General features: G+C 49.4%; 57 protein-coding genes, 1 tRNA gene and 1 rRNA gene (1 of these 59 running past the window's edge). 44 read left to right on the top strand and 15 right to left on the bottom strand.

The genetic code is table 11. The features are described from left to right. From NNL21_RS32280 to gyrA, 3 genes are all read right to left on the bottom strand, one after another. Positions 1–254 (bottom strand): 16S ribosomal RNA (locus NNL21_RS32280); the annotation flags it as partial. Between the two features lie 287 nt (positions 255–541). Continuing rightward, on the bottom strand, positions 542–1,627 hold the full coding sequence (locus tag NNL21_RS32285) for an HD-GYP domain-containing protein (RefSeq protein WP_204822356.1): 1,086 nt from the start codon (positions 1,625–1,627) through the stop codon (positions 542–544). A gap of 38 nt (positions 1,628–1,665) precedes the next feature. Then, on the bottom strand, positions 1,666–4,152 hold the full coding sequence (gyrA, locus tag NNL21_RS32290; protein ID WP_204822357.1) for a DNA gyrase subunit A: 2,487 nt from the start codon (positions 4,150–4,152) through the stop codon (positions 1,666–1,668). 348 nt (positions 4,153–4,500) lie between these two features. Between gyrA and NNL21_RS32295 the strand changes: the two genes are divergently transcribed. After that, entirely contained in the window at positions 4,501–5,262 is a 762-nt protein-coding gene (locus tag NNL21_RS32295; RefSeq protein WP_204822358.1) for a YheC/YheD family protein, read from the top strand. Between the two features lie 105 nt (positions 5,263–5,367). Here the strand turns inward: NNL21_RS32295 and gyrB are convergent, their stop codons facing one another. The 6 genes from gyrB to dnaA all read right to left on the bottom strand — a co-directional run bounded on the left by gyrB (position 5,368) and on the right by dnaA (position 11,769). Next, entirely contained in the window at positions 5,368–7,278 is a 1,911-nt protein-coding gene (gene gyrB, locus NNL21_RS32300; RefSeq protein WP_204822359.1) for a DNA topoisomerase (ATP-hydrolyzing) subunit B, read from the bottom strand. Between the two features lie 57 nt (positions 7,279–7,335). Next, the gene (remB, locus tag NNL21_RS32305; protein WP_183600795.1) at positions 7,336–7,584 is read right to left on the bottom strand and encodes an extracellular matrix regulator RemB; all 249 of its coding nucleotides are present in this window, start codon (positions 7,582–7,584) and stop codon (positions 7,336–7,338) included. Positions 7,585–7,621: 37 nt separating this feature from the next. After that, entirely contained in the window at positions 7,622–8,731 is a 1,110-nt protein-coding gene (recF, locus tag NNL21_RS32310; protein WP_204822360.1) for a DNA replication/repair protein RecF, read from the bottom strand. Positions 8,732–8,781: 50 nt separating this feature from the next. Next, positions 8,782–8,997: a S4 domain-containing protein YaaA gene (gene yaaA / locus NNL21_RS32315; RefSeq protein WP_204822361.1), complete on the bottom strand. Its 216-nt coding sequence runs from the start codon at positions 8,995–8,997 to the stop codon at positions 8,782–8,784. Between the two features lie 24 nt (positions 8,998–9,021). Then, positions 9,022–10,164 carry a DNA polymerase III subunit beta gene (gene dnaN, locus NNL21_RS32320; RefSeq protein ID WP_204822362.1) on the bottom strand — a complete coding sequence of 381 codons (1,143 nt, stop codon included), beginning with the start codon at positions 10,162–10,164 and terminating at the stop codon, positions 9,022–9,024. Positions 10,165–10,416: 252 nt separating this feature from the next. Then, the gene (gene dnaA, locus NNL21_RS32325) at positions 10,417–11,769 is read right to left on the bottom strand and encodes a chromosomal replication initiator protein DnaA (RefSeq protein ID WP_204822363.1); all 1,353 of its coding nucleotides are present in this window, start codon (positions 11,767–11,769) and stop codon (positions 10,417–10,419) included. A 624-nt stretch (positions 11,770–12,393) separates the two neighbouring features. Between dnaA and rpmH the strand changes: the two genes are divergently transcribed. The 12 genes from rpmH (at position 12,394) to NNL21_RS32385 (ending at position 23,640) form a co-directional block, all read left to right on the top strand. After that, positions 12,394–12,528 (top strand): 50S ribosomal protein L34, encoded by a 135-nt coding sequence (gene rpmH, locus NNL21_RS32330; protein WP_204822364.1) that lies wholly within the window; start codon positions 12,394–12,396, stop codon positions 12,526–12,528. Positions 12,529–12,734: 206 nt separating this feature from the next. Continuing rightward, entirely contained in the window at positions 12,735–13,082 is a 348-nt protein-coding gene (gene rnpA / locus NNL21_RS32335) for a ribonuclease P protein component (RefSeq protein ID WP_204822365.1), read from the top strand. Positions 13,083–13,233: 151 nt separating this feature from the next. Then, the gene (locus NNL21_RS32340) at positions 13,234–14,028 is read left to right on the top strand and encodes a YidC/Oxa1 family membrane protein insertase (protein WP_204822366.1); all 795 of its coding nucleotides are present in this window, start codon (positions 13,234–13,236) and stop codon (positions 14,026–14,028) included. Continuing rightward, positions 14,025–14,669, top strand: coding sequence for an RNA-binding cell elongation regulator Jag/EloR (gene jag / locus NNL21_RS32345; RefSeq protein WP_204822367.1), 645 nt, complete (start codon positions 14,025–14,027; stop codon positions 14,667–14,669). The genes NNL21_RS32340 and jag overlap by 4 nt, the downstream gene beginning before the upstream one ends. A 109-nt stretch (positions 14,670–14,778) precedes the next feature. Then, a complete protein-coding gene (mnmE, locus tag NNL21_RS32350) occupies positions 14,779–16,158 on the top strand; it encodes a tRNA uridine-5-carboxymethylaminomethyl(34) synthesis GTPase MnmE (RefSeq protein ID WP_204822425.1) in 1,380 nt (459 codons plus the stop codon). A gap of 87 nt (positions 16,159–16,245) precedes the next feature. Next, positions 16,246–18,138: a tRNA uridine-5-carboxymethylaminomethyl(34) synthesis enzyme MnmG gene (gene mnmG / locus NNL21_RS32355; RefSeq protein WP_204822368.1), complete on the top strand. Its 1,893-nt coding sequence runs from the start codon at positions 16,246–16,248 to the stop codon at positions 18,136–18,138. After that, on the top strand, positions 18,138–18,860 hold the full coding sequence (rsmG, locus tag NNL21_RS32360; protein WP_204822426.1) for a 16S rRNA (guanine(527)-N(7))-methyltransferase RsmG: 723 nt from the start codon (positions 18,138–18,140) through the stop codon (positions 18,858–18,860). Before mnmG ends, rsmG begins: the two co-directional genes overlap by 1 nt. Before the next feature lie 148 nt (positions 18,861–19,008). After that, the gene (noc, locus tag NNL21_RS32365) at positions 19,009–19,827 is read left to right on the top strand and encodes a nucleoid occlusion protein (protein ID WP_204822369.1); all 819 of its coding nucleotides are present in this window, start codon (positions 19,009–19,011) and stop codon (positions 19,825–19,827) included. 378 nt (positions 19,828–20,205) lie between these two features. Beyond that, positions 20,206–20,979 carry a ParA family protein gene (locus tag NNL21_RS32370; RefSeq protein WP_204822370.1) on the top strand — a complete coding sequence of 258 codons (774 nt, stop codon included), beginning with the start codon at positions 20,206–20,208 and terminating at the stop codon, positions 20,977–20,979. Beyond that, complete coding sequence (locus tag NNL21_RS32375) at positions 20,960–21,808, top strand: ParB/RepB/Spo0J family partition protein (RefSeq protein WP_204822371.1); 849 nt, start codon at positions 20,960–20,962, stop codon at positions 21,806–21,808. The genes NNL21_RS32370 and NNL21_RS32375 overlap by 20 nt, the downstream gene beginning before the upstream one ends. 133 nt (positions 21,809–21,941) lie before the next feature. Further along, positions 21,942–23,117, top strand: a complete 1,176-nt coding sequence (locus tag NNL21_RS32380) for an aminotransferase class V-fold PLP-dependent enzyme (protein ID WP_204822372.1) — start codon at positions 21,942–21,944, stop codon at positions 23,115–23,117. 31 nt (positions 23,118–23,148) lie between these two features. Next, on the top strand, positions 23,149–23,640 hold the full coding sequence (locus NNL21_RS32385) for a DUF4446 family protein (RefSeq protein ID WP_204822373.1): 492 nt from the start codon (positions 23,149–23,151) through the stop codon (positions 23,638–23,640). Here the strand turns inward: NNL21_RS32385 and yyaC are convergent. Beyond that, on the bottom strand, positions 23,615–24,205 hold the full coding sequence (gene yyaC, locus NNL21_RS32390; protein WP_204822374.1) for a spore protease YyaC: 591 nt from the start codon (positions 24,203–24,205) through the stop codon (positions 23,615–23,617). The two genes, NNL21_RS32385 and yyaC, sit on opposite strands and share 26 nt — an antisense overlap. A 193-nt stretch (positions 24,206–24,398) precedes the next feature. Between yyaC and NNL21_RS32395 the strand changes: the two genes are divergently transcribed. The 3 genes from NNL21_RS32395 to NNL21_RS32405 all read left to right on the top strand — a co-directional run bounded on the left by NNL21_RS32395 (position 24,399) and on the right by NNL21_RS32405 (position 25,052). Next, on the top strand, positions 24,399–24,641 hold the full coding sequence (locus NNL21_RS32395; protein WP_204822375.1) for a putative Se/S carrier protein: 243 nt from the start codon (positions 24,399–24,401) through the stop codon (positions 24,639–24,641). A 25-nt stretch (positions 24,642–24,666) separates the two neighbouring features. Continuing rightward, entirely contained in the window at positions 24,667–24,897 is a 231-nt protein-coding gene (locus NNL21_RS32400; protein ID WP_204822376.1) for a DUF951 domain-containing protein, read from the top strand. A 64-nt stretch (positions 24,898–24,961) separates the two neighbouring features. Continuing rightward, a tRNA-Ser gene (locus NNL21_RS32405) sits at positions 24,962–25,052 on the top strand. 638 nt (positions 25,053–25,690) lie between these two features. On the opposite strand, the gene NNL21_RS32410 is transcribed toward NNL21_RS32405, so the two are convergent. Next, a complete protein-coding gene (locus tag NNL21_RS32410; protein WP_204822377.1) occupies positions 25,691–25,870 on the bottom strand; it encodes a YjzC family protein in 180 nt (59 codons plus the stop codon). 247 nt (positions 25,871–26,117) lie between these two features. Here NNL21_RS32410 and rpsF point away from each other — a divergent pair, with 247 nt between their 5' ends. The 3 genes from rpsF to rpsR are packed head-to-tail and all read left to right on the top strand — an operon-like array spanning position 26,118 to position 27,272. After that, positions 26,118–26,402 carry a 30S ribosomal protein S6 gene (rpsF, locus tag NNL21_RS32415; protein WP_204822378.1) on the top strand — a complete coding sequence of 95 codons (285 nt, stop codon included), beginning with the start codon at positions 26,118–26,120 and terminating at the stop codon, positions 26,400–26,402. 33 nt (positions 26,403–26,435) lie between these two features. Further along, positions 26,436–26,975 carry a single-stranded DNA-binding protein gene (ssb, locus tag NNL21_RS32420; RefSeq protein WP_204822379.1) on the top strand — a complete coding sequence of 180 codons (540 nt, stop codon included), beginning with the start codon at positions 26,436–26,438 and terminating at the stop codon, positions 26,973–26,975. A gap of 18 nt (positions 26,976–26,993) precedes the next feature. After that, the gene (rpsR, locus tag NNL21_RS32425) at positions 26,994–27,272 is read left to right on the top strand and encodes a 30S ribosomal protein S18 (RefSeq protein ID WP_204822380.1); all 279 of its coding nucleotides are present in this window, start codon (positions 26,994–26,996) and stop codon (positions 27,270–27,272) included. Between the two features lie 162 nt (positions 27,273–27,434). Here the strand turns inward: rpsR and NNL21_RS32430 are convergent, their stop codons facing one another. Next, the gene (locus tag NNL21_RS32430; protein WP_204822381.1) at positions 27,435–27,782 is read right to left on the bottom strand and encodes a DUF4870 domain-containing protein; all 348 of its coding nucleotides are present in this window, start codon (positions 27,780–27,782) and stop codon (positions 27,435–27,437) included. 228 nt (positions 27,783–28,010) lie between these two features. On the opposite strand from NNL21_RS32430, the gene NNL21_RS32435 reads away from it, so the two are divergent. The 15 genes from NNL21_RS32435 (at position 28,011) to NNL21_RS32505 (ending at position 47,168) form a co-directional block, all read left to right on the top strand. Next, a complete protein-coding gene (locus NNL21_RS32435) occupies positions 28,011–29,090 on the top strand; it encodes an LCP family protein (protein WP_204822382.1) in 1,080 nt (359 codons plus the stop codon). Between the two features lie 75 nt (positions 29,091–29,165). Beyond that, positions 29,166–29,612: a CBS domain-containing protein gene (locus NNL21_RS32440; RefSeq protein ID WP_204822383.1), complete on the top strand. Its 447-nt coding sequence runs from the start codon at positions 29,166–29,168 to the stop codon at positions 29,610–29,612. A 134-nt stretch (positions 29,613–29,746) separates the two neighbouring features. Next, positions 29,747–31,789 carry an amidohydrolase family protein gene (locus tag NNL21_RS32445; RefSeq protein WP_256555636.1) on the top strand — a complete coding sequence of 681 codons (2,043 nt, stop codon included), beginning with the start codon at positions 29,747–29,749 and terminating at the stop codon, positions 31,787–31,789. A 205-nt stretch (positions 31,790–31,994) separates the two neighbouring features. Further along, entirely contained in the window at positions 31,995–32,897 is a 903-nt protein-coding gene (locus NNL21_RS32450) for a DUF2232 domain-containing protein (RefSeq protein ID WP_204822384.1), read from the top strand. Between the two features lie 19 nt (positions 32,898–32,916). Beyond that, entirely contained in the window at positions 32,917–34,878 is a 1,962-nt protein-coding gene (locus NNL21_RS32455; protein ID WP_204822385.1) for a DHH family phosphoesterase, read from the top strand. Further along, on the top strand, positions 34,875–35,318 hold the full coding sequence (rplI, locus tag NNL21_RS32460; protein WP_204822386.1) for a 50S ribosomal protein L9: 444 nt from the start codon (positions 34,875–34,877) through the stop codon (positions 35,316–35,318). The genes NNL21_RS32455 and rplI overlap by 4 nt, the downstream gene beginning before the upstream one ends. Positions 35,319–35,346: 28 nt before the next feature. Further along, positions 35,347–36,711, top strand: a complete 1,365-nt coding sequence (gene dnaB, locus NNL21_RS32465; RefSeq protein WP_204822387.1) for a replicative DNA helicase — start codon at positions 35,347–35,349, stop codon at positions 36,709–36,711. A 166-nt stretch (positions 36,712–36,877) separates the two neighbouring features. Further along, positions 36,878–38,164 carry an adenylosuccinate synthase gene (locus tag NNL21_RS32470; protein ID WP_204822388.1) on the top strand — a complete coding sequence of 429 codons (1,287 nt, stop codon included), beginning with the start codon at positions 36,878–36,880 and terminating at the stop codon, positions 38,162–38,164. Positions 38,165–38,398: 234 nt separating this feature from the next. Then, positions 38,399–39,103 (top strand): hypothetical protein, encoded by a 705-nt coding sequence (locus NNL21_RS32475; protein ID WP_204822389.1) that lies wholly within the window; start codon positions 38,399–38,401, stop codon positions 39,101–39,103. Positions 39,104–39,528: 425 nt separating this feature from the next. Then, positions 39,529–41,049 (top strand): M23 family metallopeptidase, encoded by a 1,521-nt coding sequence (locus tag NNL21_RS32480; protein WP_204822390.1) that lies wholly within the window; start codon positions 39,529–39,531, stop codon positions 41,047–41,049. Positions 41,050–41,365: 316 nt separating this feature from the next. Continuing rightward, on the top strand, positions 41,366–42,115 hold the full coding sequence (gene yycF, locus NNL21_RS32485; RefSeq protein WP_204822391.1) for a response regulator YycF: 750 nt from the start codon (positions 41,366–41,368) through the stop codon (positions 42,113–42,115). Continuing rightward, positions 42,112–43,947 (top strand): cell wall metabolism sensor histidine kinase WalK, encoded by a 1,836-nt coding sequence (gene walK / locus NNL21_RS32490; protein WP_204822392.1) that lies wholly within the window; start codon positions 42,112–42,114, stop codon positions 43,945–43,947. The genes yycF and walK overlap by 4 nt, the downstream gene beginning before the upstream one ends. Further along, positions 43,944–45,458 carry a YycH family regulatory protein gene (locus NNL21_RS32495; protein ID WP_204822393.1) on the top strand — a complete coding sequence of 505 codons (1,515 nt, stop codon included), beginning with the start codon at positions 43,944–43,946 and terminating at the stop codon, positions 45,456–45,458. Before walK ends, NNL21_RS32495 begins: the two co-directional genes overlap by 4 nt. Before the next feature lie 7 nt (positions 45,459–45,465). Continuing rightward, complete coding sequence (yycI, locus tag NNL21_RS32500; protein WP_204822394.1) at positions 45,466–46,227, top strand: two-component system regulatory protein YycI; 762 nt, start codon at positions 45,466–45,468, stop codon at positions 46,225–46,227. A 134-nt stretch (positions 46,228–46,361) separates the two neighbouring features. After that, the gene (locus NNL21_RS32505; RefSeq protein WP_204822395.1) at positions 46,362–47,168 is read left to right on the top strand and encodes an MBL fold metallo-hydrolase; all 807 of its coding nucleotides are present in this window, start codon (positions 46,362–46,364) and stop codon (positions 47,166–47,168) included. On the opposite strand, the gene NNL21_RS32510 is transcribed toward NNL21_RS32505, so the two are convergent. Next, positions 47,137–47,358 (bottom strand): hypothetical protein, encoded by a 222-nt coding sequence (locus NNL21_RS32510; RefSeq protein ID WP_204822396.1) that lies wholly within the window; start codon positions 47,356–47,358, stop codon positions 47,137–47,139. The two genes, NNL21_RS32505 and NNL21_RS32510, sit on opposite strands and share 32 nt — an antisense overlap. Before the next feature lie 182 nt (positions 47,359–47,540). On the opposite strand from NNL21_RS32510, the gene NNL21_RS32515 reads away from it, so the two are divergent. Both NNL21_RS32515 and NNL21_RS32520 read left to right on the top strand, forming a co-directional pair. Further along, complete coding sequence (locus NNL21_RS32515; RefSeq protein ID WP_204822397.1) at positions 47,541–48,905, top strand: S1C family serine protease; 1,365 nt, start codon at positions 47,541–47,543, stop codon at positions 48,903–48,905. Between the two features lie 124 nt (positions 48,906–49,029). Further along, complete coding sequence (locus NNL21_RS32520; protein ID WP_204822398.1) at positions 49,030–49,197, top strand: CxxH/CxxC protein; 168 nt, start codon at positions 49,030–49,032, stop codon at positions 49,195–49,197. A 235-nt stretch (positions 49,198–49,432) separates the two neighbouring features. On the opposite strand, the gene NNL21_RS32525 is transcribed toward NNL21_RS32520, so the two are convergent. Then, the gene (locus tag NNL21_RS32525) at positions 49,433–49,588 is read right to left on the bottom strand and encodes a DUF1540 domain-containing protein (protein WP_204822399.1); all 156 of its coding nucleotides are present in this window, start codon (positions 49,586–49,588) and stop codon (positions 49,433–49,435) included. A gap of 290 nt (positions 49,589–49,878) precedes the next feature. On the opposite strand from NNL21_RS32525, the gene NNL21_RS32530 reads away from it, so the two are divergent. The 3 genes from NNL21_RS32530 to NNL21_RS32540 all read left to right on the top strand — a co-directional run bounded on the left by NNL21_RS32530 (position 49,879) and on the right by NNL21_RS32540 (position 53,252). Further along, positions 49,879–51,630: a sensor histidine kinase gene (locus tag NNL21_RS32530; protein WP_204822400.1), complete on the top strand. Its 1,752-nt coding sequence runs from the start codon at positions 49,879–49,881 to the stop codon at positions 51,628–51,630. After that, positions 51,611–52,726, top strand: coding sequence for a response regulator (locus NNL21_RS32535; protein ID WP_204822401.1), 1,116 nt, complete (start codon positions 51,611–51,613; stop codon positions 52,724–52,726). The genes NNL21_RS32530 and NNL21_RS32535 overlap by 20 nt, the downstream gene beginning before the upstream one ends. Positions 52,727–52,850: 124 nt before the next feature. Further along, the gene (locus tag NNL21_RS32540; RefSeq protein ID WP_256555637.1) at positions 52,851–53,252 is read left to right on the top strand and encodes a VOC family protein; all 402 of its coding nucleotides are present in this window, start codon (positions 52,851–52,853) and stop codon (positions 53,250–53,252) included. Between the two features lie 42 nt (positions 53,253–53,294). Here the strand turns inward: NNL21_RS32540 and NNL21_RS32545 are convergent, their stop codons facing one another. Further along, positions 53,295–53,990 (bottom strand): Dph6-related ATP pyrophosphatase, encoded by a 696-nt coding sequence (locus tag NNL21_RS32545; protein WP_204822402.1) that lies wholly within the window; start codon positions 53,988–53,990, stop codon positions 53,295–53,297. A gap of 458 nt (positions 53,991–54,448) precedes the next feature. Here NNL21_RS32545 and rlmH point away from each other — a divergent pair, with 458 nt between their 5' ends. From rlmH to NNL21_RS32560, 5 genes are all read left to right on the top strand, one after another. Then, positions 54,449–54,928 carry a 23S rRNA (pseudouridine(1915)-N(3))-methyltransferase RlmH gene (gene rlmH / locus NNL21_RS32550; RefSeq protein ID WP_204822403.1) on the top strand — a complete coding sequence of 160 codons (480 nt, stop codon included), beginning with the start codon at positions 54,449–54,451 and terminating at the stop codon, positions 54,926–54,928. A gap of 543 nt (positions 54,929–55,471) precedes the next feature. Then, positions 55,472–55,927, top strand: coding sequence for a leucine-rich repeat domain-containing protein (locus NNL21_RS36920; protein WP_204822429.1), 456 nt, complete (start codon positions 55,472–55,474; stop codon positions 55,925–55,927). A gap of 348 nt (positions 55,928–56,275) precedes the next feature. Further along, positions 56,276–56,563, top strand: a complete 288-nt coding sequence (locus NNL21_RS32555; RefSeq protein ID WP_204822404.1) for a hypothetical protein — start codon at positions 56,276–56,278, stop codon at positions 56,561–56,563. A 616-nt stretch (positions 56,564–57,179) separates the two neighbouring features. Continuing rightward, on the top strand, positions 57,180–57,383 hold the full coding sequence (locus NNL21_RS36925; protein WP_373567626.1) for an LPXTG cell wall anchor domain-containing protein: 204 nt from the start codon (positions 57,180–57,182) through the stop codon (positions 57,381–57,383). 221 nt (positions 57,384–57,604) lie between these two features. Then, positions 57,605–57,671: the 5' end (the start) of a LacI family DNA-binding transcriptional regulator gene (locus NNL21_RS32560; protein WP_204822405.1), read on the top strand. Its footprint extends 968 nt past the window's final position; 67 of the gene's 1,035 nt are visible here — the first part of the coding sequence; its start codon is at positions 57,605–57,607; its stop codon lies off the right edge, out of view.

Raw genomic sequence — 57,671 nt, forward strand, 5'->3', positions numbered from 1 at the left:
ATGCGCCGCAGGTCCATCTACAAGTGGCAGATTGCTCCGCCTTTCCCAATTCCCTCATGCGAGAAAATTGCGTATCCGGTATTAGCATTCGTTTCCGAATGTTATCCCAGTCTTGTAGGCAGGTTACCTACGTGTTACTCACCCGTCCGCCGCTAACTCCATTGAAAGCAAGCTTTCAATGAAATTCGCTCGACTTGCATGTATTAGGCACGCCGCCAGCGTTCGTCCTGAGCCAGGATCAAACTCTCCATAAAAGTGCGATCCGAAGACCGACTATATTGATAAGCTTGTTAGCTCATTACTTGATAAATATTTGCTTGACAGGTCGCTCATTGTTCAGTTTTCAAGGAACAAACATTCACTTGTTTCGTTCGTCGTTCGCTGTGTTTTCTCTCAGCGGCGACTTTTATAATATATCACATCTGCCCACATGATTGCAAGCACTTTTTTTAATTTACTGAAATTAAAAATCTGTGTTATACAATCCCGCCTAAAAGCAGCAAGGAGTAATATAACACAGATCCTTAAACAGAGTCAACGTTTATTTATTTGTTTCTATATTAGTTACAATCTCTTCTATATACAGCTGACGCTCATTGACTAGATTAACGATATTTCCGTTTACGGAAACCCACGGTCTTGTCGGATGGTTCCGATCCGAGAATACGATTTCGCCTATTCGTTCATCGTTAAGCTTAACGACCGTTCCGTTATGGAACTGCGTTACTCTTTCAATAAACGTCTGTACATAAGCCGGTTCCAGCTTACCGAATGAATCCTTCAGAATCTGCTCAAGCACCAGATAAGGCGAATTTGCTTTCCGATACGTGCGTTTCATGGTCATTGCGTTAAAGATGTCGGAGATCGCCACCAGCTTAGCGTATGGATGGATTTTGTCCGATACAACTCCAAGCGGATAACCGCTCCCGTCAACACGCTCGTGATGCTGCAGTGCAGCCAGCTTGACCCCTTCATTAATCGCTGTCACATTCTTCAGAACCTGATAGCCAAGTACGGTGTGACGCTTCATCTCTTCCGATTCCACCTGGGTTAGCGTAGTCGGTTTATTCAAAATCGCTTTATCGATTTTGGCATTGCCGATATCATGCAATAACCCGGCCAGCGCTGCTTGCATCCAGTCCTTCTTGGGAAGCCCGATCCATTGTGCAAGCATAAAACAGCTCATAGCAGACATAACGCTCTTATGATGCAAATACTCGTCATTATGAATGGTGTTTGGCGAGAACGTCAATATCTTGTACTCATTGATATGCTGCAGGAGTGCTTCGAGTTGTGTCCGAATATCCAGGATGGGAATGTTCGAGCCGCTAACGACGTCATTGAATACCCGCTTCAACAGCTGAACGGTCCGATCATACTGTTCACTTAAAGCCGACTTCACGTTCGATTCTTTGAGGTCAGACGACTTCTCCGCAACAGCTTCACTCTCTTCTCGCTTATCACCGGAGTCAATGACGACGGTAGGGACAAGAAACGCCATAAGAATTTCTAGCTCACGCGGCGTAATGACCTTTCCCTTATGAAACAGTACGCTGCCAAGCGGGGTAAGTACATCTTGATAGAGCTTGTCACCGAGTTTCACTTGCGATACCGCTACCGTTGCCATTTGTTCTCCTCCACTTCATATAGCCCAACTATTATGCTCTATTCCTCGGTTGGAAGATCTTCCAATCCTTCCTCACCTTCAACTTGATCATCAGCAGGTTCCTCACTGCGAGCTACACGGGTGACAGTTGCCACTGAGTCATCCTCACGGATATGAATCAGCTTCACGCCTTGCGTGTTGCGCCCCATTGTGGAGATCCCGTCCATACTGGTGCGGATCATAGTTCCTAGGGACGTCATGATCATGAGATCCTCATCGTCTTGAACAACCTTGAGTCCAACGATAGGTCCGTTCTTATCGGTCACGTTCAATGTCTTAATGCCTTTGCCGCCACGGCTCTGTATCCGGTATTCCGCGATTGGAGTACGTTTGCCGTAACCTTTGGAAGTAACGATAAGAACTTCGTTCTCCGGTACCACTACGTCCATGGCAATGACGTCATCACCTTCATCGGTATTGATACCTTTGACACCTGTTGCAGCCCGGCCCATCGGTCTGACGTCTTGTTCAGGGAAACGGATGGACATGCCTTGACTTGTGCCCATAATAATCTCTTGTTCCCCATCCGTCAGCTTCACTCCCACTAGATCATCGTCTTCGCGGAGATTAATCGCGATTAGACCGATTTTTCGAATGTTGCCGTAATCGTCCAGCGGAGTCTTCTTCACAATCCCTTGACGAGTGGCAAAGAACAGGTAACGGTCCGGATCAAATGATTCAACCGGGATAACCGCGTTAACCGTCTCGCCCTGCTCGATCTGAAGCAGGTTGATGATCGGCGTCCCACGGGCTGTTCGGCTCAAATCTGGAATCTCGTAGGCCTTCAGCCGGTATACCTTGCCTTTGTTCGTAAAGAACAGCAAGAAATGATGCGTATTGGAGACGAATAGATGCTCAACAAAATCTTCATTCTTCGTATCCATTCCGATGACCCCTTTGCCGCCCCGTTTCTGACTGCGGTAGGTCGTGACCGGAAGACGCTTCACATAACCGGAGTGCGTAATCGAAATAATGACGTCTTCCCTTGGAATCAGGTCCTCGTCCATAATTTCTTCTTCACTCATCATCAATTCTGTGCGGCGCTCGTCTCCGAATCTTTCTTTCACTTCGTTCAGCTCTTCGCTGATGATTTGCAGGACGAGCTGCTCATCAGCCAGAATCGCTTCGTATTCCGCAATTTTCTTCAGAAGCTCTGCATACTCAGCTTCGATCTTATCGCGTTCCAGGCCAGTAAGACGCTGCAGGCGCATATCCAATATCGCCTGTGCTTGATCATAGCTTAGTGTGAACCGCGAAATAAGTCCCTCACGCGCTTGATCCGCAGTCTGGGAAGAACGAATGAGCGCAATAACCTCATCAAGATGGTCAAGTGCAATTCGCAGTCCTTCGAGAATGTGAGCTCTCGCTTGGGCTTTCTTCAGGTCAAACTCGGTACGGCGACGAATGACCTCGATTTGATGCTGCAGATAGTAATACAGAATGTCTCTCAAATTTAACAAACGCGGCTCTTGATTAACGAGTGCCAGCATGTTAAACCCGAAATTCATTTGCATCTGGGTCTGCTTGTATAGGTTATTGAGTACGACGCTTGGCGTTACGTCGCGGCGCAGCTCGATAACGACACGCATACCGTTACGGTCGGATTCGTCTCTCAAGTCGGTGATGCCATCGATCTTCTTCTCACGGACCAATTCCGCAATCTTCTCCACGAGGCGTGCCTTAATGACTTGATATGGCAGCTCATGCACGATGATGCGCGCTTTGCCTCCGTTATCTTCAATCGTCGCCCGGGCCCTCATCGTAACGGATCCGCGCCCCGTCGTGTACGCTTGGCGGATTCCTTCCCGACCCATTACAAAGCCTGCTGTAGGGAAGTCCGGACCTTTAATATATTCCATCAATTCGATCGGCGTAATATCAGGATTGATAATCATCGCCTGCAAACCATCGATGACCTCGGTTAAGTTATGCGGCGGGATATTGGTCGCCATACCGACAGCGATACCCGTTACACCGTTTACGAGCAAGTTTGGAAAACGTGCCGGCAGGACAGCCGGTTCTTGCTCTTCACCATCATAGTTTGGCACGAAATCGACTGTTTCTTTGTTAAGGTCGCGCAGCATTTCCATAGCGATCTTCGAAAGACGTGCTTCGGTATAACGCATCGCAGCAGCCATATCGCCGTCGATCGATCCGAAGTTTCCGTGTCCTTCGACCAGCATGTATCTCAGCGAAAAATCTTGTGCCATCCGCACCATCGCCTCATAAACAGAACTATCACCGTGAGGATGGTACTTACCGAGCACTTCGCCTACGATCCTGGCAGATTTCTTAAAGGGCTTGTCCGAAGCCATGCCTAGTTCCGCCATGGCATACAAAATGCGGCGATGCACCGGCTTAAGGCCGTCCCTTACATCGGGAAGTGCGCGGCTGACAATGATGCTCATCGCATAATCAATAAACGATTCTCGCATCTCGGTGCCAATATCGCGATCTCGTAGTTGCGAACTTTGTTCTTCCGCCATTGTTGACCTCCTATAAGTGAACGCCCGGCTTCTTGCCGGCCGGCAGGACCGGCTTCGAAGCGTGGACTATCGTAAAACGAATACTAGAAACATTATAGTATTTTCACAAACACGTACTGCTTAAACGTTGCCGCCGATTTACTTTCCATTGAGGTTTGGGCTAACGTTCCCGATCACGGATGGGCAATTGCCCGTGCCACTTGATTAACTCCGCCATAAACTAATCAGAGGAGTGCGGTAAAGTGAACGCAAAATAGGCATTATCCCTATTATAACATCGTTTTCCACCTCTGTCTTGCTTGCATTACATTCCTTGATTGAATCCTATAACTGAAAGGCGGAGCCCCTTTGGCGATCCAACGCGTGCATAGCAAGTGGGCGAAGACGAACGTCCTGCTGCAATCCGACTTGCTTAGCGGATCCATCCCCACAACCCGAAGATGGAGCAGAGAGACGTTAAGAGAAATGTTGAATGAGTGTGCCATGGTTTATGTTAAACCCGACGCAGGCACGTATGGCATTGGGGTTATTCGGGTGGAGAAGCGCACCCGCGGCGTATACACCTTCCAAAGCGGAACCCGCCTCCGGACGTTTACATCGTTCGATACGATGGCCGACCGTCTTGAGCGACTCATTGGCAGGCGAACCTATCTCATTCAGCGCGGCATACACCTGCTCCGGCATTCGAAACGCAGATTCGATATACGGGTCATGGTTCAGAAAAATTTAATGGATCGCTGGGAAACGACCGGTATTATCGGCCGCCTTGGCAATCCCGCCAAGATTGTCACGAATTATCACAGCGGCGGCACACCGATGTCCATCGAACGGCTGATGGGGTCTCATCTAGCAGCTGCCGATATGTCAGCTTATAAGAACAAACTCCGTAAGCTGGGTACAGATGTTGCCCATCAGCTGGAAAGCCGGTATCCCCGATTGAAAGAGATCGGGATCGATGTTGCTATTGATACCTCCTTAAAGCCTTGGATCCTGGAAGTGAACACCCTTCCCGACCCCTATATATTCCGAAAATTAAGTGATCGATCTATCTTTCGTCGGGTGTATCGTTACTGTGTAGGATATGGTCGCTTCAAGGCAAAACGACGCTGATCCTCATCTACAATTGTCGACTTTAGGCCGCATGCTCATCCGTTAGGCAAAAGCAAAGCCGCCCGGGTACCGGACGGCTTTGCGGATTGCGGTATGTTCCACAATCTATGCATCCAAGTTCTTAACGAACTTGGCAAACTGTTGAATAAAGTCGCGCCGCGGCTCTACATTGTCGCCCATAAGGGTTTCGAACACGTCATCAGCCTCAATGGCATCCTCGATAGTCACTTGAAGCATGGAACGGCTCTCCGGATCCATCGTTGTTTCCCATAGCTGGGAAGCATTCATCTCACCGAGACCTTTGTACCGCTGAACGTTCACTTTAACGCCTTCGCCGAATTCCGCAATAATTTCATCGCGTTCCTTCTCGCTTTGCGCATAACGGATCACTTTGTTGCGCTCAATCTTAAACAACGGCGGCTGAGCAATGTACACATAGCCGGCCTCAATGATTTTACGCATGTAGCGGTATAAGAAGGTGAGCAGCAATGTCCGGATATGCGCGCCATCGACGTCAGCATCGGTCATGAGTATGATTTTGTGATACCGGGCCTTTGTTATATCAAAATCTTCACTAATGCCAGTACCGAGTGCCGTAATGATGGCCCGAATCTCGGCGTTGCCAAGTATCCGGTCAAGCCTTGCTCTCTCTACGTTCAGAATTTTGCCCCGAAGCGGAAGAATCGCTTGATAGTGCCGATCGCGGCCTTGCTTAGCCGATCCGCCTGCGGAGTCACCTTCGACGATGTAGAGCTCGCTAAGCGAAGCATCCTTAGAGGAGCAATCCGCCAGTTTACCTGGAAGTGCGCTCACTTCTAGCGCGCTCTTACGGCGCGTTAATTCCCTAGCCTTGCGCGCGGCTTCGCGGGCACGAGTTGCCTGAAGTCCCTTGTCCACGATTTTACGTGATACGCCAGGATTCTCTTCCAGGAATTCCTGGAATTTCTCGGCAAAGAAGGATTCAACAATCCCACGGACCTCACTGTTGCCAAGCTTCGTCTTCGTCTGGCCTTCGAACTGCGGCTCAGGAATCTTAACGGATATAATCGCCGTCAGCCCTTCGCGCACATCGTCCCCCGACAGGTTGGAATCATTCTCTTTGATCGCATTCATCTTGCGTGCATAGTCGTTAATAATGCGAGTCAATGCACTCTTGAAGCCGGATTCATGCGTGCCGCCCTCATGCGTATTGATGTTATTCGCGAATGAGTAAATATTCTCGCTGTAGCTGTCGTTATATTGCAGGGCAACTTCGACTTGAATATTATCCTTCTGCCCTTCAACGTAAATGGGCTGCTCATGCAGCGCTTCACGGTTACGATTCAAATATTTGACGTACTCGATGATACCGCCGTCATATTTATAGGCATTCGATGTATCCGTCCGCTCGTCGATCAGTACAATTTCGATACCTTTATTCAAAAATGCAAGCTCGCGTATGCGAGACTGCAATATTTCGTATTCATACACGGTCGTTTCCGTGAAAATTTCGGGATCCGGCTTAAATCGCACAGTCGTTCCCGTCTCGTCCGTATCGCCGATTATTTTCACGTCGTATTGCGGCGCTCCACGGCGGTACTCCTGCTGGTGAATCTTCCCATGTAGCTTGACCGTTACGATCACATGCTCGGACAGTGCATTCACGACGGAAACGCCGACGCCGTGCAAGCCGCCGGATACTTTATACCCTTCGCCGCCGAATTTGCCGCCTGCATGCAGGACGGTCATGACGACTTCGAGCGTCGATTTCTTCAGCTTCGTATTCTCGCCAACCGGAATCCCCCGGCCGTTATCAATGACCGTTATGCTATTGTCTTCATGAATCCGTACTTCGATCCGGGAACAATAGCCGGCCAGCGCCTCGTCAATACTGTTATCGACGACCTCCCAAACGAGATGGTGAAGGCCTCTGCCGCTGGTGGAACCGATATACATCCCGGGACGCTTGCGTACGGCTTCTAATCCTTCAAGAACCTGTATCTGACTTTCATCGTACGAATTATGATTCAACGACATGCTCGATTTCACTGCTCCTCTCGACTGATCTGCTTAATCGCTTCACGGGTGTCGGGTTTACGTAGTCGCAAAATGATGCGATCGTTTTTTCAGCGTGGAGGATGATATCGGCGAATAGTAGATTTTGTGCTCCGTCACAACAATCGATTTCGCTTCTTCTTCTCCTATCACTTCAACGTCCTTCCGCTTCCGGGCTTGCGCGACAAATTGTTTGGAAAGCTTGGAGGATTGCTCGATGGAAATATCAAATATCGCCACTAATTCCGCGGCGCGAATAATCTTTTCTCCGCCCAAATGAATATACATAGCCTCCAACTCCTCACTGGTACCTTGATTTGCGCCATCAACGCGCTACTTGTCCGTCTCTTACGTGGTAGATACGGGCATCCTGCAGCTTACTGATGTTGACGCTCTCTAGCCCGGTCGTCGTTATGAACGTTTGTACTTTGTTTTGAAATGTCTCGATCAACTGTGTCTGCCGGTTCTGATCAAGCTCTGATAATACGTCATCAAGCAGCAGCAGGGGGTATTCCCCGATTTCTTCATGGATGAGTTCGAGTTCGGCTAGCTTGAGTGATAGGGCAGTCGTCCGCTGCTGACCTTGTGAACCGTAGACCTGCGCTTCTTTTCCGTTGATGAAAAAGGAGATATCGTCCCTATGAGGGCCGGCTAACGTCATCCCTCGGCGCAGTTCCTGATCTTTGACTTGATTTAACCTTATCATAAATTGCTCAAATAAAACAGATTCTTCTTCGAGCACTCCCGTTTCGAAGGACGGACGATAGAGGATGGTGAGCTCCTCCGTCCCTGCGGTGATGCCGGCATGAATCTGCTCCGCCCATCTTTGCAGTTTATGAATAAAGCTTTGCCTTTTTTTCATAATTTTAACACCATAATCGGCTAATTGCGTATTCCACACGTCCAGCATGGCTTGTTGGACTCCGGCTGGGTACGCCGATTTCAGGTAATTGTTGCGCTGAACGAGCACTTTGCCGTATTGACCGAGCGTATGCAAATAGCCGGGCTGGACTTGGCCGATCTCCATATCGAGGAACCGCCTTCGTATGCCCGGTGTGCCTTTTACGATTTCCAGATCCTCCGGGGCGAACATCACGACGTTAAGCGCCCCGACAAAATCACTCAGTTTTCGCTGCTCTAGTCCGTTTATTCTCGCCTTCTTCCCCTGCGAGGCCAACGTTAGATCAAGTGTTACCGGGCCATACTTCTTCTCAACCTCACCGCGGATTCTAGCATCCGTCGATTGCCAGCCGATCAATTCCTTGTCCTTGCTCGTCCGGTGCGATTTGGTTAACGCCAGAACGAATATCGCTTCAAGTAAATTCGTCTTGCCTTGAGCATTCGGTCCGACAAGCAGGTTGACTTGACTGTCGGTTTGAAGCTCCAGCTGCTCGTAATTGCGATAATTCTGCAGTTGGATCGATTTTAAATGCACGCTGCCGCCTCCCGGTTGTACCCGCCATTACAAGCGGATCGTCATAAACGTCATTGTTTGACAACCGTAAAGACATCGAAACCTTCTATTTCGACGCGATCACCGTGGTATAGCTTGCGACCGCGCCGATTGTCAGGTTCCCCGTTAATGAGAATCTTCGTCTCCTGCAAAAAGAACTTCGCAGCGCCGCCGGTATCGATACAGCCGGCGAGCTTGAGAAATTGGCCAAGCGCAATATATTCGGTCTTAATGTTCACTTCGTTCATGGTCCTTAACTCCTCGCCCTTGGCTTAGCCTGTTGTACGGTACGGCAATATGAGATGCAGGCTGTAGGGGTGATCGATCGGCTTAATGATGATCGGGCTCATGGCTCCCTTGAAGCCAATGAATAAATATTCACTGTCGATGACCTTTAGCGCATCCAGCATGTACTTTGAATTGAACGCAATCCGGAGTGGTTCACCTGTCAGTTCTTTAACTTCCAGATGCTCCGTTACCCGGCCCAATTCCGTGGAGCTCGACGATATTTCAATGGTCCCGTCTTCCTGTGTTGCCAGCCGGACAATATTAGTCTTCTCCTCGCGCGACATTAAATAAGCGCGGTCGATCGCATCTGTCAATTTTTTTGTATGAAGAACGAGTTCTGTTTGGAACTCTTGCGGAATAATCTTAGAAGTGTCGGGATAGGTCCCGTCCAATATACGCGAATAGAAGAGAACCTGGTTCACTTTGAACAGCACTTGATTATCAGCAACGACGATTTCGACCTGGCTGCTATCGTCGGATATAAGTCTCGACAGCTCCACGAGTGTTTTCCCAGCGATGACGACATTAGAGAAGCGATACCCGGGTTCTGTCACGACAGATGCAGTGCGGCTTGCTAACCGGTGACGATCCGTTGCGACAAATTTCAACTGACCCTCTTGCAGGTTCCATAAGGCTCCAGTCAATATAGGCGTTTGTTCGCTTGTCGAAGCAGCGAATACCGTTTGACGAATCATCGCCTTTAGCAAATCGCCTGGCACGGAGATACTTTCGCTTTCCTCGATAGAGGGCAATACCGGAAATTCTTCAGGATCCAAACCGACCATCTGAATGTCGCTCGAGCCGGAACGAATAGAGGTTTGGTGATGTTCCTTCACTTCGATCTCCAATTCGTCGGAAGGCAGCTTCTTTACGATTTCTACAAAAAATTTGGCAGGGAGCACGACACTTCCGGGTTTTTCGACCTTTGCAATAATAAATTCACTGTTTTCGACAGGAATAAAGCTCTGAATGGAAATATCCGTGTCACTGGCCGTTAAGGTCACGCCTTGATGGGTCACATCAATTTTGATTCCGCCGAGAATGGGAATGGCTGGTCTGGTGGATGAAGCTTTGGAAACCTGTTGAATCGCTTCGTTGAGTTCATCTTTACGTATCGTCAGTTTCATGGTTTCACTCCTAAGGCTTGATGGCGGGAATTGCCGAATTTTGAGACGATTTTGTCACTTATTATTGATGATGATTATTTAAAAAAAAGAGTAGTAGCAGTAGTAGGGGCCCTGAATATGTGGATAACAGGGTGAAACGCTGATAAATCAAGCCTATCCACATGTGTATAGCGTGTGCATAGGCTTTGGCGATTTTTTATGCCCAGGTGTATAACTTTTTGAAGGCATATGAATTAAATTGTGAATAACTTTTTAAGTGTGATTTTTGACTTTTTCCGCGAGCGTTTGGACGATTTTATATAAATCCGGATCAACCTTGAGCTGCTGTGTTATTTTCTCGTGGGCATGAATGACGGTCGTATGGTCGCGGCCGCCGAATGCCTCCCCGATCTTTGGAAGGGAGAAGTCGGTTAACTCACGGGATAAATACATCGCAACTTGCCTTGGAAAAGCAACAGCCTTCGTCCGTTTACGCGCCTTGAATTCCTCCATGCGCAGGCCATAAAATTCCCCGACCTTCTGCTGGATATCCTGCATCGTAATCATCTTCGGCCGGCTCGAAGGAATAATATCCTTGAGTGCTTCCGCAGCCAAATGCGAGCTTATATCCTCATTGATTAACGATGAGTAGGCCACTACGCGGATGAGTGCCCCTTCGAGCTCTCTAATGTTGGTATCGATTTGATTCGCGATGTAAACCATAGCTTCGTTAGGGATGTCCAAATTCTCAGCTTTGGCTTTCTTTCTTAAAATTGCAATGCGCGTTTCCAGGTCAGGCGGCTGTATATCGGTTTGAAGGCCCCATTCAAACCGGGAGCGAAGCCGTTCTTCCAATGTCGGAATTTCTTTGGGCGGACGGTCACTGGAGATGACGATTTGCTTACGCTCTTCATGGAGCGCGTTAAACGTATGGAAAAATTCCTCCTGCGTGCCGTCCTTACCTGCGAGAAACTGAATATCATCGATCAGAAGCACATCGATGTTGCGGTATTTATTGCGAAAATTCTCGCCGCGGTCGTCGCGGATCGAATTGATGAATTCGTTCGTAAATTTCTCGGAAGACAAGTAAAGCACGCGGGTACTCGGATTATGCTCCAAAATATAATGTCCGATGGCGTGCATCAGGTGAGTTTTTCCAAGGCCAACGCCGCCATACAGGAACAGCGGATTATAGGCTTTGGCCGGCGCTTCAGCTACAGCCAATGATGCTGCATGTGCGAACCGGTTATTGGCACCGATGACGAATGTATCGAAGGTATATTTAGGGTTAAGCATATATGGAGCCGTTTCTTCCGGAGCAGAATGAACGGCCGCAATCAGAGGCGGGGGCTGGACAGCCGGCTCCGGCGGCTTATTTTCTTCGATGACAAACTTAATATCGAACTGGCGCCCCATGAACTCCTGGAGCGTTGTTCGAACTAATTTTGTATATCGGCTTTCCAGCCATTCAACGGCAAATGTCGTAGGCGCTGTTACAACAACCATCGATTCGCCGTGAAAGGAGGCTTTCGTCGCTTTGAACCATGTGTCAAAGCTCGGTTTGCTCAACTTCGTCTGAATGATCGACAGCACCTGTTGCCACATTTCGTGCGTATGGCTATCCACAGATTGTCACTCCTTATCAATTTCGCCCGAAAAGCGGCGCAGCCATGCATGAGATGTCGGATTATCGGGTATTCTTGACAGGTCCATCCACATAATTAAGGATGAATGGGTGAAAATTATCAGAAGGGGATGAATGTTGTTCACATTGTTATCCACAGGATGTTAATAAGTCTGAGGAAAGATTCGAGTCATCCACACCGAAAACAAATCTATCATAGCAAAATAACCCTTGTATTTCAACGATTTGCTCGATTTTATCCACAAATTCAATAGGTTGTGTATAAAAGTTATGGACAACACTATATATTGTTTACATCCTGTTAAGATTCAACATAAATCGTGGAATTCAAATAATTTTCATCCACATGTTATTAATTTTCGACGGAATGGTGCTTATTTTGACTCTTATCCACAGTGTTGATGAATCTCTTCCTATAAGGGGGACGGCCCCAAGTGATCGGGCTGCGTTAGCGTTCCTTAGATAGAAGGGCTTTCAGTTGACATTTTGCTGTCATCATGGTTAAATAGAAAAAGCGTTTTTAAATGAGAAGTGGTCCGTTGTACTAGCGACGAGAAATAGCATTTCGCCAGGCGAGGGAATATGGACACGGGAGGTGCAAGCAATTGAGACCGACATTTAGACCGAATGTAAGCAAACGTAAAAAGGTTCACGGGTTCCGCAAACGGATGGCGTCGAAAAACGGACGTAAAGTATTGAGCGCCCGCCGCCAAAAGGGCAGAAAAGTACTGAGCGCGTAAGCAGAAGACCACATCCCGTGGTCTTTTTTTTATGAATAAAGAAGGAGCTCTACGTTTTTGAAACGAACTCAAGAGTAACGGCTCGCGCCGTCCTTGAAGGCGAGTTCGTCTATAAGGGGAAAAAGTGAGCTTCTGGAATGATGCACCGTTTATGCCGGACGCATTGGGCAATAATTGATAAAGTGAAGGTTCGGTGAAGAGCAGACGTGCAAAGAAAATTACGATTACGCAACCGTGAAGATTTCAGCCGCATCTATCGGAACGGCAAGTCTTTTGCGAACGGCCAGTTCGTTATCTATTGGTCGCGTCAACCGAAAGCCGAACCTTTCCGGTTAGGGGTATCGGCCAGCAAAAAAATTGGCAACGCCGTGGTCCGAAACCGAATGCGCCGGCAGGTCAAGGAAATCGCCCGTCACCAGGTCGATCGCCTAACGGAGCATGTCGATATTATCGTCATCGTGCGTAAACCAGCCGTCGGGATGAAGATGAAGGAATTAGAGCGCAGTATGCTGCATGTCCTTAAGCGGGCAGGACTGTTGAAAGCGCCTAAATAACAGGCTCTTTTCTGCTGGTTTTCCAGCGTGAGGGCTTGTTTCCTTGTTCTATAAAATATGCTATAGTTTTAAATGGATGAATAAGGGCCGAGGGCGCTTCCAAAGAAGCACTTTTCGCTTGAATGCAATGGTACTCTAGAGAGGAGTTTTCATGTTGTCCCGGATTTCAAAACGTACATGGTTTACCGTGTTAGCGCTCGTCCTAATCACCCTCGTTCTATCGGGTTGCGCACCCTCAACGACCCACACGGTAAAGACAGAAGATTTGCTGCAAGGCAACTTCTGGGAAAAGAATGTCGTGTATTGGTTCGCGCTAATGCTCGATACATTTGCAACATGGTTCGGCGGCGAATACGGATTGGCTATTTTGCTGCTGACGATTATCGTTCGTACCTTAATTTTGCCTCTTACGTTGAAGCAGTACCGCAGTTCTAAAGCTATGCAGGCACTGCAGCCTGAGCTTGCCAAGATTAAAGAGAAACATAAAGACAACCCGCAGAAGCAGCAGGAAGAAACGATGAAGCTGTTCCAACAGCATCAAGTCAATCCGCTCGCTGGATGTTTGCCGCTTATTGTGCAAATGCCGATTTTCATTGCGTTGTATAACTCGATCTATTGGAATCCGCTCATTCGAGAGCATTCGTTCCTCGGTATTAAGATGGGCGTGCCCGTCAATGAGCAGGATTGGTATGCGTATATTTTGCCGGTACTAGCGGCATTGACGACTTTCGTCCAATCAAAAATGATGGCTTCTCAACAAAAGACGATGCCGATGATGCAGGGAATTATGCTCATATTCCCGGTCTTGATCTTCGTCATGGCGCTGTCCTTCCCGGCTGCGCTGCCGTTGTACTGGATATTCAGTAACCTGTATACGATCGTTCAAAACTATTTCCTATACGTACGTTCCTCATCCAAGGGTAAGGAGAGTGTCCCTGCGAAATGAAGAAAATCGTAGCATCGGGAAAAACAATTGAAGATGCTGTACGAAACGGATTAAAGGAATTGCAAGTAGCGGAGGATCGTGTTGAGGTCAGGGTTATGGAGCAGCCCTCCAAAGGGCTGTTCGGCCTGATCGGTGTGAAGGAAGCGAAGGTGGAGCTCACGCTGATCCCTGAGCCTGAACCGGCAGCTGCGGATCCGGTAGCCGAAGTGGAACACTTTGTAATCGAGGTTGCCCGTACGATGGGCCTTGAATTGAACATCACCCGAACTCAGACGAAAGAGGGGTTGATGTTTGCGCTCTCTGGAAGCGGTGATCTCGGCATGCTTATCGGTCGCCGCGGGCAAACGTTAGACGCCTTGCAATACTTGGTCAATATTGTGGCCAACCGTTATTCCGACAGTCATCTACGTATTATTCTCGATGCGGAAGATTTTCGCGAGCGTCGTCGAAAGACATTGGAGGATTTGTCAGATCGTCTTGCAGGCCGGGTCATCCGAACGAGGAAAGAAGTCGTTCTGGAACCTATGTCGCCTCAAGAGAGAAAAATCATTCATTCGCAGCTGCAGGACCACGATAAAGTTAAAACATACAGTAAAGGCGACGAGCCCAATCGGCGCGTTGTTATTTCATTGAAGCAATGATCGCATAACGAGATGTAGCAATGGCTTGCAACACGGTCATTGCTCATTTTTTTAATTAGTGGAAGGTGAAGCTAGCCTTAGCTTTACTAAAGGGAGTTTAACTGAAATGATGACACTTGATACGATTGCCGCCATCTCAACCGCCGTTGGGGAAGGCGGCATTGCCGTTATTCGGGTAAGCGGTCCAGATGCTGTAACCGAATCGGCGAAATTGTTTCGCTCCAAATCGAATATTGTCGAAGCGCCTTCGCATACGGTACATTACGGCCATATCGTAGATCCGGATAATGGTGAAGTAGTGGAGGAAATATTGCTCACCATTATGCGCGGCCCCCGTTCGTTCACGGCAGAGGATGTCGTCGAGCTCAGCACGCATGGCGGTGTAATTGCGGTGAAGCGTGTTCTCGCGCTGCTGCTGCGCCAGGGCGGCGTTCGGATTGCAGAGCCTGGCGAATTCTCGAAGCGGGCGTTTCTTAACGGGCGGATTGATCTCACCCAAGCCGAGGCTGTGATTGATCTCATCCGCTCGAAGTCTGACCGGGCCTTCTCCGTCGCCATGAAGCAGGCGGAAGGGGCGTTATCCCGTAAAGTTAAAGTGCTGCGCCATCAGCTTGTCGAGCTGCTTGCTCATATTGAGGTGAATATTGATTATCCGGAGCATGATGTTACAGAGATGACCAATCAATTCATCCATGAGAAATCTCAGCATGCTTGTATGGAAATCGACCGATTGCTAAAAACAGCGGAGGAAGGCAAAATATTACGAGAAGGCATTGTGACGGCTATTGTAGGACGTCCGAATGTCGGTAAATCTTCGCTGCTTAATGCGCTTGTTCAAGAGAACAAGGCAATCGTTACTGACATTCCTGGCACAACTAGAGATGTCATCGAGGAGTACATTACATTAGGTGGAATTCCGCTGCGACTATTAGATACGGCAGGGATCCGTGAAACGATGGATGTCGTCGAACGAATTGGTGTGGAGCGTTCTCGCAGTGCCCTGGAGCAGGCCGATTTAATCCTGTTCGTTCTGAACGCGAATGAACCGCTGCATGAGGATGACCGTCAATTGATGGAGCAGTTGCAAGGACGGCCTGTTATCGTTCTATTGAACAAATCGGATCTCCCCTCCAATTTGGATCCTTCTGAGCTCGGACATTTCTTCTCCGAGGAGTCGATCGTCAAGTTGTCCGTTCTAGAAGAGATCGGACTGGACCGATTGGAACGGGTGATTCGCGACATGTTCTTCGGAGGGGAGCTGGAAAGTGCCGATTTGACCTATGTCAGCAATGTTCGCCATATTACGCTTCTGCATGAAGCACGCAAATCGTTAACGGACGCAATGGAAGCGATCGACATCGGAATTCCGATTGATATTGTGCAAATTGATGTTCGGACAGCTTGGGAGCAACTTGGCGAAATGATTGGTGATTCGGTATCTGAATCGCTCATTGATCAGATCTTCTCTCAGTTCTGTTTAGGTAAATAACAAACAATACTAATTTCCAATTTTGATGGGGATTGTTATCATAACAAAAAGAGGTTGAAAGCAAAGCTCGTGATGGAGGGATTATAGATGAAATACGATGCAGGACAATATGATGTCATCGTAATTGGCGCTGGACATGCCGGCTGTGAGTCGGCATTGGCCGCTGCCCGAATGGGCTGCGAGACGCTGCTGATTACGATTAATTTGGATATGGTCGCATTCATGCCATGCAATCCATCGATCGGTGGACCAGCAAAGGGTCATGTCGTGCGGGAAGTCGATGCGCTTGGCGGCGAGATGGGGCGTAATATCGACAAGACTTTTATTCAGATGAGAATGCTTAATACAGGTAAGGGACCTGCTGTTCACGCTTTGCGCGCGCAGGCTGATAAGTTCCTTTACCAGCATACAATGAAGAAAACGATTGAAGAGACTGAGCACTTGACGCTTCGTCAAGGCATGGTGGAAGAACTGATTGTGGAGAATGGCGAATGTGTGGGTGTCATAACGAAAACCGGTGCCGAATATCGCTCGAAAACGGTCGTGTTAACCACTGGAACCTATTTGCGCGGCAAAATCATTATGGGTGAATTGATCTATGAGAGCGGCCCGAATAACCAGCAGCCTTCTGTAAATTTATCCGCGAATTTGAAGGAACTCGGTCTCAAGCTGGTTCGGTTCAAGACGGGAACTCCGCCGCGTGTTCACAAGGATACGATCGATTTCGATAAAACCGAAATTCAACCGGGAGACGAGAATCCTAAATTCTTCTCTTATGAAACGGAATATTCGGATAACGAGCAGCTGCCTTGTTGGTTGACATATACTTCTGAGGAAACACATCGCATTATTAATGACAACCTCCACCGAGCCCCTATGTTCTCCGGCGCGATCGAAGGCACGGGTCCTCGCTATTGCCCTTCGATTGAAGATAAAATTGTACGGTTTGCCGATAAGCCGAAGCATCAGATCTTTCTGGAGCCGGAAGGAAAGCATACCTCGGAGTATTACGTACAAGGCCTATCGACTAGCATGCCAGAAGATGTACAGTTAAACATATTGCGTTCCATTCCGGGACTAGAACGTGTTGAGATGATGAGAACCGGCTATGCCATCGAATACGATGCGGTCGTTCCGACCCAGCTATGGCCGTCGCTGGAAACGAAGGTAGTGCCGAATTTATTTACAGCAGGGCAGATCAACGGAACGTCAGGATACGAAGAAGCAGCAGGCCAAGGTATTATGGCGGGTATCAATGCGGCGCGCAAAGCGCAAGGGAAAGAAGCGGTTGTTATCGACCGTTCCCAAGGATATATTGGTGTGCTCATCGATGATCTGGTAACGAAAGGAACGAGCGAACCGTATCGGTTGCTGACATCTCGTGCCGAATACCGTCTTCTTCTGCGGCATGACAATGCTGATTTGCGATTAACTCCGCTAGGCTTTGAAATCGGACTTGTTCCAGAAGCGCGTCACAATAAGTTCCTTCGCAAAAAACAGTTGGTCGATCAAGAAATCGAACGGTTGAAATCTGCGAAGATTCGTCCTGAGCAGGATGTTTTAGAAATGCTTACTAGCATTGGTTCTGCTCCGATTACTAATACGGTGGATGCTCTTTCGCTTCTGCGTCGTCCGGAAGTAACGTATGCGCACTTGGAGCCTTTCGCACCGTCGCCTGAAGCGCTGACCGATGAAATGAAAGAACAGGTTGAAATTCAAATTAAATATTCCGGGTATATCGAAAAACAACTTTTGCAGGTAGAACGGCTTAAAAAAATGGAGAAAAAGCGGATTCCGGCAGATATCGAATACGCTGAAGTGCATGGACTTGCGAATGAAGCGAAGACAAATTTGGCTAAAATTCGCCCATTGTCGATCGGTCAGGCATCCCGTATCGGAGGCGTAACGCCGGCTGACATTTCCATTCTTCTCGTGTATTTGGAACACTATAACCGAGTTGTGGCTGCACGGGGGTCATGATGAATCACACAGAATCATGGTTTGTAGATTTGCTGCATAAGGAAGGCGTATCATTAACAGATCAACAGCTGCAGCAATTTGACCTTTATTATCAACTGTTAGTCGAATGGAACGAGAAAATGAACCTAACAGGAATAACGGAAAGGGAAGCGGTGTACGAGAAGCATTTCTACGACTCCGTTTCGCTTTCTTTCTTTCTCGACTTGAATAAAGCGATAAGGTTTGCCGATATTGGATCGGGTGCTGGATTCCCCAGCATTCCGCTCAAAATCTGTTTTCCTCATTTAGAGGTTACAATGGTTGACTCATTGAATAAACGCCTTCATTTTCTGAAGCATGTAATTGAAGCATTGGGCCTGCAGCAAATGAATTGTGTTCATGGACGGGCTGAAGATATGGCTAGATTGAAGGAGCATCGTGATCAATACGACGTGGTAACAGCACGGGCTGTAGCGCGACTTAACATCCTGAACGAACTATGTTTGCCGTTTGTCAGAATAGGTGGTAAGTTTGCGGCGATGAAGGGTGCCGATCCGGCATCAGAAGTAAATGAAGCACAGAATAGTTTGATTGAATTGAAGGCAGACGTTCAGAACGTCCATCATTTAACTTTGCCTCATGAGCAATCGGATCGTCACATCGTTATCGTTAACAAGACAGGGGCGACACCGAAGAAATACCCGCGCAAAGCGGGATTGCCCGGAAAACAACCGATAGTTTGATACCAACCAAGGGAGAATGTTCCACGTGAAACATTTTTCTTAGTTAAAACATTTAAACTCTCCTTGTCAAGCAGGAAAACGTTTTATAGCCGACGAATTTATATATCGACAATCCTCGGCATTTTGAATTCGGGTGGTAGTTGACGCGATGAAAGAACAGTTTTCACGATTATTCGGCCTGAGCGACCAGAAAAGCAATCAGGATGAAGTAAAACAGCTCGCGACAGGCGAAATTGACACAAGTCCGTATCAGCCTCGCACCGTGTTTGATGATGATCGAATTGATGAGTTATGCCAAACAATTAAGACACATGGGGTCATACAGCCAATTGTCGTACGTGTTCGGAACGGACGATATGAGATTATTGCAGGCGAACGGCGTTGGCGCGCAGTTAAAAAGTTAGGTTTAGATACTGTCCCTGCAATTGTGAGGGAATTCAACGACTCCCAAGCGGCTTCCATAGCACTCATCGAAAATCTTCAACGTGAAGGTTTAACTGCGATCGAAGAGGCTGTAGCTTATCAGAAACTCATTGATTTACATCAATTGACGCAAGAAAGTTTGGCTCAGCGTCTAGGTAAAAGTCAATCGACGATTGCCAATAAAATTCGTTTGCTTGGACTTAGCGAACCCGTAAAAAATGCGTTAATCGAACGCAAAATTACGGAGCGGCATGCAAGAGCGTTGCTTACGCTCGATACGGATGAGCTCCAGTTGAAAGTATTAGAAGATGTTATGACGAAGGAACTGAATGTGAAGCAGACCGAGGCTCGCGTCGCGTTCTATAAAGAAGTTGCTTCAGTAAAAAAGTCGCGCCGTATTTCATTTACGAAAGACGTACGACTTGCCTTAAATACAATTCGGCAGTCCATTGATATGGTATCAGGCTCTGGATTGCAGATCAAAACAGACGAGAAGGACCATGAGGACCATTACGAAATTGTCATTCGTATTCCGAAGCGGTAGATGACTTCCGTAGACGATTGCGATCGTCGAATTATTCGTTTCTATTAATATTCTTTCATTAATTGGCGAATGTCGCTTGAACGTGAGAAGATAGATGCGTAATGCTATTGATTTACATCATATGTCCTTTTGACGAAACTTCGAGCCGTCCGTAACCGGGACGGCATCGCCTTTTTCTAGAAAACATGTGCTAATTACTATAAATAGATTCAGATTAGTATGGCTTATTCGGATCTCAAGTTACAAGCTAATCTTACTTTGGTGAACGCAAAACAAGGTATGTTCAAGATCTCGCTTTACTCGCCGTTACATAAAGCACGTCAGACGTACTTTTTCGAGCGGAGTTCAACAAGCTATCTACATTAGAGGTGAACGGGTTTGTCTAAAACGATTGCGATAACGAACCAGAAGGGCGGCGTTGGCAAAACAACAACGTCTGTCAATCTCGGTGCTTGCCTCGCGTCTCTCGGTAAAAAAGTGCTTCTCGTCGATATAGACCCTCAAGGGAATACGACGAGCGGAATCGGCATTAATAAAGCAGATGTGGCGCATTGTATCTACGATGTGCTCATTAATGACGTTCACCCGAAGGATGCGACAGTGCCGACCAATATAGAGGGACTCTATATGATTCCGGCTACGATTCAACTCGCCGGGGCGGAAATCGAGCTCGTACCCACGATTTCTCGTGAACAAAGACTGAAGAAGTCGCTCCAGCTCGTTAAAAGTCAATATGATTACATCCTGATCGATTGTCCGCCATCCCTGGGCATTCTGACGATTAACTCCCTGACAGCTTCCGATTCCGTAATTATACCGATTCAATGCGAGTATTACGCACTAGAAGGTTTGAGCCAACTGCTTAACACAGTGCGTCTCGTTCAGAAGCATTTAAACACGAGTCTTCAAATTGAAGGCGTGCTCTTAACGATGTTCGATGCACGTACCAATTTGGGTATTCAAGTTATAGAAGAGGTTAAAAAGTATTTCCAACAAAAAGTATATCAAACGATAATACCGCGCAATGTTCGGTTGAGCGAAGCGCCATCCCATGGACAATCCATTATTACGTACGATCCAAGATCTAAAGGAGCCGAGGTTTATCTCGAGCTCGCAAAGGAAGTGATCACATATGAGCAAGCGGCTAGGTAGAGGACTTGATGCGCTTATTCCGTCGCTTTCTGTAAATGAAGATGATAAGGTGGTTGAAGTATCTCTCAGCCAGCTCCGCCCGAACCCGTATCAACCGCGTAAATCGTTCGATGATGATGCCATTCGTGAACTCGCTGAATCCATTAAGCAGCATGGCGTCATTCAACCGATTATCGTTAGAACGGTATTGAAGGGGTTTGAAATTATAGCGGGTGAACGCCGATTCCGTGCCTCCCAGCTATGTGGCAACCCGACTATACCGGCTGTTGTTCGTAATTTCTCGGATCAGCAAGTCATGGAAATTGCGTTGATCGAGAATCTGCAGCGTGAAGATTTGAATGCAATTGAGCTTGCGTTTGCATATCAAGCATTAATGGATAAATTTGATCTGACGCAAGAGGAATTATCGATGAAGGTGGGTAAGTCGAGATCCCACATTGCGAACTTCCTGCGGCTTCTATCATTGCCGGAACAGATTAAGGAAAATGTTTCACGTGGAACATTATCGATGGGGCATGCCAGAGCCCTAGTCGGTGTAAAAGAAGATTCGCGTAAAAAAGAACTAGCCGAGCAGACCATGGTAAACGAGTGGAGTGTGCGGGATCTAGAAGAAGCGATTCAGAAGCTGGATCAGAAGCTACCTCTCAAAACAAAGCCATCTGCCAAGAAACGCGATCCATATATGGAGCAAGTAGAGGAAACGCTGCGTGATAAGTTCAAAACAACTGTGAAAATTAAACAGCAGAAAGATAAAGGTCGAATTGAACTTCTTTATTATAATAAGCAGGACTTGGAACGACTGTTGGAGCTGCTACAGCAAATGGCCTAATTAAATAGAAGAGATAAACAATATAGCATACCCGAGCGTCATCGTTAAGGTGAAGATGACGCTCGGGTATGCTATTATTGAGATAACGGCAAATGAGACTTTTTAGGAAAAACAAAGGAAAGGGGGGAGTCGCTTGGAACGGGTTCATGATACACCGAGTGTCATTTATTTGGATCATGCTGCGACATCTTGGCCCAAGCCGCCGAGTGTCATGGAAGCGGTGGTGAACGCGATGGAACATGATGCGGCTAACCCTGGGCGAGGCAGCCATCAAATGGCGGTGCGTGCCAGTCGGATTCTATTCGATACAAGGAAACAGCTGGGCAAACTGTTTCGTATCTCTAATCCGAATGATATAGCTTTCACATTAAACACAACAATGGGTTTGAATATGGCCATCAAAGGCATTCTGCTGCCTGGCGATCACGTGATAGCGACAGCGGTGGAGCACAATTCAGTGCGGCGGCCGTTGGAATATCTGAAACAATCAGCGGGAATTGAGGTTACTTATCTGGATACGGATGAACAGGGTCACCTTGACTCCAAACGGGTGGAAGAGGCCATTCAGCCTAATACAAAGCTGGTCGTTGTTAATCACAGTTCCAATCTTCTTGGCTCAATCCTTCCTATAGCGGACATCGGTTCTATTACAAGGAAACACGGCATAAAGCTGCTGGTGGACGCAGCCCAGTCGGCAGGAGTTTCTGAGATAGACGTGGAGGCCATGGGGATTGATCTGCTGGCTTTTCCGGGGCACAAAGGTCTTCTGGGTTCGCAGGGGACAGGAGGGCTTTATATCCACCCTCAGATCGATCTGGTTCCGCTGCTCCATGGTGGAACAGGGAGTCAATCGGAATCTGCAGAACAACCAAATGTACGTCCAGATCGTTATGAAGCAGGGACGCAAAATACGCCGGGTCTAGCTGGATTGAAAGCCGGTGTTCAATACGTCCTGCATGAGACACCTCGAAAAATCCATACTAAGGAGTGGGGACTCACGCAGCGGTTGATGGAAGGCTTGCTAGCGGTTGACGGCGTGCGCATACTAGGTCCGAGCCTAGGTCGGGATCGAACAGGTATTGTTTCATTTATCATTCAAGGTGTAGATCCTTCGGAGGCAGCCTTTATCTTGGATCAGCACTACCACATCGCTGTCCGATCTGGATTTCATTGTACACCTTTAGCGCATGGGATGGTCGGAACGCTTGAAACTGGAGCAATACGTGCCAGTGTAGGTTGCTTTACGGTGGATAAGGAAGTGGACGCTCTTATTGAAGCAGTCAAAGAAATTAAACGACATTATAGCTAACGGGCTTTAATGGGGGAGAGAAACGAACAAAATGAATCAAATCGACCTGCGGCCAATGGACTTGGTGACCATTGCCTTACTCCTTGTTACACTATTATTGTTAATTCGCACTTTTGTTCTCGGCGGGAAATTGAAGCGGCTTCGAAAAAGCTACACGCGATTCATGAGTGGAACGGAAGTTGAGGATTTGGAGCATATTATTGTAGGATTGAAGGAACGCCTCCATACTCAGGAACAAAACTATGCCGTGCTGATGGAGGGCATGGAACAAATCGCGCGAACGCTTCGAACGAAAAAAGGAAACATCGGCATTCACCGCTATAACCCGTTCGCGGATAGTGGGAGTGACTTAAGCTTCTCACTTGCGATCGTGAATGATGTTGAGGACGGTTTAGTGCTTAGCGGTCTTCACAGCAGGGATCAAACGTACGTCTACGCCAAACCGGTAAAGAAGGGCGAGTCGGAGTATGCGCTAACCCAGGAAGAACGCAAGGCGATTAGTCTTGCGTCGCAGCGGGAATAGCGGGTCTGAGACTTTTCGCAACGGCAGAGAACAAGCTATGCGCAATAATGTCGGCCATACGGATAACCAGATGGAGTCGAGTATTCTGCAGCACGAAATATTCCATAAAACCGCCGACATTGACGATTCCCGTAATATGTATATCGCCTACGGGAGGGAGTTCCTTGTTAACACCGGCGCCGGGTTTGACAGGACCGGAACCGACTTGAATGCTTCCTACGCTCGCGACTTGACCTAGGCATGCGTCGATCCCGATTACGAAGGGCTTCCGGATATGCTTGCTTATATGCTGAAGCGTTTCATCCAAGTTCATGGCATGGACGGGTTCCTCCAGCGTTCCGTAAAGCTCGAAGAAGGGACTGCGGTATTTACTCAAATTAGTGCCGACAAGGGGACCAAGCGCATCGCCTGTAGAACGATCCGTACCGACACAAACAATGACTAGCCTGGCATCTGCAGGGATATTGCTTAACAGGTAGGTAAGGCGATTAATGAGCAAACCAGTCACATTGGGTTCCGTGTAGGGTACTTTCAAGGGCGTTTCTTTCGCTCCAGCTAATCTCATTAAATCCCCTCCCGCCTTGGTTACAAAAGGCAATGCTTTCTCTCAGAAATAAGATGTTCTCATGAATCTCTCATTTGTTAGGGCTGCCATGCTGGAATAGGTTTCGTTACTAGCTAGTATATGGATCGGACAACCATTTTATACTTGCCGGTACCGTAATAAAACGATTAATGATGATGAAGGAGGAGCGGCGGTGTTGATAGCATTCGATTCGACGCAGCAAGCCCTCCGGGCAGAAATGCTGCTAGAGTATGCGGATATTGAGATAGATATATGTCCAACCCCAAAGGAAATAACAGCTGGGTGTGCACTCTCTATCCATTTTCCAGAGGAAGATTTACAAACGGTCCAGGAAGTGATCGTGAATGAAAAGGTGGAAGTCCGCGGCATTTTTCAGCTCCGTGATGGTGGGGGTTACGAGCTTGTAGAGGGATAAAACTGTAGGAGAGGAGAGGATCGGTGTGGAACGCAAGCAGTTTGAGCTAGGGGACATCGTACAGATGAAGAAACCCCATCCATGCGGGGCGAATGAAATGGAGATCATCCGAATGGGGATGGACATAAGAATCAAATGTGTTGGTTGCAAGCATAGCGTGCTCATACCGAGAGCGAAATTCGAGAAAAACATGAAAAAAGTGCTCCGATCTAATGCGTCAAATCTGGATGCAGCTGAGGGCAATATGGAAGCTTAAATTTTTTTGAAAAATGCTTGCATTCTGACAAGCTGCATGATAAGATAATTTTTGCTGACGGAATGGAAAGGTACCCAAGAGGCCCAAGGGGGCTGACTCGAAATCAGCTAGGCGTGTCACAGCGTGCGTGGGTTCGAATCCCACCCTTTCCGCCATACATACAATTCAAGCGACTCCATTGGAGTCGCTTTTTTGATGTAGATTTCTACAATCACAGGGTAAGATGTAGACTGACGGGCAGGGTTGTTAGTGGGAAAATAATGAGGTGCAGGCAGTTAGACAGATAGATGGGTGAGCCAATACGGCACGAGCAACTTTTTCTTTGTAACCAAGATCTATAATTCGATGATAACCTTCGAGTTCGTTCGCGGCGGTGCTGAAACAACCTTGGTCGGCGGCGATCCAGGGACTGTGGCCGAGCGGATGCCGTTGTCTGTATGCCACTCTGAACGGAAGCCGGCTATCCGCCTTCCTTCATCTGAGGAGAGTGTGTAGTACTTACGGAGGACATAAGAAAAGGGCTCTTGCGAGCCCCCTCTGACGGTGGATGATCGAATTTGTAATCAGTCTTCACTGCTGCTCGTAAGAAATGTCGGTTCATCGCTTTTACCCGATGTGCGTGTGTTGCAGACACTAGTCTTTGGCACAACCCCTCGCTTCTTCTTTATGCTTTAGTGGACAAAATCACCATTGCGGCCCTTGCTCCATACGGTTCAATGGAACCACACCTCTCTTCACACCGTCACGAAATATAATGCTCATGGATCCAGAGGATTATTCATGGACCATCAAATTAATTCAGCTTCTTCCATTTGCGGTCACTATTTGATGTGCGAGGGAAACGCTCGCCCTTACTTAAATGCACTTTCTTGGGATTATTAATACCCATATGAAAAGAAGCTTCGCCGATCTCGATGTAGGTGCCATCATTCGGCGCGCGGTCGCCAGGTCTGAATTCTGTCCATTCGCCCACATTCTCCACCTCCTTCGCGTTCCTGTAAGGTCCGACCATCCATGATTATAAGGTGATGGTCACATCCGATGTATAGTGTGTGTCCATTGAAACCGAATCATGAACGCCAGAATGAGGATGAACCACACAGACATTGCACTTGTCAGAGCCTATTCACTTTGGTATAGTAATATGGTATGCGAGAATTAAACTCGCTCCTTGCTCCCTTTTTTCAGGGGGCCGCTAGTCCAAGAGGAGGTGAATCAGAATGCGCAAATATGAAGTGATGTACATTATTCGTCCGGACGTGGAACAAGAAACGGTGCAAGCCGTAACTGATAAGTTCCAAGGCATCATCTCCAACGGCGGAGAAGTCACGAAGCATGACGTGATCGGTAAACGCCGCCTTGCGTATGAGATCAACAAGCATCGCGACGGTCATTACGTACTCGTTCATTTCAACGCTACGCCAGAAGTTGTAGCTGAACTTGATCGCGTAATGAAGATTACGGATGAAATTATCCGTTTCTTAGTCGTTAAAGACGTTGCTTAGTTCTACGTAAGGATCGATTGGAGGCGATAAACGATGTTGAACCGTGTTATTCTGATCGGCAGATTAACGAGGGATCCAGAAATGCGCTATACACCGGCGGGCGTTGCGGTAACGCAATTTACGTTAGCCGTGGACCGTCCGTTCACAAGCGGACAAGGCGAGCGGGAAGCTGATTTTATCCCGGTCGTTACATGGCGTCAGCTAGCGGAAACATGCGCCAATTACTTGCGCAAAGGTCGCTTAACAGCGGTCGAAGGCCGAATTCAGGTTCGAAACTACGAGAACAACGAAGGCAAGCGCGTCTATGTGACGGAAGTTATTGCCGACAACGTTCGTTTCTTGGAGTCTGGAAACCGTGAAGGCGGCTCGCGTGAAGAGGGTGGCAATTCCGGTGGCGGAGGCGGCTATGGCGGACAAGGTGGCCAGGGCAGCCAAGGCGGCGGTTCCCAAGGTGGAGGAAACTCCTCTGGTGGCGGTGGCCGATCCGGTGGCTCATCCAGGAATGACAATCGTGATCCGTTCTCAGACGACGGACGCCCGATCGATATATCGGAAGATGACTTGCCATTTTAACAGAAAGGACGGATGACAATGAGCTTCAAACAAAGAGAAGACGGCGGAGAGCGCCCAGAGCGTAAATTCGGCGGTCGTAAAGGCCGTAACAAACGTCGTAAAGTTTGCTATTTCACGGCTAACAAAATCACGCACATTGACTATAAAGACACGGATCTGCTCCGTAAATTTATTAGTGAGCGCGGAAAAATTTTGCCGCGTCGTGTAACAGGAACAAGCGCAAAATACCAACGTTTGCTGACAATTTCCATCAAACGTTCGCGTCAAATCGCGCTTCTGCCTTACACTACGGAATAGTATCATGTCCAACAAAAGGCGCCATCGGTTCATACCGGTTGGCGCCTTTTGTGTATCCGAATTAATGGAATGGTCATGATACTGGTTCAGAATTGGGGACAGGCAATGAATAATTGTTGCCAGAATCGTATTGCCGCGCAAGGAAATATGACGGATAATGATTCATAGATGCTGGGATTGACGTTCTGCGAATTCGCCGAGAATGGGTACTTTATACCATCGGCCCTGAAGGGCGAGAATCATTAAGGCAATCCAGAGAATGAAACTAACCGGTCCCAGAATTAGGCCGACTAACCAGCCGATAATCGGCAGGATGCCGAGCACAATATTAATAACCATGAAAGCAACCGACACCACGACGGATTGCATCGCATGAAACTTGACGAAGCGACTCTGTCTTTCAAGCACAAGAAACAACAATCCGGTAACAAAGAGCCCCAGATAACATAATAAGCCGACGACACGCGGGTCTAAGCCGGTTGATGAGCGATCCGGCATGTAAGGCTGCATGAAGGAAGTCACCCTTTCTGGAATTTGTCCTAATCATCCTTATTCCGATTCGCTTCAAACTATGCCCGGAACCCGCTCGCCAATATAACCCAATCTTAAATTTACAAAAATTACTTTCCTATCCAACACAAAAACGTAATGGTTTTGTAACTTTCGAACCTTATCAATCGTTTAAAATAAAGACTAAAGGTTTATATAGTTAAAGGAGATAGGAGAGTCCTTGTCAAAATGAAATCAGACAAACGATTATCGCGTAAATGGAAGTGGATTATTTCACTGCTCGCCGTGGTCTTGCTTGTCGGTACTGCAGGGTATTATAACCGTGGTATGCTTGCTACATGGGGCTTTGATGTATTCCTAAAAGATAAAGTGAAAGAAAAGCTCGGCCAATCATACAAACCGCTGCCAAACCGTGAAACGAAACCGGTCGTCTATAAGAAAGAGGATCCGTTCTCGCTTCTTCTGCTCGGCGTGGACCAAAGGGATAAAGAAATCGGACGGTCGGATACGATGATCTATACCGTCGTTCGTCCTGTGGACGGCTCGATTCTCATGATATCGATCCCCCGGGATACGTATACCGAAATTGCAGGCAAAACCAAGAAGAACGGCGATCCGTGGGAGGATAAAATAACCCATGCGTATGCCTTTGGCGGCGCTGAAATGTCAGTTGGAACGGTGGAGCACTTATTTGATTCCCGCGTGGATCATTATACGACCATTAATTTTAAAGGGTTCCGTGATGTCATTGACGCGATGGGCGGGATCTCCCTGCCCATAACCGAGGACTTGGTCAATGACGACAAGGACCATGAGAAGTTTATCGTTAAAGCCGGTCAAGATGTGTATAATGGCCAGGATGCGTTAAATTATGTTCGTTTCCGTGAAGATGCGGGTGGAGATATGAGCCGGACGGGAAGACATCAGGTCTTTCTCAATGCTATTATGAATAAAGCATCGGAAGTCCAACAGTGGACCAAGATTCCGGAGCTAATGGACATTATGGGTGATAATTTCACCACAGATCTTACCCCTGACCACATCATTGACTTAGCCAAGAGCATGCTGTCCACCAGCAACCGCACGATCTACAGCCATACTTTGAAGGGCGAAGGCGGGCGGAAGACATCGGGTGGAACATGGTATTATTTTGCCGATGATGAGGATTTGGAGAAAGTTAAAGTTCTAATTAAAGGGTGGCTTGATCCCAAACTGACAAAGGCACAATTGCCGCTGCCGGACCAATATAAGCAGAAGCCACAAACGCCGGTCAAATCGTTGTCGGCTGGATCAACTGAAGAAGAGTAGATTCACGACATAGGTAAGTTTGCAATCTCCATCCGATGATTAGCGCAATAAATCGAGGAAGTAGGAGAATGAATCATGAATATTGCTTTTTTCTTATTGCCTAAGCAAGAAGTCGTCTGCCTGACGCTGGAGGCGACGCTCAGACAAACGCTGGAGCGGATGGAGCATCACCGTTATACATCCGTTCCGATTCTGGATCGTGAAGGCTGCTATGCCGGTACGGTAACCGAAGGCGATTTGTTGTGGTACATGAAGAACAACCCGGAAGTGACCTTCGATCATACACATAAGGTCAAGCTCTCGGACGTGCAGCTGCGGCTTGCTCATCGTCCTGTGCGGATCGACGCCAATATGGTGGATCTCGTTTCATTGGCGAAGCTGCAGAACTTCGTACCGGTTATTGACGATATGAATCGGTTTATTGGAATTGTCCGCCGCAGTGACATTATCGATTATTGTGAGAAAATGATCGTGAATGGAGCCGTATCATCCGCTTCCGAAGAAGAAATGGCGACAGGTTAGCCGTTTGCGATTTGTCCGTTGACATAGTAGGATGATAGGTAAGTGTTGGAAATAAGGCGGAAAATGCATTGCAAAGATTGCCGCCCTCCTGCGAGGGCGGTTCTTTTATGTTTAACGGGGCAGGAGGATATTGGATGAATAGGAATCAAAGAAGGAAGAGCGGCAAGGGGCCGATGCGCGCATTCATGGCGATTGCTGCCGTTCTGGTTGTCATATTGGTGGGGTATTGGGCTTACACGTACTTTCAAGGTGAGGATCAGCCTGGCAAAGGTTCTGGCATGACGACTGAAGAGAATGGCGGGAAAGATACAGCACCGGGGGATAAAGGACAAGCCGGTGGCAAGGATGGTAACAAGGATGACAACAAGGATGACGGCAAGGGTGAAGAAGGCACGGACCAAGATCCGCTTGCTCTGCTGGAGGCCGGCGTAACCGAAGAGGACCTCAATAAGGAGTATGATATCGTCATTGCCGGCGGACGCGTCGTTAATCCGGAGACGAAGCTGGATCACGAGGGACTGAATGTCGGGATTAGCAAGGGGACGATAGGTGTCGTCACAGCAAAACCTCTCAAGGGGAAGCGGGTTATCGATGCGAAGGGGCAGGTGGTTTCGCCTGGCTTCATCGACAATCTATCTTATGATCCCAATCCGCTTGGTGTATGGCAGAAGATCGGCGACGGTGTGACTTCGAATATTGCGATGCACGGCGGCACTTCAACGCCCAAGCAATGGTATGCGCATTATGAACGTGATATGCCGCCAGTAAGCTTCGGCGCATCGTTCTTCTATACACAAGCCCGCAATCAATTCAAGCTAGGCCGCTACGACGCAGCCCAGCAAAGTCAGATCGACAAGCTGACGAAGGATGCGGAGAAGGCGCTGAATGACGGAGCGTTGGGCATCTCGTTCAGCTTGGAATACGTACCAGGGATATCGGCAGAAGAAATCATCCCGCTGATGGAGCTGGCACAGGAATATAACGTCCCCGTTTACTTCCATGGCCGTTACTCCGATGCTTCGGAACCCGGAACTGAAATTGAAGGAACGAAGGAATTGATCGCGTACGGGGAAAAGACGGGTGCGGCGGTTCATATCGATCATATCAACAGCACGGGCGGTACGTTCTCGATGAAGGAAGCACTCGCGCTGATCGACGAAGCGCGTGCGAAAGGTTATGATATCACGGCCTGCACATATCCTTACGACTATTGGGGGACGTATCTGAATTCGGCCCGTTTCGACAAGGGCTGGCAGGAACGGTTCCGCATCTCCTATAACGACCTGCAAATTGCAGGAACGACCGAACGTTTGACGCAGGAGAGCTTCGCCAAGTATCAAAAGCAGGGCAAGCTGGCTGTCGCATACGCGATTCCGCCAGAGGCCGTCGTGGAAGCATTCCAGGCCCCATATGTGATGATCGGCAGCGATGCCATTCTGGAGCCCGGCCATAACAACCATCCGCGTGCTTCAGGCACATTTGCGCGTGCGATCGGTTTATACGTCCGGGAGCAGCAGGTCATGTCGCTGATGGACGGAATTGCCAAGCTGAGCCTCATGCCGGCGCAACGTCTGGAGAAGCAGGCACCGGCGCTGCGCAAGAAGGGCCGTATTGCCAAAGGGATGGATGCGGACATCGTGATTTTCAACTATGACACGATCCGTGACCGCTCTACAGTCGAGCAGCCAGATCTCATGTCAGAGGGCATCAACTATGTGTTGGTATCGGGTCAAGTGGCGCTGGATAATGGCAAGATGAATAAGAAGGTTCGTCTCGGCCAGCCGCTGCGGAGCCACTTCGAGCGGGTGAGTGCGGCCTCTTCCGGAGGCACACTGCAATGGGAAGGCAAAAGCTATCCGCTGGTCACATATAACCAAGCGACCTACGTCGATCTGGCTGCATTTGGCGAACAAGGCTATGGAGTTACATGGGATAATGTGAACCATTCGTTTACCCTTGAGAAGGGTGGATCGGGCAGCAGCGAGGCAGCAGTGAGCCCTTCAGAAGCACTGAAGACAGGTGAGCTGATGCTTGAGCGGGACTACCGCGTACAGGCGGGCGATGCTTCGGAGAAGCTCTTGTCCATTGGCAAACGCGCTTTCGTTCCGATCTCATTCCTACAGCAGATGGGCCTGAAGGCCGAGAATGATGGAGATATATGGACGGTAGAGTCCTAATACGGGCAAAGGCGTTTCCGGATACGCGGGAGCGCCTTTCTTAAAACGTAAGAAAACCTGTGTTTTCGTCAGGCGGGAGAAGTCCGTGGAAGGCTTTACCGAGCAGGAGCCGGACAACTCCATTCTCTGTTGCTTCGTGTTATGTGTTATAATGGGGAGTAAAGCTTCATGGAGTAAAACCTTAAATATGCTAGAGGTGAACTGTTTGAAAAACGGCTTGAAATCTGTTTTATGGAGTGCCGCTGCTCTTGTGCTGCTGCTGTTGCTCTCCGTTCCATTGCTCAATGCATTGGTTATATCCGTCATGATGATTCCAACCGTCATTCTGTACGCGACGCTGCCCAAACGATTATTTGGGCTTCATATGCTCGTCGTATTCGGTCTTGCCTTTGCCGTGATCGGCCCGGTGGCGCTTATCATAGGCCTGTTCTTCCTCGTTCCATCAATTGTGATGGGGCATATGTACCGCAAGCAATTTCCCGCGCGCAAGGTCATTACAGTTACTCTTCTGGTACTGCTGGCAGAGCTGCTGCTGGAAATGGTGATCTTCAATGCGCTGCTGGATATCTCCTTGCTTGAGGAGATGAGCGATATGATCCGCTCGGTGACGGACAACTTGGGTGCGCAGGGGCTGCTTCCAGCCGGTTGGTCGGCGGAGGCCACTGATCTATTCATCCAGACATTGATTCATTCCATACCGATGGCGCTCATTACGGTATCCTTCATGTATGCGGTCATTACGCATGCCGTTGTAAGACCCGTATTGCGGGCTGCCGGCTTACAAGTTCCCGGCCTCCAGCCGGCGAAGGATTGGATGCTGCCGCGCATCTTTGTTCTCTATTACTTGATCATTCTTATTATGGATCTTTCGGTTTCGGATAATGGCAGTTCATTCCTGACAGTGGCACTATTGAACTTGGTTCCGCTTATGCGGCTCGCTTTCTCGATTCAGGCGATCGGCTTTTTCTTCTTTATTGCAGATCAACGGAAATGGAACAAGGTGGTTCCCATCCTTCTATCTGTCCTCGTCGTCGTGTTCCCGCCGCTGAGCTTAATTGGCGTACTCGATGCCGGTTTTCCGATCCGAAGAGCGTTTAAGAAACCTTGACTACAGGGGCGAATGAAGAATGCCGAAGTTTTTAGTTAAACGATGGCACGGAATGCACCATTTATGGGCGTTCGTGCTCATGATACTGCTGACCGTTACGGTGGCTTGGTTCGAATGGAAGCTCGGTCTAGTCGGTCTTGTGCTGGCAGGTGCTGTAGGGGTCTACTCGGTCTTAGCGGAACGGGCGTTCAGACGCGATTTGAAGGCTTATTTAGGAACGCTGTCTTACCGGGTCAAGAAGGCCGGGAATGAGGTCATTAGCGAACTGCCTTTCGGCATTATTTTGTACAATGAAGATAAGACCGTCGAATGGCATAATACGTTCGTCACCCAGATGCTGGAGCGGGAATCGGTCGTGGGAGAATCGCTAATTGAGCTGTTTCCCACGCTGTCGCAAGCGAAGGATCGGGAAGGCACAGTCGAAGCGACCATTAATGGCTCGATCTATGAGCTGCTGTTCCGTTTCGATGAGCGGCTGCTCTATATCCGCGATATTACGCGCCGGTGGCATCTAGCCCGGCGTTATGAGGAAGAGAAGATAGCGCTGGGTATCGTCACCATGGATAATTTGGAAGAAGTGACGCAGGGGATGGACGATCAGCAGCGCAGTCTGCTGTTATCCAAGGTGACAGCGGAAATTACCGAGTGGGCACAGAAATTTCAGCTCTATCTGAAGCGCCTGACCTCTGACCGTTATCTGCTCATCACCGATCAAAAGACGCTCAAACAGCTGGAGCTGTCCCGTTTCGTCATTCTGGACGAGGTGCGGGAGATGACGCTGGAGCAGAAAATTCCGATGACGCTGAGCATTGGCTTCGCCGCTGGAGCGGACAGCATCGTAGAGCTCGGGCAATGGGCACAGATGAGCTTGGATATCGCCCTCGGAAGAGGCGGCGACCAGGCGGCTGTAAAGAGCGGGCAGAGACAGTCCTTCTATGGCGGCAAGTCGAATGCCGTAGAGAAACGTACCCGCGTACGTGCCCGCGTCGTCGCGCATGCGCTGCGCGATCTCATCAAGGAGAGCGACAATGTCGTCATAATGGGGCATAAGATGCCCGATATGGACGCAATTGGCGCAGCGGTAGGGGTTCTGAAGGCAGCTTCGCAATTCGGTAAGGAAGCCTTCATCGTGCTGGAGGGGATTAATCCCGCGATCCAGAAGATGATGGAGATGCTCAAGGAAGAAGAGAAGCTGTTCAAACGGTTCATAACCCCCGATCAAGCGCATAGTCTGATTGATAGCGGCACGCTCGTCGTCGTTGTCGACACGCACAAAGCTTCCATGGTGAAGGAACCACGGCTAATTGCGCAGGCAGAGAAGGTCGTTGTCATCGATCATCACCGGCGCGGCGAAGAGTTTATCAATAATGCGATTCTCGTTTATATGGAGCCATATGCTTCATCAACGTGTGAGCTGGTTACGGAGCTTCTGCAATACATTCATGACCGAATCGTACTGGATGTGCGGGAATCAACGGCGCTGCTGGCGGGTATTACAGTCGACACCAAGAGCTTCTCACTAAGGACGGGCTCGCGTACGTTTGAAGCGGCATCGTTCCTGAGACGGAACGGTGCAGACTCCACAATGATTCAACGGATGCTGAAAGAGGATTTGGCGGAGTACATCAAGAAAGCCGAGATGATCCGCCATGCAGAAATCGTCTATGAGCATATAGCAATTGCTGTAACTGAGACAGGGCGGCAGTATTCGCAGCTGCTTATTGCGCAGTCCGCGGATACGCTGCTCAACATGACCGATGTGCTGGCCTCCTTCGTCATAGGAGAGCGCCAGGATGGGCTTATTGGCATCAGCGCTCGCTCGCTGGGCCATATGAACGTTCAGGTGGTTATGGAACGTATGGGCGGCGGCGGGCACTTGACGAACGCGGCGGCTCAGCAGGAAGGCACTGTAGCTGAAGTGGCGCAGCGCCTCAAGCAGGTGCTGCACGATATTGAAACGGAAGAGGGGTTATTTGAATGAAAGTAATCTTTTTGCAGGACGTTAAAGGGCAAGGGAAAAAGGGCGATGTGAAGGAAATGTCCGAAGGGTACGTACGCAACTTTCTGCTGCCGAAGGGATTGGTTAAACCGGCATCAGACGGTAACATCAAGACGCTGGAAAATCAGAATGCCGCCGAACAGAAGCGTAAGGACAAGGAAAGAGAAGATGCGAAGGCACTAGCGGCCAAGCTTGAGGCGATGACGGTGGTCGTGAAGACGAAGGCAGGCGAAGGCGGCCGGTTGTTCGGCTCCATCACGAGCAAGCAAATCGCGGAGTCATTGGAGAAGATGGGATACCGCGTTGATAAACGGAAGATTGAGCTGGAAGAGCCTATTCGCGCGCTAGGAATGACGCATGTGCCGGTGAAGCTGCATCCAGAAGTGAAAGCCAGACTGAACGTGCAGACGGTGGAGGAGTAATAAAGGGTAAAGGAGATAACCGAGCGTAATGACTAATGAGCAGCTGATGTTTGACCGTGTACCCCCTCAGAATACCGAGGCCGAACAGGCGGTGCTCGGCGCCGTTTTACTACAGACGGAGGCGCTGGTCACGGCTATGGAACGGCTGCGCAGCGAAGACTTCTACACGCCGTCGCACCAGTTGATCTTTGAAGCGATGATTGAGCTGGGTGAAGCGAATCAGCCGATCGACCTCGTCACGCTCACCTCTTACCTGCAGGATCGTCAGCAGCTGGAGGAAATCGGCGGAGTCAGCTATCTCGCAAGGCTGGCCAATTCGGTACCGACCGCTGCGAACGTGGATTACTACGCCCAGCTCGTGGAAGAGAAATCGATCCTGCGGCGGCTGATTCGAACGGCGACCCAAATCGTCTCGAATGGCTATGCAGCTGCCGATGATATCGGATTGATGCTCAATGAAGCGGAGCAGCGCATTCTCGAAATCTCCAATCGCCGCGCCAGCGGGGGGTTCATCTCCATTCGCGACGTACTCATGGAGGTATTCGAGAAGGTTGAGCATCTCTATACAAACAAGGGCGGAACCACCGGTATTCCATCAGGTTTCACCGATCTGGATAAGATGACGGCCGGTTTCCAGCGCAATGACCTTATTATTGTTGCGGCACGTCCTTCTGTTGGTAAAACGGCATTCGCACTTAATATCGCACAAAATGTAGGCGTTCGCTCCAAGGAAACCGTCGCGATCTTCTCCCTTGAGATGTCGGCCGCCCAGCTGGTTCAGCGGATGATCTGCGCGGAATCGAATGTGGATGCGGGACGTATGCGGACCGGGTATTTAGAAGGCGATGATTGGGAAAAGCTAACGATGGCGATCGGATCGTTGTCTGAGGCGCAAATCTATATTGATGATACGCCGGGCATTACCGTCGCGGATATACGGGCGAAGTGCCGGAGGCTGAAGAAAGAACGCGGACTTGGCATGATTCTAATCGATTACCTGCAGCTCATTCAAGGCCGGGGTAAGGCGGGCGAGAACCGGCAGCAGGAAGTATCTGAAATTTCCCGTACGCTCAAACAGATCGCGCGTGAGCTGGAAGTGCCCGTTATCGCACTGTCGCAGCTCAGCCGGGGCGTTGAGCAGCGGCAGGACAAGCGGCCGATGATGTCCGACCTTCGGGAATCCGGCTCTATCGAGCAGGATGCCGATATCGTGGCGTTCTTGTATCGGGATGATTACTACAATCAAGACACCGAGAAGAAGAACATTATCGAGATCATCATTGCCAAACAGCGTAACGGTCCGGTCGGGACAGTCGAGCTCGTCTTCCTGAAGAGCTTCAATAAGTTCGTCGGGCTGGATCGATCGCATCAGGAGCCGGGACAGGCCTCCTAGATAGGCATTTCACATAACAAGAATAATTCCGAACAATTGTGTGGGGGACTGTGCAATTGTTCGCTTTTTTATTGACTTTACTCGTTTACACTGCTAAACTAATACTGCTGTCTCATGAAAGGCAGTAAATTTCGGTGTGTGCGAATCATCGAGTGGGGGTATGTGCATGTCAACGGTAGTTGTTGTCGGAACGCAGTGGGGAGACGAAGGTAAGGGAAAGATTACCGACTTTCTGGCGGAAGGCGCAGACGTCGTTGCCCGTTATCAAGGGGGAAATAACGCCGGCCACACGATTCTGATCGGCAACAAGAAGTATAAGCTGACTATGATTCCATCGGGCATTTTTAATCAAAATAAAGTATGCGTCATCGGAAACGGGATGGTTATTAACCCATCCGCCCTTATTGACGAAATCAACTATATACATGAAAATGAGTTTTCAACGGATAACTTGAAAATTAGTGACCGCGCCCATGTTATTATGCCTTACCATCTCGTTATGGATGGTCTTGAAGAAGAGCGTAAGGGTGACAATAAGATCGGTACGACCCGCAAAGGAATCGGTCCGTGTTATATGGATAAAGCGGCTCGTAACGGCATTCGTATTGCCGATTTGATGGATGCGGAGGAATTCGAGCCGAAGGTCCGTCGAATGGTTGCAGAGAAGAACCAAGTGATTGAACAGGTATATGGTGGCCAACCGCTGGATGCAGACACCATCATCTCCGAATATCTGGGCTTCGCCGAGATTCTTCGTCCTTATGTGACGGACACGTCCGTTGTCTTGAACGACGCAATCGATGCCGGCCAGAAAATCCTGTTCGAAGGCGCGCAAGGCGTTATGCTCGACATCGACCAAGGTACCTATCCATTCGTAACGTCGTCTAACCCAACTGCAGGCGGAGTCTGCATCGGTTCAGGCGTGGGCCCGTCGAAGATTCAGCAAGTTATCGGCGTTGCTAAGGCGTACACGACCCGCGTCGGCGATGGTCCGTTCCCAACGGAACTGAACAATGAGACGGGCGATTGGATCCGCGAGAAAGGCCATGAGTACGGCACCGTTACAGGCCGTCCGCGCCGTGTAGGCTGGTTCGACAGCGTCGTTGTCCGCCATGCCCGTCGTGTCAGCGGAATTACGGGCCTGTCGCTTAACTCGCTTGACGTATTGACAGGACTGGAAACGGTCAAAATTTGTACGGGCTACAAGTATCGCGGCGAAGTTATTGAGTACTACCCAGCCAGCTTGAAGATGCTGGCTGAGTGTGAAGCCGTGTACGAGGAAATGCCAGGCTGGAGCGAAGATATTACGAACACGAAGACGCTGGAGGATCTGCCGGCAACGACTCGCCGTTATGTAGAGCGGGTATCCGAGCTGACAGGGATCCCGATCGCGATCTTCTCGGTTGGACGTAATCGCGAACAGACCAACCCGGTCGTTAAGATCTATCCATAACCAACCCATAAGCCTGACTGGAACGAGCGGCGCAGCCTGCACCCCTCGTTCCAGTCAGGCTTTTTTTTAATTGATGATAGGCTTATAGCGCGCGTTACCCCGTACGGATTTCACCATAACGAATATGAAATTTCCAAGTAGAGGACCAAATAGAGAATGATAGCCTTATCACCTGACCATACTGAATGATAGGACCTTCATAGAGAGGCATGGTATGGGATAGGAGTGAGGCGTGTGTGGAAATGGACGGGATGGTTTGCGAAGACGGTTGCGGCAGGGCTGATTATTAGTTTCTTGTCGATCTGGACGACCGGCTATATCGTAAACAGTTATGTGGAAACGCTGCTGAAGCAATTTAAGCTGCCATTAGAGCAGAAACCCTTCGCGTTAGACGGCGTATGGGGCTCGTTATGGGGGGCGGATCCAGAGTTGAAATCCGATCAACGAGAAACCGCTTCGAATAACAGCAATCATAGTGCGGATGACAGCAAGGCAGAAGATAAGACCAAGTCAGAGGATGAAACCAAGCAGGAGCAGGCCGAAGCGGATCCGAAGGGCAGCGAGGGAGAGAATCCGCCTTCGGCCGATGCGTTCGGCGAATTGCCGCCGGGATCGCTTACCGACATCGGCGGAGGCAACGGCACAAAGGCCGGAAGCGGCGCCTCTTCGGAGGGGGCCCTTGAGGAAGCGGAGAAAGAGGGTGTCGCCATGACGGAGGATCAATTAAGCGATGCCAAGAACCGGATGAGTGATGCCGACAAGGAGCAGCTGTTCGAAGTCATGATGACCAAATTGCCGCAGGAAGCGTGGCAGCAAATCTCGGGTTGGATGGAAGATGGGATTACATCCAGCGAAATGACGGATATTCAGCAGCTTGTCGCGCAGCATCTAAGCCGCGAGGAATATGACAAAATGATGGAGATCTTGAAGAAATATTGAGGTGAGCCCCTCATGGGGGAGGATGCTTGCCATCGATGGTCTTGAATAGCGTACTGGACGGCAGCTGCGCTTTCGGCCAGCTTTTCGGTTATGACAACTAAGCTGTCATAACCGATTAGACTTAAACATGAAATAAGGCAGTGCGGAACAGGCGGGCGTAATCCCATTGTTCTGCTCTGCCTTTTCATTGTCTTACCTCTTCCATGCTGGCAGCTACCAATACAATCAATAGGGAATTGCTTGATCCCCTATGCTCAGCGGATATTTCGAACCATACATTCTGAAGAAATATTAATCTTGCGTAAAGGCGGTTTTGTTGATCGGGCTTGTTGCGTTGTGTTAAAGTATAAACGGGCAATACGACGTAGAAATTTTATGTCGAATTCGTACTAAAGAAGGTTGTTAAACGCGAAAAGGAGACGATCATGACCGTTTTTAAGGACAAGGGTCGGATCCGGAAGGTATGGAATACAATTACCTTTCGGCGGGACCGATCGCAGCCAGAGAAAAAAATGAGTAACGTTTCGTTCACTCGGATGAAGCGGAGAAAGCCTGTTATTCTAGCCGGTGCGGCATTGGCCGTTCTCATTATTGCCGGTTTTGGCGGCAGCCACTATGTTAAAGCAAACACAGTCGATTTCTACCACCTATATATGAATGGCAAACTGGTCGGCGAGGTGCAATCGTCCGGGCAGGTACAGCAGCTAATTAGCCGGAAGCAGCAAGAAGTAAGTGAAGCCAATCCTGATGTGAACATGGTTCTTAAGACAGGTAGCCTTACATACGAGCGTAAGAGCGCTTACAAGGCCGTTCCGGATAGTGAAGCTACGTTGAAGAAGCTGGAAACCATGCTTACAGCGCAGGCACAGGGTGTCGAGCTTCTAGTTGACGGCAAAGTGGTCGGTATCGTCAAGGACAAGGAGACGGCGGACAGGATTCTGAAGAGCGTCAAAACCCGCTATGCGCCCGAGCCGGAAGTGAAGAACAAAGCCTTAGAAGTATCGGCGCTCGCATACTCCGCTGTTAAGACATCGGAAACAACGAAGCCATCGACAACGATGAAATCGATGCAGATCGTCGAGAAGGTCACAACAAGCGAGGCGGAGGTTAAGCCTGAAGAAATTGCGGATCCTGCGGATATGTATCTCAAACTTATCAAGGGCAGTGTTAAACCTACTAAGTATACGGTGCAGGAAGGCGATTGCGTCGGCTGCATCGCGCAGAAATTCGACATTTCTCCACAAGTCATCTATGAGAATAATGATTGGATCCAGGATGATATGATCAAAGTCGGCGATGTGCTGGATCTCACTGTTCTGCAGCCTGAGGTGACGGTAGAGACGGTCGAGCATGTTACGGAAACCGAGTTGATCGAGCCGATCACCGTGATACAGAAGAACAGCGCTATGCGTGCCGGCGAATCGAAGACGATCCGGATAGGCAAGAGCGGCAAGAAAAAGATGGTTTATAAGCTCGTCAAACAAAATGGCTATCTCATGAGTGAAGAGCTCTTGGGCGAACAGGTATTAGAGCCCTCCGTCCCCGCCATCGTGATGAAAGGGACGAAGGTCATCGGTGAAGGATCTGGCCGATTCTCTTGGCCGGTATCGGGCGCTAAGCTCACGAGCAGCTTCGGCAAACGTTGGGGGCGTCAGCACAAAGGCATCGATCTGGTCGGGAACAAGACCATCATGGCAGCCGATAACGGCGTTGTTGAGTTTGCCGGCGAGAAGAACGGTTTGGGCCGTTGTGTAATTATTAACCATAAAAACGGATATAAAACCGTTTACGGCCATATGAGCAAGCTTTCCGTCAAAAAAGGACAAACGCTGGAGAAGGGCGAGAGCATCGGTATTATGGGGAATACGGGTCACTCGTTCGGGACACACCTGCATTTTGAAATTCACAAAGACGGAAGTGTTCAAAACCCACTCAAGTATTTATAGGTTATGTAACCCAAGCACCGTTAGCCGAGCGTATGGCTGACGGTGCTTTTTGCATCTATGTGCAGGTAAAATCGAATGGGCAAGTAAGCCATTTGTCATACCAAAACGTCTATATAAAGGGGCATGTTTGCGGGTGGGCAGAATGCCTGCAAAATTGTGTAAAAGTGCTTAATGATGAGGGAACTTTCATTGGGACATCCGCCCTAACTATGTTAGAATAAAATAAGGTTTGGCATTTTGGTTATCGGGCCAATTTATGGCTTTGCATAGGTGATGTGTCTGGCCTCATGGAGCAAGACGATGGGCGGTGATGAGGGTGTTCGGAAAAATATTAGTCGTTGACGATGAACAGCCGATTGCGGATATTCTAAAGTTTAATTTGGAGAAGGAAGGCTATCAGGTCATCTGTGCTTTCGATGGCGGAGAAGCCGTTCGTCTTGCATTCGAAGAGCTGCCTGACTTGATCCTTCTTGATTTGATGCTGCCCGTGAAAGACGGTATGGATGTGTGCCGCGAGGTGCGTTCTCGCCTTCAAACCCCGATTATTATGTTGACGGCCAAGGACACCGAGCTCGATAAGGTGCTGGGGCTTGAGCTAGGCGCAGACGATTATGTGACGAAGCCGTTCAGCACGCGTGAGCTGCTGGCCCGTGTGAAGGCTCACTTGCGCCGTCAGAAGACGGAGGCCGCGCAAGCTATCGCTGGCGGAGCGGGATCGGGTGCGATGCAGCAAGATACGCAAGGACTGCGCATCTTCAATCTTTTCATCGATACGGATATGTACGTGGTTTACAAGGATAACGACCCCCTGGATTTGACGCATCGCGAGTATGAGCTAGTCTACTATCTGGCCCGCAATTGCGGCAAGGTCATGACGAGAGAGCATCTGCTGCAGGCAGTATGGGGATTTGAATATTTCGGCGATGTGCGGACTGTGGACGTGACGATCCGCAGGCTCCGGGAGAAGATCGAGGACGACCCGAGCCGGCCGGAATACATTCTGACGCGCAGAGGCCTCGGTTATATGATGCGAAATCCTAAATCGGGGGGCTTTGGCTCCGGATGAACGGCGGGATTCGATTCTTCCGTACGATTCAGGTCAAGCTGATCATCATTTATGTGCTGCTCATTCTTTTTGCGATGCAGCTCATTGGCGTTTATTTTATTAGCACGATGAAGACGTCACTCACGTCGACGTTCTCGACCAACATGAACAATCAGGCCGACGTATTGGCCAGACTAGCCGCAGAGACGTTAAACAGCAAGCCGGATAAGCCGGCTGCGGACGGACGGACGACGGAAGAATATTTGAGCTCACTGGTGCGGGATCTGTTCAGCATTAACGAAGCTGAAATCCAATTGCTCGACGCTAGCGGGCGAATACTCGCCACCTCGCTGTCGAGCCCCCAAGAATATGTCGGCAAGAAGAATACCTCATTAGCTGTCAGCCGTGCGCTGCAGGGCATTCGCGATAATGAGGAGGATGTGATCGACGAGGACAACGTCCGCAAGAAGATCATTGCCAAGCCCGTCATGTACGGCAGCAAAACCGTCGGAGCGGTTTATTTGGTTGCTTCGATGAAGGAGCTCTATCAGACGGTGAATGGCGTCAACCGGATCTTCGTGTCGGGGATGCTCATCGCGCTCGGCCTAACCGGTCTGCTCTGTATCCTGCTTGCCCACACCATTACGAACCCGATCAAAGGGTTGACCCGGCAGGCGGCGGCAGTGGCGGAAGGGCGGTTCGACCAGCAGGTGCCGGTGCTGGGGAACGATGAAATCGGCCGGCTCAGCGAGGTATTCAATGATATGACTTCCCGTCTTCGGGATGCCTTGTCGGTGAACGAAGAGGAGAAGGAGAAGCTGTCCTCGATTCTAGCGAATATGAGTGATGGCGTCGTTGCGGCCGACGAACATGGCGTTGTCATGATTACCAACCGCCGCGCGAAGGAAATGCTGCGCGAGGAAGCCTGCGAAGGCTGTCGATTGACCGATTTGTTCGGGATGGATGAGACGCAGATGGCTAATCTGATGAGCGGACGGGATTCTACGGCGGTCATCCGGCACGTCAATCAGGGCGGAGATGTAGACGAGATGATGCGTGTCACATTGAGTCCGATCCACCGCAGAGACAAGGGAATCTCCGGTACGATTGCGGTGCTGCAGGACGTGACGGAGCAGGAACGGCTCGAGCAATCCCGCCGGGAGTTCGTCGCGAACGTATCGCATGAGCTGCGTACGCCGCTGACGACGATCAAGAGCTACGCCGAGGCGCTCGATGACGGAGCTCTGAGCGAGCCCGAGCTAGGCCAGCGATTCGTCGGTGTGATCCGCAACGAGACGGAACGGATGATCCGGCTCGTGACGGACCTGCTGCACTTGTCGCGGCTCGACTCCAATCAGGCGCCGCTGAGGCGGCTTGCCACAAGCGTGCCGGACATGCTGGAGGAGGTCGCAGACCGGTTCTCCTTCCAGATGCGCAAGAAGCAAATACGGGCGGCGATACGTGTCGAAGACGGGATCACGTCCGTATGGCTGGATCGGGATCAGATCGATCAGGTCTTGGATAACCTGGTGTCGAACGCGATCAAATATACGCTGGATGGCGGGCGCATCGAAATTACGGCACATAAGCCGGGTTCGACATCAATTGCGATCAGCGTGAAGGATACGGGGATCGGTATCCCGCGGAAGGATCTAAGCCGTATATTCGACCGATTCTACCGGGTCGATAAGGCGCGGTCGCGCAATATGGGCGGCACGGGACTGGGACTTTCCATTGCCCGGGAAATTGTGAAGGCGCATGGAGGCACGGTGACTCTGGATTCTGAGCTGAATGAAGGAACCACGGTGACGGTCATTCTGCCTATGCTGCAAGACGGAGGCGATCCGTCATGATCGAGAAGACGAAGACATGGATGCTTGCCGCGTTGGTTCTGCTCAGCTTGCTGCAGAGCTATCTGCTTGCTTACAGCATTCCGGGACTTGGCGCAACGTTCTCGCCGCGCCAGGACTATATTAAGACCGAACAGATGGGTAAGGAAGAGCAGGTCGATAACGTTATTTTCCCCGAGGACATGGTGCTGCACTTCGGCGAGAACAAGCATACGGTGCTGTATCCCGACATGAACTTCTATAATCTGATCTATGACCGGATGAAGGGGCGCGAATTCAAAGGCTTTCAGCGCAATAACATTTATGTGGTTGATTGGGATACGGTGCGCGAGCGGGATATCGGCGTAGAGCTTCGTTTCGGCGGAGGCGTGCCTGTCGAGCTGCTGGGCGAGGCGTTCAAGCTAGATGGCGACCTTACGTTCCTGAATGATGTGATCAACCGGATATGGATCTATAAGAATGATGACCGCGATGAGGTGCGCACCTACTTCTTCAGCGCGGATGGCAGCACGGTGTATGAATCGGTGCGTGCCGACCTGACGGTGAATGATGTGCAGAATTACGTCGGTTTCGGAGAGTTCTGGACGCCGTATCAATTTGTCGATGATGGACTGTATATCCCGACAGAGCCGCTTCAAGCTGTCGAATCGGTGGTGGGATACGAGACCTATACGCCCGAGCAGATGCAGCGGAATTTGTTCTTAGACCCGAGTGAGACGAGGGCTATTAACGATCGAAATGGTTCACAAATATACACGGATGGCAAGCGCGGCCTTCAGGTGGAGCTTGACGGCAAGTGGATCAGCTACACGGATCCAGTAGCCGGGCAAGGCAATGAAGATAATTTGAGCGCGAACGTGTATGCCTCCATTCAGTTTATTAACCAGCATGGCGGATGGGACGGACTTCATCGTTACCTGCAGCCAGGACCACTAACGGAGGGACAAGCCGTGCGTTCGATCCGTTATCAGCAGTACTACGGATCGTATCCGGTTGTTCCGGCTAAGCCGTTCTTGTTCGGCCAGATGCAGCTGCGTCTGCAGCAGGGCGTTGTATCGGAATACGAGCGTTCTCTGATTACGCTGAATGAGAAAGCTGATTCCAAAGAGGTCCGCTGGCTTCCGGGCGGCGATTCGCTTCATGTGACGCTAAGTAATTATTCGCGCAGAAGCGAGGTCGCTGCTATCTATCCGGCGGCACTCGTATCGCAGCTCAAGGAATCGAAGCTGCGCTTCAAACCGGTCTGGGTTGTCCGTCTGATGGATGGGACACAGGACGTATTAATGCCTGCGCTGCCCGATACGTATCAGCCGCCTGCCAAGGATACGAATGCCACCCCGGCTACCCCGAGTACTCCGGGAGCGGGCGGAGACGCCAACGGCAGCACAGGCTCCGGCGGCAAGGCGGCAGGCGGTTCGGAAGGCGGTACATCGGCGAAGGCCGGACGAGCACTTGAAGCGAGCGGATTAATCCCTGGTTCGCAAGTCGTATTGAACACGGACGAGCGGAGGTGACGGGCAGATGGAATGGGGAAGAGCGAAGAGTGTACTGATTTTCGCGTTTCTGGTATTGAACATCGTGCTCGGTTACCAGCTGTGGTCGAATATCCAGGAAGGGCCAAGCTCCAGCGGGGATGTGAAAGATTTGTCGGCGGGTACCCTTGCGGTCATGCGGGATAAAGGCATTAAGCTGGACGCAAGAAGCATTCCGACCGAGACACCCAAGCTGCGCGAATTAACGTACCGCGTGACCGAGAAGCTGGGCGAAGGTAAGCGGCATACGCTGCAGGTGCCCGTTGACAGTAAAATCGTCTTCAATGAAAAAGAACTGCAGAATGAACTCGGATCCGTTATTCCAGATTTGAAGGAATATACGTATGATCCGGCGTTGAATGAAGACGAAGCCTTCATTCTGCACCGGGAAGCACAGGATCGGCCCATGTTCGACATCAGGCTGAAGCTCTACTTCAGCAATCAGAAAATTGTCGCCTACAGCCAGGATCGCGTGGAGCTGATAACAGGCGATGAGGCTGCTGAGCAAACGGTGCTGCCTGCGACGAAGGCGTTGGAGAGCTTGATCTACAACCATTTCAAGCCTGGTGCGGTTATCAAGGATATTAAGCTGGGCTATCACGGACAGGATTTCAATTCCGATACGCAGTTCTCTGCTCCCTCCTGGCGCGTGCTGCTGGAGGATGGGCTTGTGTACTATGTTCATGCCATTAGCGCAGAGGTATTTACAGAAAAAGAAGAAGCGCCTCACAATGGCGATTCGACAGAGTAATGCAACATTAATTGGGCCGCGGATAGGTTTCTTGGGGAGCGGCTGAGGCTGTTGGCTGCAGTCGCTTCGCATGAATGGAGCCGCCGCTAATAGAGCGTCATGGGAGCTCTGGGAAAAGGTAGGTTTGAAGGGACATGGGATTACGATTTACGGTACTTGCCAGTGGATCGACGGGGAACGCGACGATCGTGCAGGGCGATGACGCTACGGTGCTTGTAGATGCCGGATTAAGTGTAAAGAAAATAGAGGAGCTCATGCGGGAACGCGGCGTGGCAGGCCACCATGTGGATGCTATCCTCGTCACGCATGAGCATTCCGATCATATAAAGGGGCTGGGCGCGTTCGCTCGCAAGTTCGATTTGCCGATCTATGCGAACGAAGCGACCTGGGGCGCATTGGAACGCCATGTCGGTCAGATCACGGCGGATAAGCGTGTCATTATGGAAACAGGCGAGACGGTCAATTTTGGCGGTATCCAGGCGACATCATACGCGATATCGCATGATGCAGCTGAGCCGGTCGGGTATGTTTTTGACGATGACGACGTGAAGCTCAGTCTGGCGACTGACCTTGGTTACGTAAGCGACAAGGTAAGGCTTATGATTGAGGATTCCGATGTGCTCGTCCTGGAATCGAATCACGATGTCGACATGCTTCGCATGGGCCGGTATCCATGGAATATCAAACGCCGCATCTTGAGCGATATCGGACATTTGTCGAATGAAGCGGCCGGTGAAGCCTTATGCCAGCTGATGACGGATCGGACGAAACGGGTTTATTTGGCCCATCTCAGCTTGGATCATAATTTGATGGACTTGGCGAAGCTGACGGTGAATAATGTATTAGAGAGCAACGGCTTCTTCTTCCGCAAGGACGAGTTCCCGCTGCGGGACACATATCATGACCGGCCTACGCCATGGGATGAAGTGAAGAAGCGATGAGCGAATCAAGCTCTTGATCGAGTGTAAGTGCTTTGAGCTCCAGCTCTTCCCGGGTAAGGAGGCCTTTCTCAATAAGCAGCTCGGTCATGGCACTAACGGTTAGCAGTATACGGTAATGATCATCTTTTAAATCAGCGATTTTACCGGCTAGAACGACTTGCTCCATCGCAGTGGAGTGATTTCGTGTCATTGGAATGCTCCTTTATGATTAGTTTGTGAGACAAGCGATTTCATCGGGTAAAAATTTTTTTGGCGGATGCGCTACTGCAGTGCATGGACTCTATTATTATTGTAGACGATTCTTCCGATATCATTCCTAGATTTGAGAAAAAAGGATCTTGATGTCCGGGACATCGAGAGGAGCGATTATAGATGAGCTTGTTCGATGACGAGTTTTACTCCACACGGGTCTCGCGCCGCGCCCGATGGGCAAAAAGTGATGGCAAGACAGGAACATTCTCGGCAGGGCCGCTTCGCAGCCGGAACTGGTCCAAAGTGCGAATCGCTGCGATTTCATCGGTAGCCAGCTCTATGGTAGTGGTGCTTGTGTTCGGCTTGGTCGCGGGCTTCGACCGGGGCGGCGGCGGATCAGGCGGCTCGCTTCTAGCGGTTTCCCCTGTACAGACGAACAATGATCCGTACGAGCGGACGATCCAAGCGGCGGACAAGGTCCGTCCTGCGGTCGTGAGCATTATTAACGAGCAGAAGCTGCCATCTGTGAAAGGCGAAGAAACCTTAGATGAGAGCGATGAAGCGGAGCTAGCCCAGGCTGCCGTCGGCTCAGGGGTTATATTCGAGAAGGTGAAGGGCAAGGCGCACATCATTACGAACGCGCATGTCGTCGCAGGGGCCGAAGCGGTCAAAGCGGTACTTAGCAACGGAGAGATGCTTGAAGCCGAGCTGATCGGGGTCGACGAGATTACGGATCTCGCCGTTCTAGAAGTCAATGGAGACGGCATTAAGACGGTCGCTGAAATCGGCGACTCCAGTGAGCTGCGCGCCGGCCAATGGGTGATGGCGATCGGGAACCCGCTCGGTCTTAGCGATTCTCTGACCATGGGGATCGTCAGTAAGACGCACCGGATCATCCCCGTGTCGCTCAGCCAGGACGGCGTGTACGATTGGGAGCAGGAGGTCATTCAAGTAGATGCCTCCATAAACCAAGGCAACAGCGGCGGACCCTTGATCGATCTCAATGGAAAGGTCGTCGGCATTAACAGCATGAAGGTGGCCGATTTTGGCGTAGAAGGGGTCGGATTTGCAATCCCTTCACAGGTTGCCATGCCAATCGTGCAGAGTCTGCTTGAGTATGGGAAGGTTAAGCGCCCTTACCTGGGCGTGTATACGATGGACCTTGAGCAATATATGGCACAACAGTCTATAGGGGCTGGCGGTGACGAACCGGAGGATTTGGAGATTCTTCCTGAGGATGGCGCGGAGTCGCCAGGCATAGGAGAGGACGGCTTGGGAGATCTGCCTGAGTCCGATCTGAAGCTCCCTAAGGATGTTGAAGAAGGTGTTATCGTCCTCGAAGCGGTTGGTCCATCAGCCGAAGCGGGATTGGCCTTCAATGATGTAATCGTGAAGCTAGATAAACAGTCGATCACGAGCACGATGGAGCTTCGCAAATATTTGTACGGAAAGAAATCCATCGGCGACGATATTCTCGTCACCTACTACCGCGGCGGGGAGAAGCACACGGTGACATTCACCCTTGAAGAAAAGACTGACGAATAAGTCAGCCTCTCTGGTAGGCAGTATGGCGAATTATGGTAGAAGTTGAAGTGTGCCGGATGGCTAAGGGCAGCCGGTTTGGACAATGCTAGATAGTAATGGACAAAAGAAGAGGGATACGTGAAGCATGTATTGTGTGTGTAAAGAACATATTGAACTCGCGATCGACAAGTTTGTCGATGATTACGAGGACGCGCCGGATATTGTCGATCTGGCGACGACAACCTTCACGGATTGGGATGCGCCTGCAGCATGCGACATGTGTGACAGCATCGCGGCTTATCTAATCGTGTAGATCGCGGAGTGACCTAAAGTTTAAGAAAAAAGCATTACCTTCGGGAGCGGGGTGATGCTTTTTTGTGTGCGTGGCGGAGATATGAGTTGAAGAATGAAAAAAAAAATTAATTTGACTGATAATAATTATCATTCTTGGTTAATATATAAGTGTAGACAAGAAGGAACGGCAATCGGCGCCCGTGGAGCAGAGCTGTTCTCAAGAAAAAGGACAGCCGATTGGCTGCCCGCACACGTTAGATCTTCGGTTCGAATGTCTTGCAGTCGGTTTCCTCCGAATTGCTCGCCTTCTTCCCGCGATGGCTGACAACGTAAATGGAGGATGCATTGCAGTGATTGCCTGCAGCCCAATACTTGCAGGAGTTCACTTCACAGAGTACATCTTTGGCCATGGATCTCACCTCCTTGGCATTAGGATGGGCGAAGTGTGTACCTTTTTATACCTCGGCCGGCCCGCTTTGAATCTCTTTATGGGAGGATGAGCGGGTTTGTTGGCATGGAGAGCGCCAGGTGGCTGAGATGTACCGGACAGTGTTGTCATTTTTATGACACAATGGAACAGTCTTTTTGTCGAAATATGGAATATCACGTCTTGCACCCTATGGTTCCGTGTACTATATTGAGAGAAACGAGTAAAGCTCGTTATCTTCTTACGCCAAACCAAACCTAAAGGGATCCGCTCATGAATTCCACTGTGGAACTTGTTTTTATGATTGCTTCCGTGATCATGACGGGCATCATTTTATTCTTTGTATACGGGTTTAGAAGAGAGCGCGGAATCAGTTATCTCATCGGCTTGATCGTATGCAGGATGATATACTCAAGCAGTATCATTATGGAGAAAAGCAGCTATCTATTCATGGAAAAGCTGTTTTTTCGCAATATCCAGAGTACGGCACTTAATTTAATCGTACCTTTCTTGATCCTGTTCGTGGTTCAGTTAACCGGTCGTGACAGATTATTAAAACCTCGATGGAAGATCATGCTGTTTACGGTATTCGCGCTGTGGTCGCTGCTGTCGTGGCTGGATCCCAAGCTTCATATGATCTATCGCATGATTGAGCTCTTTAACGGCCATTTGGTCACGACGAGGACCGTCTATTCAGCTGCTTTCTCGATCGTTTGTTACTGTCTTGTGGTTGTATGTCTTTATTTTCTATTTCAGTACGTACGGAGTATCCGTAACGATTTTCGTAAGCCGGGGATGTGGGTACTGTTTCTGAGTTCATTCCCGCTTATTCTGGAGATTGTCAAATTTGTGAATCCCGAATGGTCATCCTGGATGCTTCCGTTATCAGTTTACTGCGGATTTATAGGAACGATTATGCTGATCATTACACTGCGGATTAAGTTTTTCTCTACCGTCCCCATCGCTAGGAATATTGTGCTCGATACGCTTCAAGAAAGCATCGTAATCGCGAATGCTTCAGGCAAGATTATCGACAGCAATAAGCGGGCTTCCCGATGGTTTTCTGAGATGGGCTATGCCGTTATTAATGGTCGGAATATGTCGGATCTATTGGCACCTTGGCCGGAGTGGCTGGAGTTGTGCAAGTCTATGCAGCAGGGACGTGTGGAGGTTGACACCCGGCTGGATGGCGAAAGGAAAATATACAGTGTGAGCGTAAATCCGTTACATATCCTGCGTAAGCAGGGGCAGGGCAGCATTTCCCTTATCGTTGATATTACGGAGAAGGAGCGGCATCTGGAGCAGATTGCACAGCTCAACCAGTTGAAGGATCAGCTGATTACGATCGTGTCGCATGATATTCGCAGTCCACTGGCGCTGCAGTTTCAACTCATTGAATTATTAGAAGAAGACAGAGGCCGTTTCGATCCCGATCACCGGGAAATCATTGAGACGCTAGGCGACCAGATTCGCCATACACTCGGAATGGCTAATAATTTGTTAGAGTGGTTTCGCAGTCAACGGGAAGACACGGCACTTCGTCCACAGGTATTGGAGTTGTCTGAGGTTGTAGAGGAATGCTGCGATGTGCTTCGTATTAGCAGTGAAGCTAAGCATATCAACGTGAATAATACGGTTGCCTCAGGCACTCGGGTGTATGCTGATCGGGAAGCGCTTGGATTAATTATTCGTAATTTGTTATCCAATGCCATTAAATTTACTGGTGTGGGCGGTTCCATCCACGTGTATGCCCAGTTATCCGGGGACATGGTGATCGTTTCAATCCGTGATAATGGGGTAGGGATGGAAGCTGAGCAGGTTCGTCAGCTATTCGGTCAGAAGCAGCAGCTTCATTCATTAGCGGGCACCTTGGGAGAGAAGGGGTCGGGACTTGGACTACTCGTCAGCCAGCAGTTCGTGCAGCTAAGCGGCGGGAGTCTATGGGTGCAAAGCCAAGCAGGACAAGGGAGCGTATTTCACTTCACCGTGAGAGGCGGAACAGAGCATGAAAGTTCTCATAGTTGACGATGAGCCTGGCATGCTGCTCGCGATGAAGCGGCTGCTGTCGAATATGGAAGGGGTGGAGCTTGTTGGAAGCTTCCAGAATGCGGCAGAAGTATTGGACTTCGTACGGGACAGGTCTGTGGATCTTGCATTCCTGGACATTATGATCGCTGCGGACGATGGATTAGAGCTGGCCCGCAGTTTGCGTTCGGTTCGTGCTGATCTTGACATCGTGTTTACCACTTCCCATTCAGAATTTGCAATGAATGCTTACGATGTGTATCCATTGGACTATATGGTTAAGCCGATTTCCAGAAAGCGGCTGGCCCAGACGATCACTAGAGCGGCTAGCAGACGGAGCGCTTCTACCTCTGATGTTGAAGGCCTGACACCTAATCGGTTGACGGTACAGGGACTGGGTTGCTTTGGGGCCAGCAGCAAGCAAGCGGGAACACTAAAATGGATTTCCAAGAAAAGTATGGAGCTATTCGCCTATTTGCTCGTTAATCGAGGCCGAAGTGTAGCGAAACCCCGGATATTGGAGGATATTTTCCCGGAAATGCCTCTTAAGAATGCGGAGGCCTACCTGAATACGGCGGTTTATCAGCTTAGGAAAGCGTTGGCGCCGCACGGATTCAAGGAGATGGTCATATCTGCGCATGAACAGTACCGTGTAGATTTAGATCATGCCGATGTTGACTTTATTCAATTTGAGCAGGGTGTGGAGACATTATCGGAAATTCATGAAGCTAATGAAGCAGCGGCAATCGTTCTGGAGAAACAGTTTACAGGCGAGTTATTTGAGGATAATTCATTTGTGTGGGCTGCTGTGGAGCGTGAGCGGCTCGGGATCATGTACGATTCCTTTGCCAAGCGTCTCGCAAGCTGGCTGCTGATTCAGAAGCGATATCGGGAAGCAGCGCATATTGCGAGAAGAGTTGTATCCCGCAATGAATTTGAAGAAGAGTCCAATCTCCTGCTCCTAAATATCGTTGGGGCTATGGGAGACTATCAGTCCCTTCATCACTATTATGAGCGTTATACACAATTGTTGCTGCAAGAACTCGGTGTGCAGCCTTCGCCGCTTATTGACCGGCTGTATAAACAATATCAGTGATTGCCTCCTCGTATATTCTCAAGTAAAAGCAAATAGTTGTCGTTGCCGGAAGCCCATGAATCCACCGCGAATGTAGAGAGTATGTTTAATTTTGATCCTATGATACATAAGGAGGCATACCGTATTGAGCATCCATATGTCAGAGTCAGAGCGGTCAGAGACCCATATCGCCCCGTGGCTTTCCGTGAATAATGCGGCGAAAGCTGTAGATTATTACAAGGCAGCATTCGGTGCGGTAGAGCTGTACCGACTTGAGGATGATAACGGCAAGCTTGCCGTCACACAGCTTTCCATCAACGGGGCGGATTTCTGGATTCAAGATGACCCTGACTGCAGCCCGGAGCTGGTAGGCCGAGGAACGGCTCGAATGATCATGACCGTCAATGATCCGGATTGGGCATTCGAGCAAGCTCTCGCCGCTGGTGGAACCGTAATCGCGCCCGTAAGTGAAGGACACGGCTGGCGCATAGGACGCTTCGTTGATCCATTCGGATACCATTGGGAGATCGGCAAGCGGCTCAATTAATGATCGTAGTATCCTACGAAGGAACAAGCCCCTATTGAATCCTTACACCGTCTGATCCAGATCCAAAGGTAAAAAAGCGTATTCTCCATTCCTAATGATCTCACCTCTGCGAACGGGAATAGGACGTTTGAACAGGGGCCCGTCTATGACTGTAGTATGGAATTCGCCACCTTCCCCACAGGGATCAATCCCACGGGCTACTAGCTCCTTCACATATTCATGGGTTAACGTTCGCCCCAGATCGTCTTCCCGCATTCCTAAGGATAGGTTCACCGTCACAAGGATTGTTACAAAGCCTAGATGGATGAACTCTTCGACGGCCTCTCGATGATCCATTTCCCAAAGTGGCATTCCAAGCTTCAATCCAGCAAGTTTCGTAACCTTGTCGTGCCAGCAGCCATGAGCAGGCATATCCAAGTCTCCCGTTACTAATAGTTCTGCTCCTTGATTTTTAGCCTTTGCCAAAAGGCGCAAAAACACTTCTTCATAATCAGCCCAGCTTGCAGCCGCCGTATATACGGGCAATCCAATCGATTCAGCCTGGGCGCATATGAGCTCCGGAGGCATTCCATGTGATCGGGAACGTTTCCCTTCCTCCTCCAGCATGACGATCAGTCCGACCGCTTCACCAACCTTCATGGCTTTATATAGAGCTAGGACGCTATCCTTTCCTCCACTAAAAGAAGCGATAAATTTATGCCCGCGTGCGCTATTCTTCCAATCTATGTGTTCTGTCATTCCTATCGTCCCCTTTGTTGTATGGCTTTCGCAGGATCCCTATAGCTTAATTTATAAGTGATTATTGTATGCGTCAAGGCTGTGGGGCAGCGACATTCAAAGTGGGTTCGGCTTGATGAGACCCTGAATGGACCGATCGTTGATGGTGGTAGTAAAAGCCGTACATATCGCTTATGATGATAGGAAAGTTTCCAGTTCCATGAATCAGGAGAGATCTTGTGAATTCTCATTATCCCATACCTTCTTATAATAACTCGTGTTCGTCATGATGACATGGGATCTGGCAGGGGCGTTAGTCACGGCCGCCGCGCTGGCGTGCACGCTGATTTATCCGCTGTTTTGCATGATGTGAAGCGGGGCATGATGGGAATGGGATCGATTATTGCTGGAGGTTCGTAGTTATCGACCGTTGCCGGTCGTAAGAATAGAAGAAAAATTGCACCAGGAGGAACTTACAGATGCAGATACAGGTTGTGTGCGTAGGGAAGCTGAAGGAGAAATATTGGTCGGACGGCGTAGCGGAATACGTTAAACGATTGAGCGCGTATGCGCGGCTCGATATTCGCGAGCTGCCGGATGAGAAGACGCCGGACTCGATGAGTCCGGCGGAGGAGGAGCAGGTTCGCACCCGCGAGGGGGAGCGGATCCTCGCCGCACTGAAGCCCGACGCCCATGTCGTGGCACTGGCCATCGAGGGCGAGATGTGGACGAGCGAGCAGCTCGCCGCTCATCTGGACAAGCAAGCTGTCTACGGCGGCGGGGCCGTCGCGTTCGTCATCGGCGGCTCGCTCGGCCTCTCGCCCGCCGTACTCTCCCGGGCCGACAAGAAGCTCAGCTTCGGACGTATGACCTATCCGCACCAGCTCATGCGCGTGCTGCTGCTGGAGCAGGTGTATCGGGCGTTTCGGATTAATCGGGGGGAACCGTACCACAAATAGGGCGAAAATTTTGTTTTCAATTTTACTAAACTATCCCAATCAGGTTGTAATTTAGATCGCAGAACATACAGCATGATGGCCCCAACAAGGAACGCGTAGTGCGGGTCTTTTTTTTGTGAGGAAGAATCCCATTCATCTATTGGCTATTTAACGCCTAATCAGCATGAATGTACGTACAGTAAAGCAGTGTAACTTTCTTGTATTTTAATTCCATAAGTTTACATTATTCATAATAATCCATTAATATTCAAGCAAGAATTCTCTAGTACAGTATGGAGTGGTGCAATCGAATAATAATAGAAGAGGGTGCAACAGCCGTATGATGCAATGGAGTTTGTTGGAAATAAGGAAGTTGATGATTTGTCTACTCAAGCTAGCTTTGATTACGCTAGGCTCGTGGACAGGAGGTATTATTCAGGAGGCGAAGGCGGCAGGAGATTTTGAATACATAGAAAGTAGCTAAGAAGTAATCATTACAGGATATAATGGAACGGCCAAAATGGTTGATATTCCCGATACAATAAACGGAAAAAAGTAACGAATATAGGGGATTTTTCATTTTTAAATAAACAATTAACGAGTGTGACGATCCCAAGCAGTGTGAGGATCATTATGTATGCTGCATTTTGGGAATGCTTATTAGAGAGTGTGACGATCTCGAAAGGGGTAACAAGCATAGGGGAGTATGCATTTCAGGATAACAAATTAGTGGGTGTGTCGATCCCGGACAGTGTAACGTGGATAGGGCATGGTGCATTTTATCATAACCCCCCATTAACGAGTGTCATTGTTGAAGGGGATGCATCCACAATTGCAGATGATGCGTTTGAATCACTGATTACGATGATAGCTTTTGATCCTTCTCCAGCAAAGACGTATGCTTCTGGGAATGGGTATGAATTCCTCAATATTTTGTCTTTACGGAGTCAGCTATTCTCCAAACGGCGTATCAGAGGGAAAGCAAGCTCATTCAACAAAGGTAACGGTAGCTGTTCCTGATTTTGTAGGATCACCCAAAACGTATTACCGATGGTCAGAAGTGAAAACGGTACCCGACTGGCCGAATGTGAAGTGGTTAGAGTTCACGAGCGAAGAGTCCATTTCTACGCCTCCTGCTTTAGGTGAGTGGTATTTGCACGTTCGTGTTAACGATCAGAATGACAGTCATGTAGCAGGATATTCTTATTCAAATGCGTTTAAAGTTGCTGCTGTACCGGATGCACCAAGGAATGTGACAGCTACAGCAGGGAATGGACAAGCGACGGTCAGCTTCGACGCCCCATTGAGTAATGGTGAAGTGAGATCACGGGCTATACAGTTACGTCTAGTCCAGGAGGATTTACAGGAATGAGCACAACCGCGAGTCCGGTCACGGTCACGGGGTTGACGAACGGAATTGAATACACGTTCACGGTGGTTGCAACGAATGTCGTGGGATCAAGCCCAGCTTCCTCCCCATCCAACCCCGTTTCGCCAAGCAACAGCTCAAGCGGAAGTTCAAGCAGTAGCAATAGTTCAATCAGCAACCCAATCTACTCAACGAATGGGAAACTAACGCTTCCGGTAGGAAGCACCGGCGAAATGAGCTTGGATCAAGCGATCTTTATTAGCGACCAGCAAACCTTTGGAAATTAACATCGAGAAGGTATCGAATACGCAAAATCTATTTGCTCACAATGAAGTTCCGGCAAGCTCGGTGTTCGACGTCCATAAGAATATGTCTGAAACTCTCAACAAGCCAGCTATGGTGGCTATGGTATTCGACCCAATTAAAGTGAATAGCAACCAAACAGTAGCGATTTTCTATTATAATGAAGCTACGAAAACATGGGTGAAAATCGAGAACCGCGTAGAGTCGCCGCTATGGTCGGAAAAAGCGACTATAATTAGTCGACAATTCCGATTAATTCCCTGATGTTGAGCTATTTGCAGTAGAATTAGTGGACGATATAAACGTTGCATCGCTATTACCAAGGATGGAAATAGCCGTTTGTACTTGTAAGACTATCAAGAGATCTTTGAAAGCGCTTTATAATAGTAAGGAAACATTAATCTACTAGTGTAGATCCTAACAAAATTACAACAGGTATCGTAGTCGAATCAGATGGGACCGTCCGCCACGTACCGACTAAAATCGTTATAATCGACGGTAAGCATTACGCGAAAGTGAATAGCTTGACGAACAGCACGTACTCCATAGTCTGGCACCCGATTGAATATAAGGATGTAGTTTTACCTGGATTCAATCAGCATTCATTCCGATAAAGATCTCGCTGCCGCCAAAGAGCCGAAGAAAGAAAAACCGGCTAAAGAAGCTTCGAGCGGAGATGCTGCGGAGGCTTCAGCCAATCCGGATACAGGTGATCAAGGAATTACAGGGTATGTGATGCTGGCATTCCTCGCGGCGATTGCCGCAACGGGTTTAATCGTCTATAGGAAAAGATCCGTTCGTTAATACGGATATATCTTATGAGGTTGTAGCGAAACGACTTCGACGCACACAAGTGTGTTGAAGTTGTTTTGTATTCAAAACACAAATAGCAGCGCAAAAAAGACGCAAAAAATTGTGCAATTTTTGCGAAGGTGATTGTATGCGCGTATTAACTATGGTAAATTGAGTTTGCTGAGCCTGCATTAAGAAGGGATATATCATTTACTAAGAAAGTGGATGAAACGATGCTGAAACTCAAAGATATAGCGGAGCGTACTAATGTTTCCGTTAGTACAGTCTCAAGGATATTAA

Origin of the sequence: Paenibacillus mendelii (assembly GCF_024498075.1) — a bacterium.
GTDB lineage: Bacteria > Bacillota > Bacilli > Paenibacillales > Paenibacillaceae > Paenibacillus_Z > Paenibacillus_Z mendelii.

Coding starts and splice junctions, on each gene's coding strand:
- NNL21_RS32285 (WP_204822356.1), bottom strand. CDS start 1,627: ATGGCAACGGTAGCGGTATCGCAAGTGAAACTCGGTGACAAGCTCTAT.
- gyrA (WP_204822357.1), bottom strand. CDS start 4,152: ATGGCGGAAGAACAAAGTTCGCAACTACGAGATCGCGATATTGGCACC.
- gyrB (WP_204822359.1), bottom strand. CDS start 7,278: ATGTCGTTGAATCATAATTCGTACGATGAAAGTCAGATACAGGTTCTT.
- remB (WP_183600795.1), bottom strand. CDS start 7,584: ATGTATATTCATTTGGGCGGAGAAAAGATTATTCGCGCCGCGGAATTA.
- yaaA (WP_204822361.1), bottom strand. CDS start 8,997: ATGAACGAAGTGAACATTAAGACCGAATATATTGCGCTTGGCCAATTT.
- dnaN (WP_204822362.1), bottom strand. CDS start 10,164: ATGAAACTGACGATACGTAAAGATGAACTCAACGAAGCGATTCAACAG.
- NNL21_RS32340 (WP_204822366.1), top strand. CDS start 13,234: ATGTTGTCCCGGATTTCAAAACGTACATGGTTTACCGTGTTAGCGCTC.
- jag (WP_204822367.1), top strand. CDS start 14,025: ATGAAGAAAATCGTAGCATCGGGAAAAACAATTGAAGATGCTGTACGA.
- mnmE (WP_204822425.1), top strand. CDS start 14,779: ATGACACTTGATACGATTGCCGCCATCTCAACCGCCGTTGGGGAAGGC.
- mnmG (WP_204822368.1), top strand. CDS start 16,246: ATGAAATACGATGCAGGACAATATGATGTCATCGTAATTGGCGCTGGA.
- rsmG (WP_204822426.1), top strand. CDS start 18,138: ATGAATCACACAGAATCATGGTTTGTAGATTTGCTGCATAAGGAAGGC.
- noc (WP_204822369.1), top strand. CDS start 19,009: ATGAAAGAACAGTTTTCACGATTATTCGGCCTGAGCGACCAGAAAAGC.
- NNL21_RS32375 (WP_204822371.1), top strand. CDS start 20,960: ATGAGCAAGCGGCTAGGTAGAGGACTTGATGCGCTTATTCCGTCGCTT.
- NNL21_RS32385 (WP_204822373.1), top strand. CDS start 23,149: ATGAATCAAATCGACCTGCGGCCAATGGACTTGGTGACCATTGCCTTA.
- yyaC (WP_204822374.1), bottom strand. CDS start 24,205: ATGAGATTAGCTGGAGCGAAAGAAACGCCCTTGAAAGTACCCTACACG.
- rpsF (WP_204822378.1), top strand. CDS start 26,118: ATGCGCAAATATGAAGTGATGTACATTATTCGTCCGGACGTGGAACAA.
- ssb (WP_204822379.1), top strand. CDS start 26,436: ATGTTGAACCGTGTTATTCTGATCGGCAGATTAACGAGGGATCCAGAA.
- rpsR (WP_204822380.1), top strand. CDS start 26,994: ATGAGCTTCAAACAAAGAGAAGACGGCGGAGAGCGCCCAGAGCGTAAA.
- NNL21_RS32430 (WP_204822381.1), bottom strand. CDS start 27,782: ATGCAGCCTTACATGCCGGATCGCTCATCAACCGGCTTAGACCCGCGT.
- NNL21_RS32435 (WP_204822382.1), top strand. CDS start 28,011: ATGAAATCAGACAAACGATTATCGCGTAAATGGAAGTGGATTATTTCA.
- NNL21_RS32440 (WP_204822383.1), top strand. CDS start 29,166: ATGAATATTGCTTTTTTCTTATTGCCTAAGCAAGAAGTCGTCTGCCTG.
- NNL21_RS32445 (WP_256555636.1), top strand. CDS start 29,747: ATGAATAGGAATCAAAGAAGGAAGAGCGGCAAGGGGCCGATGCGCGCA.
- NNL21_RS32455 (WP_204822385.1), top strand. CDS start 32,917: ATGCCGAAGTTTTTAGTTAAACGATGGCACGGAATGCACCATTTATGG.
- rplI (WP_204822386.1), top strand. CDS start 34,875: ATGAAAGTAATCTTTTTGCAGGACGTTAAAGGGCAAGGGAAAAAGGGC.
- dnaB (WP_204822387.1), top strand. CDS start 35,347: ATGACTAATGAGCAGCTGATGTTTGACCGTGTACCCCCTCAGAATACC.
- NNL21_RS32470 (WP_204822388.1), top strand. CDS start 36,878: ATGTCAACGGTAGTTGTTGTCGGAACGCAGTGGGGAGACGAAGGTAAG.
- NNL21_RS32480 (WP_204822390.1), top strand. CDS start 39,529: ATGACCGTTTTTAAGGACAAGGGTCGGATCCGGAAGGTATGGAATACA.
- walK (WP_204822392.1), top strand. CDS start 42,112: ATGAACGGCGGGATTCGATTCTTCCGTACGATTCAGGTCAAGCTGATC.
- NNL21_RS32495 (WP_204822393.1), top strand. CDS start 43,944: ATGATCGAGAAGACGAAGACATGGATGCTTGCCGCGTTGGTTCTGCTC.
- yycI (WP_204822394.1), top strand. CDS start 45,466: ATGGAATGGGGAAGAGCGAAGAGTGTACTGATTTTCGCGTTTCTGGTA.
- NNL21_RS32505 (WP_204822395.1), top strand. CDS start 46,362: ATGGGATTACGATTTACGGTACTTGCCAGTGGATCGACGGGGAACGCG.
- NNL21_RS32510 (WP_204822396.1), bottom strand. CDS start 47,358: ATGACACGAAATCACTCCACTGCGATGGAGCAAGTCGTTCTAGCCGGT.
- NNL21_RS32515 (WP_204822397.1), top strand. CDS start 47,541: ATGAGCTTGTTCGATGACGAGTTTTACTCCACACGGGTCTCGCGCCGC.
- NNL21_RS32520 (WP_204822398.1), top strand. CDS start 49,030: ATGTATTGTGTGTGTAAAGAACATATTGAACTCGCGATCGACAAGTTT.
- NNL21_RS32525 (WP_204822399.1), bottom strand. CDS start 49,588: ATGGCCAAAGATGTACTCTGTGAAGTGAACTCCTGCAAGTATTGGGCT.
- NNL21_RS32530 (WP_204822400.1), top strand. CDS start 49,879: ATGAATTCCACTGTGGAACTTGTTTTTATGATTGCTTCCGTGATCATG.
- NNL21_RS32535 (WP_204822401.1), top strand. CDS start 51,611: ATGAAAGTTCTCATAGTTGACGATGAGCCTGGCATGCTGCTCGCGATG.
- NNL21_RS32545 (WP_204822402.1), bottom strand. CDS start 53,990: ATGACAGAACACATAGATTGGAAGAATAGCGCACGCGGGCATAAATTT.
- rlmH (WP_204822403.1), top strand. CDS start 54,449: ATGCAGATACAGGTTGTGTGCGTAGGGAAGCTGAAGGAGAAATATTGG.
- NNL21_RS32555 (WP_204822404.1), top strand. CDS start 56,276: ATGAGCACAACCGCGAGTCCGGTCACGGTCACGGGGTTGACGAACGGA.